Origin of the sequence: Paenibacillus sp. 23TSA30-6, from assembly GCF_014858585.1 — a bacterium.
Classification (GTDB): domain Bacteria; phylum Bacillota; class Bacilli; order Paenibacillales; family Paenibacillaceae; genus Paenibacillus.
In genome coordinates this window covers 173,015-230,685 of record NZ_SLTL01000005.1, presented here as the reverse complement: position 1 = coordinate 230,685, position 57,671 = coordinate 173,015, and the positions used below count along the sequence as shown (strand labels likewise).

Annotated in this window: 46 protein-coding genes and 4 pseudogenes (2 of these 50 running past the window's edge); 22 read left to right on the top strand and 28 right to left on the bottom strand. The window is 47.5% G+C overall.

Translation table 11 applies throughout. The annotated features are described in order from the left end of the window. From E0698_RS06930 to E0698_RS06905, 6 genes are all read right to left on the bottom strand, one after another. Positions 1-451 carry the start of a carbohydrate ABC transporter permease gene (locus E0698_RS06930; RefSeq protein ID WP_192511054.1) on the bottom strand. 473 nt of this gene lie to the left of the window's left edge, so only the first 451 of its 924 coding nucleotides appear in the window; it begins with the start codon at positions 449-451; the stop codon falls past the left edge of the window. 462 nt (positions 452-913) lie between these two features. Continuing rightward, complete coding sequence (locus E0698_RS06925) at positions 914-1,888, bottom strand: ABC transporter permease (protein ID WP_134911989.1); 975 nt, start codon at positions 1,886-1,888, stop codon at positions 914-916. Between the two features lie 14 nt (positions 1,889-1,902). Further along, a complete protein-coding gene (locus E0698_RS06920) occupies positions 1,903-3,570 on the bottom strand; it encodes an ABC transporter substrate-binding protein (RefSeq protein WP_149094287.1) in 1,668 nt (555 codons plus the stop codon). A gap of 409 nt (positions 3,571-3,979) precedes the next feature. Further along, complete coding sequence (locus tag E0698_RS06915; RefSeq protein ID WP_161797149.1) at positions 3,980-4,093, bottom strand: putative holin-like toxin; 114 nt, start codon at positions 4,091-4,093, stop codon at positions 3,980-3,982. Between the two features lie 82 nt (positions 4,094-4,175). Beyond that, entirely contained in the window at positions 4,176-5,960 is a 1,785-nt protein-coding gene (locus tag E0698_RS06910) for a sensor histidine kinase (protein ID WP_149094288.1), read from the bottom strand. Beyond that, positions 5,957-7,588, bottom strand: a complete 1,632-nt coding sequence (locus E0698_RS06905; RefSeq protein ID WP_192511053.1) for a response regulator — start codon at positions 7,586-7,588, stop codon at positions 5,957-5,959. The genes E0698_RS06910 and E0698_RS06905 overlap by 4 nt, the downstream gene beginning before the upstream one ends. A gap of 143 nt (positions 7,589-7,731) precedes the next feature. Here E0698_RS06905 and uxuA point away from each other — a divergent pair, with 143 nt between their 5' ends. Further along, positions 7,732-8,868, top strand: a complete 1,137-nt coding sequence (gene uxuA, locus E0698_RS06900) for a mannonate dehydratase (protein WP_192511052.1) — start codon at positions 7,732-7,734, stop codon at positions 8,866-8,868. After that, positions 8,865-9,719 carry an SDR family oxidoreductase gene (locus tag E0698_RS06895; RefSeq protein ID WP_192511051.1) on the top strand — a complete coding sequence of 285 codons (855 nt, stop codon included), beginning with the start codon at positions 8,865-8,867 and terminating at the stop codon, positions 9,717-9,719. Before uxuA ends, E0698_RS06895 begins: the two co-directional genes overlap by 4 nt. A gap of 88 nt (positions 9,720-9,807) precedes the next feature. Here the strand turns inward: E0698_RS06895 and E0698_RS06890 are convergent, their stop codons facing one another. Beyond that, a complete protein-coding gene (locus tag E0698_RS06890; RefSeq protein WP_134911983.1) occupies positions 9,808-10,149 on the bottom strand; it encodes a cupin domain-containing protein in 342 nt (113 codons plus the stop codon). Positions 10,150-10,401: 252 nt separating this feature from the next. Between E0698_RS06890 and E0698_RS06885 the strand changes: the two genes are divergently transcribed. From E0698_RS06885 to E0698_RS06870, 4 genes are all read left to right on the top strand, one after another. Next, entirely contained in the window at positions 10,402-11,637 is a 1,236-nt protein-coding gene (locus tag E0698_RS06885) for an FprA family A-type flavoprotein (protein ID WP_044644262.1), read from the top strand. A 35-nt stretch (positions 11,638-11,672) separates the two neighbouring features. Next, positions 11,673-12,866: an NAD(P)/FAD-dependent oxidoreductase gene (locus tag E0698_RS06880; RefSeq protein ID WP_192511050.1), complete on the top strand. Its 1,194-nt coding sequence runs from the start codon at positions 11,673-11,675 to the stop codon at positions 12,864-12,866. Positions 12,867-12,868: 2 nt separating this feature from the next. Then, positions 12,869-13,039, top strand: a complete 171-nt coding sequence (gene rd / locus E0698_RS06875; RefSeq protein ID WP_192511049.1) for a rubredoxin — start codon at positions 12,869-12,871, stop codon at positions 13,037-13,039. Positions 13,040-13,100: 61 nt separating this feature from the next. Beyond that, the gene (locus E0698_RS06870; RefSeq protein ID WP_192511069.1) at positions 13,101-13,805 is read left to right on the top strand and encodes a Crp/Fnr family transcriptional regulator; all 705 of its coding nucleotides are present in this window, start codon (positions 13,101-13,103) and stop codon (positions 13,803-13,805) included. Between the two features lie 288 nt (positions 13,806-14,093). On the opposite strand, the pseudogene E0698_RS06865 reads toward E0698_RS06870, so the two are convergent. The 5 genes and pseudogenes from E0698_RS06865 to E0698_RS06845 form a co-directional block, all read right to left on the bottom strand. Next, a pseudogene (locus E0698_RS06865) lies at positions 14,094-14,774 on the bottom strand (glycosyltransferase 87 family protein); the annotation flags it as partial. Then, positions 14,708-14,893 carry a hypothetical protein gene (locus tag E0698_RS06860; protein WP_192511048.1) on the bottom strand — a complete coding sequence of 62 codons (186 nt, stop codon included), beginning with the start codon at positions 14,891-14,893 and terminating at the stop codon, positions 14,708-14,710. The pseudogene E0698_RS06865 and the gene E0698_RS06860, both read right to left, overlap by 67 nt. Before the next feature lie 340 nt (positions 14,894-15,233). Then, positions 15,234-15,878 (bottom strand): NAD(P)H-binding protein, encoded by a 645-nt coding sequence (locus E0698_RS06855; RefSeq protein WP_192511047.1) that lies wholly within the window; start codon positions 15,876-15,878, stop codon positions 15,234-15,236. A gap of 109 nt (positions 15,879-15,987) precedes the next feature. After that, on the bottom strand, positions 15,988-17,394 hold the full coding sequence (locus tag E0698_RS06850) for an alanine/glycine:cation symporter family protein (RefSeq protein WP_192511046.1): 1,407 nt from the start codon (positions 17,392-17,394) through the stop codon (positions 15,988-15,990). A gap of 173 nt (positions 17,395-17,567) precedes the next feature. Then, positions 17,568-18,146 (bottom strand): TetR/AcrR family transcriptional regulator, encoded by a 579-nt coding sequence (locus E0698_RS06845; RefSeq protein WP_134911974.1) that lies wholly within the window; start codon positions 18,144-18,146, stop codon positions 17,568-17,570. Between the two features lie 270 nt (positions 18,147-18,416). On the opposite strand from E0698_RS06845, the gene E0698_RS06840 reads away from it, so the two are divergent. From E0698_RS06840 to E0698_RS06825, 4 genes and pseudogenes are all read left to right on the top strand, one after another. Further along, complete coding sequence (locus tag E0698_RS06840) at positions 18,417-19,157, top strand: ATP-binding cassette domain-containing protein (protein ID WP_192511045.1); 741 nt, start codon at positions 18,417-18,419, stop codon at positions 19,155-19,157. Beyond that, a complete protein-coding gene (locus E0698_RS06835) occupies positions 19,154-19,915 on the top strand; it encodes an ABC transporter permease (RefSeq protein WP_044644254.1) in 762 nt (253 codons plus the stop codon). The genes E0698_RS06840 and E0698_RS06835 overlap by 4 nt, the downstream gene beginning before the upstream one ends. 210 nt (positions 19,916-20,125) lie before the next feature. Then, positions 20,126-21,487: an amidohydrolase family protein gene (locus E0698_RS06830; protein ID WP_192511044.1), complete on the top strand. Its 1,362-nt coding sequence runs from the start codon at positions 20,126-20,128 to the stop codon at positions 21,485-21,487. Positions 21,488-21,569: 82 nt separating this feature from the next. Next, a pseudogene (locus tag E0698_RS06825) lies at positions 21,570-22,321 on the top strand (AraC family transcriptional regulator). A gap of 414 nt (positions 22,322-22,735) precedes the next feature. On the opposite strand, the gene E0698_RS06820 reads toward E0698_RS06825, so the two are convergent. The 4 genes from E0698_RS06820 to E0698_RS06805 all read right to left on the bottom strand — a co-directional run bounded on the left by E0698_RS06820 (position 22,736) and on the right by E0698_RS06805 (position 26,251). Continuing rightward, positions 22,736-23,521 carry a hypothetical protein gene (locus E0698_RS06820; protein ID WP_192511043.1) on the bottom strand — a complete coding sequence of 262 codons (786 nt, stop codon included), beginning with the start codon at positions 23,519-23,521 and terminating at the stop codon, positions 22,736-22,738. Positions 23,522-23,534: 13 nt separating this feature from the next. Beyond that, positions 23,535-24,125 carry a papain-like cysteine protease family protein gene (locus E0698_RS06815; RefSeq protein ID WP_192511042.1) on the bottom strand — a complete coding sequence of 197 codons (591 nt, stop codon included), beginning with the start codon at positions 24,123-24,125 and terminating at the stop codon, positions 23,535-23,537. 308 nt (positions 24,126-24,433) lie between these two features. Next, the gene (locus E0698_RS06810) at positions 24,434-24,622 is read right to left on the bottom strand and encodes an aspartyl-phosphate phosphatase Spo0E family protein (protein ID WP_192511041.1); all 189 of its coding nucleotides are present in this window, start codon (positions 24,620-24,622) and stop codon (positions 24,434-24,436) included. A gap of 231 nt (positions 24,623-24,853) precedes the next feature. Next, entirely contained in the window at positions 24,854-26,251 is a 1,398-nt protein-coding gene (locus E0698_RS06805; protein WP_192511040.1) for a helix-turn-helix domain-containing protein, read from the bottom strand. Positions 26,252-26,435: 184 nt separating this feature from the next. On the opposite strand from E0698_RS06805, the gene E0698_RS06800 reads away from it, so the two are divergent. The 3 genes from E0698_RS06800 (at position 26,436) to E0698_RS06790 (ending at position 28,522) form a co-directional block, all read left to right on the top strand. After that, a complete protein-coding gene (locus tag E0698_RS06800; protein WP_192511039.1) occupies positions 26,436-26,687 on the top strand; it encodes an AbrB/MazE/SpoVT family DNA-binding domain-containing protein in 252 nt (83 codons plus the stop codon). Between the two features lie 21 nt (positions 26,688-26,708). Continuing rightward, positions 26,709-27,155 carry a regulator gene (locus E0698_RS06795; protein WP_192511038.1) on the top strand — a complete coding sequence of 149 codons (447 nt, stop codon included), beginning with the start codon at positions 26,709-26,711 and terminating at the stop codon, positions 27,153-27,155. A gap of 185 nt (positions 27,156-27,340) precedes the next feature. Further along, positions 27,341-28,522: a serine hydrolase domain-containing protein gene (locus tag E0698_RS06790; protein ID WP_192511037.1), complete on the top strand. Its 1,182-nt coding sequence runs from the start codon at positions 27,341-27,343 to the stop codon at positions 28,520-28,522. Here E0698_RS06790 and E0698_RS06785 read toward each other — a convergent pair. The 3 genes and pseudogenes from E0698_RS06785 to E0698_RS06775 all read right to left on the bottom strand — a co-directional run bounded on the left by E0698_RS06785 (position 28,508) and on the right by E0698_RS06775 (position 30,381). Beyond that, the gene (locus E0698_RS06785) at positions 28,508-28,951 is read right to left on the bottom strand and encodes an Lrp/AsnC family transcriptional regulator (RefSeq protein ID WP_134911967.1); all 444 of its coding nucleotides are present in this window, start codon (positions 28,949-28,951) and stop codon (positions 28,508-28,510) included. The genes E0698_RS06790 and E0698_RS06785 overlap by 15 nt on opposite strands. A 253-nt stretch (positions 28,952-29,204) precedes the next feature. Next, positions 29,205-29,357 (bottom strand): annotated as a pseudogene (locus E0698_RS06780) (SDR family oxidoreductase); the annotation flags it as partial. Positions 29,358-29,439: 82 nt separating this feature from the next. Continuing rightward, positions 29,440-30,381, bottom strand: a complete 942-nt coding sequence (locus E0698_RS06775; RefSeq protein WP_192511036.1) for an AraC family transcriptional regulator — start codon at positions 30,379-30,381, stop codon at positions 29,440-29,442. 181 nt (positions 30,382-30,562) lie between these two features. On the opposite strand from E0698_RS06775, the gene E0698_RS06770 reads away from it, so the two are divergent. The 3 genes from E0698_RS06770 (at position 30,563) to E0698_RS06760 (ending at position 38,779) form a co-directional block, all read left to right on the top strand. Next, on the top strand, positions 30,563-32,758 hold the full coding sequence (locus E0698_RS06770) for a glycoside hydrolase family 52 protein (RefSeq protein ID WP_192511035.1): 2,196 nt from the start codon (positions 30,563-30,565) through the stop codon (positions 32,756-32,758). 33 nt (positions 32,759-32,791) lie between these two features. Further along, positions 32,792-35,005, top strand: a complete 2,214-nt coding sequence (locus tag E0698_RS06765; protein WP_192511034.1) for an alpha-glucuronidase family glycosyl hydrolase — start codon at positions 32,792-32,794, stop codon at positions 35,003-35,005. Between the two features lie 348 nt (positions 35,006-35,353). Then, the gene (locus tag E0698_RS06760) at positions 35,354-38,779 is read left to right on the top strand and encodes a family 14 glycosylhydrolase (RefSeq protein WP_192511033.1); all 3,426 of its coding nucleotides are present in this window, start codon (positions 35,354-35,356) and stop codon (positions 38,777-38,779) included. 178 nt (positions 38,780-38,957) lie between these two features. On the opposite strand, the gene E0698_RS26670 is transcribed toward E0698_RS06760, so the two are convergent. The 6 genes from E0698_RS26670 to E0698_RS06730 form a co-directional block, all read right to left on the bottom strand. Continuing rightward, on the bottom strand, positions 38,958-39,071 hold the full coding sequence (locus tag E0698_RS26670) for a putative holin-like toxin (protein ID WP_337916179.1): 114 nt from the start codon (positions 39,069-39,071) through the stop codon (positions 38,958-38,960). A gap of 547 nt (positions 39,072-39,618) precedes the next feature. Continuing rightward, on the bottom strand, positions 39,619-40,743 hold the full coding sequence (locus E0698_RS06750) for an ABC transporter ATP-binding protein (RefSeq protein WP_337916178.1): 1,125 nt from the start codon (positions 40,741-40,743) through the stop codon (positions 39,619-39,621). 175 nt (positions 40,744-40,918) lie between these two features. Beyond that, positions 40,919-41,947: an NADH:flavin oxidoreductase/NADH oxidase gene (locus E0698_RS06745; protein ID WP_192511032.1), complete on the bottom strand. Its 1,029-nt coding sequence runs from the start codon at positions 41,945-41,947 to the stop codon at positions 40,919-40,921. Between the two features lie 317 nt (positions 41,948-42,264). Further along, positions 42,265-43,569 (bottom strand): ABC transporter substrate-binding protein, encoded by a 1,305-nt coding sequence (locus E0698_RS06740; RefSeq protein WP_192511031.1) that lies wholly within the window; start codon positions 43,567-43,569, stop codon positions 42,265-42,267. Positions 43,570-43,675: 106 nt separating this feature from the next. Then, positions 43,676-45,337, bottom strand: coding sequence for a response regulator transcription factor (locus tag E0698_RS06735; protein WP_192511030.1), 1,662 nt, complete (start codon positions 45,335-45,337; stop codon positions 43,676-43,678). Beyond that, entirely contained in the window at positions 45,330-47,123 is a 1,794-nt protein-coding gene (locus tag E0698_RS06730; RefSeq protein ID WP_192511068.1) for a cache domain-containing sensor histidine kinase, read from the bottom strand. Before E0698_RS06730 ends, E0698_RS06735 begins: the two co-directional genes overlap by 8 nt. Before the next feature lie 189 nt (positions 47,124-47,312). Here E0698_RS06730 and E0698_RS06725 point away from each other — a divergent pair, with 189 nt between their 5' ends. Further along, positions 47,313-48,209 (top strand): carbohydrate ABC transporter permease, encoded by an 897-nt coding sequence (locus E0698_RS06725; RefSeq protein ID WP_082067081.1) that lies wholly within the window; start codon positions 47,313-47,315, stop codon positions 48,207-48,209. After that, positions 48,209-49,039, top strand: coding sequence for a carbohydrate ABC transporter permease (locus E0698_RS06720; protein ID WP_192511029.1), 831 nt, complete (start codon positions 48,209-48,211; stop codon positions 49,037-49,039). Before E0698_RS06725 ends, E0698_RS06720 begins: the two co-directional genes overlap by 1 nt. A gap of 153 nt (positions 49,040-49,192) precedes the next feature. On the opposite strand, the gene E0698_RS06715 is transcribed toward E0698_RS06720, so the two are convergent. Then, entirely contained in the window at positions 49,193-51,013 is a 1,821-nt protein-coding gene (locus E0698_RS06715; protein ID WP_192511028.1) for a methyl-accepting chemotaxis protein, read from the bottom strand. 282 nt (positions 51,014-51,295) lie between these two features. Between E0698_RS06715 and E0698_RS06710 the strand changes: the two are divergent. Next, positions 51,296-52,078 (top strand): annotated as a pseudogene (locus tag E0698_RS06710) (GTP-binding protein); the annotation flags it as partial. 96 nt (positions 52,079-52,174) lie between these two features. Here the strand turns inward: E0698_RS06710 and lepB are convergent. After that, on the bottom strand, positions 52,175-52,798 hold the full coding sequence (lepB, locus tag E0698_RS06705) for a signal peptidase I (RefSeq protein WP_192511027.1): 624 nt from the start codon (positions 52,796-52,798) through the stop codon (positions 52,175-52,177). Positions 52,799-53,126: 328 nt separating this feature from the next. Between lepB and E0698_RS06700 the strand changes: the two genes are divergently transcribed. The 3 genes from E0698_RS06700 to E0698_RS06690 all read left to right on the top strand — a co-directional run bounded on the left by E0698_RS06700 (position 53,127) and on the right by E0698_RS06690 (position 57,298). Then, on the top strand, positions 53,127-54,476 hold the full coding sequence (locus tag E0698_RS06700) for a right-handed parallel beta-helix repeat-containing protein (protein WP_192511026.1): 1,350 nt from the start codon (positions 53,127-53,129) through the stop codon (positions 54,474-54,476). Positions 54,477-54,587: 111 nt separating this feature from the next. Next, positions 54,588-56,120, top strand: a complete 1,533-nt coding sequence (locus E0698_RS06695) for an MFS transporter (protein ID WP_192511025.1) — start codon at positions 54,588-54,590, stop codon at positions 56,118-56,120. Positions 56,121-56,170: 50 nt separating this feature from the next. Further along, on the top strand, positions 56,171-57,298 hold the full coding sequence (locus E0698_RS06690; RefSeq protein WP_192511024.1) for a glycoside hydrolase family 88/105 protein: 1,128 nt from the start codon (positions 56,171-56,173) through the stop codon (positions 57,296-57,298). 100 nt (positions 57,299-57,398) lie between these two features. Here the strand turns inward: E0698_RS06690 and E0698_RS06685 are convergent, their stop codons facing one another. Continuing rightward, on the bottom strand, positions 57,399-57,671 hold the 3' portion of the coding sequence (locus E0698_RS06685; RefSeq protein ID WP_044644232.1) for a type II toxin-antitoxin system RelE/ParE family toxin. Its footprint extends 24 nt past the window's final position; only the last 273 of its 297 coding nucleotides appear in the window; its start codon lies beyond the right edge, outside the window — the gene reads right to left on this strand; it ends in the stop codon at positions 57,399-57,401.

The window sequence follows — 57,671 nt, the reverse complement described above, 5'->3', positions numbered from 1 at the left end:
ACACCCAGAAGCTTCCAAGCATCCCCAACTCACGAATCAGGAGAAAGTTTGGAATCAGCCCCCCGTTAAAATACATCGTCAAAATAAAAGCAATCGAGACAAATTTGCGCAGCACATACTCCGGCCGGCTGATCGTATACGCCACCATCGCACAACAGAACACCGAGGTCACCGTGCCAACAACCGTACGCAGCACAGAAATCAACGTAGCATGAAAAATCGTCGCTTCCTTGAATACAAATTCGTAATTGCTCCACGTAAACTCACGCGGCCACAAATAGATCCCACCCCGAATCGAATCATTCGCTTCATTCAGCGAAACCGCCAGCGTATTCAAAAACGGATATAGCGTGAACACCATCAGGCACAGCATAAATACAATATTGCATGCATCAAAAACCCGATCCGAGGGCGCCCGAAACCGCCCATGCAACACCTTCCCTTTGCCCATGACTTCCGCTCCTTTCTAAAAAATAGCTTAAGCACTCTAGTTCGATGATCAGGACGATTGCTGGTGGAGATATTGGTCTTATATTTTGGAGTGTTATATTTATATTGTTATATGAACAAATGTTAATTTATTAGATTATTATCTCTATTAGAAGTTGTAATCCAGTTCGTCCATAAGGTCTTGATAAGGTCCGCGAAGCGGCCTGTTAAAAATCCACTGACCTGCACCTGTAGTATGCATGAACACGCACCTTCTGTTATCACTTCGAATAGCTCAGTCCTAAAAACAGGCTCTAATGGCGATAGCGAAGCTGAACCAGTCATGATCGTGCAGTTACTACAAGGAAGCGCGAGCACGCGCCTTCCCTCAAGTTCTCCCCTGCCACCACCCTCAGTTCTTAAAAAAGTGACTTTATGGCGGGTAGCAGCGGAGCGGCCATACCCCACCATAACTCCCTTTTTCTCAGAACAACCGCTCCTCCCCTAACCGCTTCGCAATATGATTGGCGCTAAACAGCAAAATGAAGCTGACTACCGTTTTGAACATCCCTGCTGCAATCGAAAGTGAGAAATTGCCCATCTGAATACCATATTTCAGCACGAAAATGTCCAGATTTTCCGAGTAATCCACGTTCATACCGTTGCCCAGCAAATATTGCGGCTCAAAGCCGGATTCCAGCAGATTCCCGATATTCATAATGAGCAGGATGATAAATACAGGCTTCAATCCCGGCAACGTCACATGCCAAATTCGCTGAAAACGCCCTGCTCCGTCCATCTCAGCCGCCTCATACTGTGACGGATCAATCATCGTCATCGCGGCCAAATAAATGATGGTGTTCCAGCCGACATTTTTCCATACTTCCGATGCACCGAGAATGCCCCAAAAATAGCTTCCCTCGCCCAGCCACAGCACAGGCTCCTTAATCAGTCCCAGCCACATCAGCACCTCATTGACAATGCCGCCGTCCGCAGACAACGCCGTACTGATAATGCTGGCCGCTACCACCCACGAAATAAAATGCGGCAGGTAGCTGATCGTCTGCACTACTCGCTTGAATACGATCTGACGAAGCTCATTCAGCAAAATTGCCAATATTATAGCAGTTACAAAGCCCAGCACCAGATTAATAAAGCTCATCGCCAGCGTATTGCGCATCACCCGCAGAAAATGCTCATCCTGAAACAGAAAACGGAAATGCTTCAACCCAACCCACTGCTGATCGAGCAGCTTACGCGCAGGCTTAAAATCCTGAAAAGCAATCGTCCAGCCCCAGATAGGTAAATATTTGAAAATAAACAACCAGATTAAAAAAGGGATGGACATCCATACCAGTGCCCGCTGCTGGTTCAGCTTGTGCATAAATCCTCTAAAGCCAGTTCGCCGTGAGGGCGGCAAATGGCTCTGTGAGGTCGTGATAGGTGCCGTGTTGCCCATAGCTGCTTCCTCCTTTATTTTTTACCAGCAGTTTCGACTTTTTTGACAACCTCCTTCGTAATCAGCTCCTCATATTCCTTCACATCCAGCTTGTTGAATTCAGTAGTGTACTCATTCCAAATCGCCTCAAACTGCCCCGGTGCAGACAGCACTAAACGTGGGAAATATTTGCGTTGCAGGTCGCCCTTCTTTTGCTGGAAGAGCTGCGCAGGTGAGCCTTGGGCAATCGGGATACTCCAAGCCGGATACCATGGGCGCTTGTCTGGGGCAGAAAACATTTGCGAGAAGGACTCTACACCATAGGCTTTTAGCAGCTTTTTATCTCCCTCGGTGTAGGACATACGCGCAACCTCAGGCTGCCGCCCGGGGCCAACCGAGTTGCCGTCAGGCAGGGTAGAACCACTACCGTATCGCGGCCAACTGTATTCAAAATATTTGAACCCGAATGATTCGCGGAACGCATCCTGACCCGTCTGCTTAATTTGCTCCTTGGTCCGGTAAAAGCGCCCTTTTTTATCTACATCATAGGTTTCGCCCTTGATCCCCCAGTTGGATAACACCTGGTTTTCATTGGTCAGCAGATTGTCAAAAAACTTGATGATACGTACCGGGTCCTTGGCACTAACCGTAATTCCAATACCTCGGTTATTAACGAATGACGAAGGGTCAATGTACTGATCCTTTATATTCTGGTCGTATACAACAGGTAGCCCTATATATTCCATATCATCATTGCCCGATTGCTTGGAAGCCTCCTGTAGGTTATTTAGAGCCTGCCCCGCCTGCCAGCGATAGTCGAAGAAACCCAGCACCTTGCCCGAGGTCAGCTTCCCCAAGTATTGATCGTAATTGTCCACAAAGGATGCTTTGTCGAACAGGCCCTCTGCATTGAGCTGATTCAGCTCTTTGAGATACCGCTTCGTGATTTCCTCATCCCCATAATCCGTCGCCTGGTGCGATTTCATATCAATCATCGTGCCGCCATCGTTCGGATAGCCTGCCAGATGCATCGGCGCGTTCGTAAGAGCATAAAACCTATCCTGTGTGGTTAACGCCAAGTACCCGGTCAAGCCCTCGTCTGCATGCTTTTTCGCATAGTTGCGAATCAGGGTCAAATACTCGTCGAGCGTTTTTATTTTTGGATATCCCGCCTCCTTCAACACCCTGCGCTGTACCCAAAAAGCTCCCTGCTCCACGTTAGGCGCGGGCAAATAATCGCCTACCACCGCACTGAGTGGCAGGAAATAGATATTCCCATCCTCCGCCTTCATCAGGTTGTAATACGGTCCGTATACACGCTTGATATTCGGACCATATTTATCAATCAAATCATTTAGCGGAATAAAGGCTCCAGCATCCAGCAGCTTATCAATCGTGCCATCAGGCACAATGGCGTCCGGGTAATCGTTACTGGCAATGAACGTACCGATCTTCGTATTGGAATCCCCCACCAAATGCTCCAGCTTCCAGTTTACTCCTGTCTGATCCTCCAGAATTTTGCCGATCCGCGTTTCATTGGTATGGATGTCCCTCCCCGCAGTGGCATTAAAATACGTGAATGTGACCTTCTCATTAGGATCTCCTGTTGCAGGCTCCTTGCCCGCACTTCCTGAGCAGGCAGTGATCATAGATACCATCATGATGAATACCAGACTGATGATCCCGAACCTTTTGCTTGTCATGCCAGACCTTCCCCTTTCAGCCTCTTTTGTCGATTGTGTGAATATCGAGCGGCCGTACCTCAAGCACTGGAAATCCCGCACACTCCAAATTGTAAGCACTTTCATTTTATAAAATGCCGTTAATTTCGTTCACCTGTCAATCTAAAGGTGTTACTTAGAAAACTATAGGAGTAAGTCCAACAAAGCAAAATAAACGCCGATCCAGCATCAGCGTCCATTTTTACTGCAATACCCCTTGACTCCATTGTCAATAGGATTCACGTTGTGATAAAATGAAACAAAGAAGATTATAATAAAAAAAGAGCAAGGATGCGTTAACATCCCTACTCTTTAGCAACAGCCGCTTATAAGGGCGGTGGCTGTGAACTAGGTGCAGAAATAGACCGCTAACCTTTGTCCGAAGGGCGGTCTATTTCTTTTTGCTTTGGTTCAATGCAATGACAATCGTGACGATCAATCCGATCAACGCAATAATTAGCGTACCGAACATCATCATTAATGTCAGCGTATCTTTAACCTCCACAGGCATCACCTCCTTTGCAGGAGACTAGCCGACCGCGCCATCTAAGCCGTTCTGTTGTTAGGGGAATTATACCATATGGATATCATTGAGCGGAAGAACTAAAAGACTCCCGATCCGCAGGAATGATAATACGGATCTCTGTCCCCTCGCCGGGTGCGCTGCGAATGGCAAGCTCAAAGCGGCTTCTATAGTAAAGCTTGAGCCGATAGATCACATTTTGCAGACCTATACGCTCGCCCATGTCCTTCTGACTTTGCATATATCCATATAACTGCTGCACCTGTTCCGCCGACATACCGACACCATCATCTTGCACGGTTAATATCAACTGTCCCTCCCTGTGCTCAAAATGAATCTCTATTCGCCCCCCATGCTTTAGTGGCTCAATGCCGTGAATGCTTGCATTTTCAACCAGCGTAAGCACAACCATTTTGGGAAGCAGATAGTCCAGGTCCTCGGGTCGTGCCTGCACTTCGTACTGTATCCGCTCCCCAAAGCGGTATTGCTGAATTTCCAGAAAACAACGAATCAGCTCCAACTCCTCCCGCAACGTGACTCTATCCTTGTTCCACACCAACGAATTGCGGAAAATTCGTGCCATATTATGAATAATGCGGGCTGTCTCGTCTTCATGCTTCATCAGGCTTCGCATACGTATCGTCTCCAGCGCATTGAACAGAAAATGAGGGTTGATCTGGCTGTGAAGTGCATTAAGCTGGGCATGCCTGCGTAGAATCTCCAAATTTTTTCGCTGAATATCCGCTACATAGACATCGTTAATCAATCGCTTTATTTTCAGCATCATTCGATTAAATTCACCTGTTAGCTGCCCAATTTCATCTCTCGATTCTGTACCGGGAATCAGTTCAAAATGCTGATTTTTCACCTTTTTCATATGCTTCAGAATACGATGAATGCGCACGTTCAGCGAACGTGTAATCCAGATGATGATCAAGGTAGGCAGCAGCATATTCATGCAGGTTAACAGCAGCACAAAATTGCGTGATTTCTCCATTTCATACAGCACTTCATCGCCCGACACCGCAGTCACAATGCTCCAGCCATTGAGATTACTTGTCAGCACATAATTTGTCTTGAACTCTATAGTGTCCTTGGGCTGCTGGAGGGTGCTATAGGCCACGACCTTATGATTGATATCAATCCTGGGATCGGTCGTATATTCGATTTCCCCCCGTTCGTTGAGCAGAAAGAGACTGCCCCGCAAATTCAGATTATGGAAAATCTCTTGAATGGACGACATTCGCAGCTCTATTTTCAGTATTTTCTCGTGGCCATTTTCGGAATAAAAATAATTCATCCGCCGAATCAGGCTAAAGGGATGCAGTTGTTCGCCCGTACCGTCGTCAGTACGTACAAATATAGGCTTGGACTGCCGTCCGGGCGGGATTTTGGCATACCAGGGCAAGCTTTTAACCCGCTCATCTATAAAGCTGATTCCCCCGGAATCCAGTAGAGTCGGATTATCTGTGTAGATCGTCATTCCACCCACAGAATGGTATACAGGACTGTAAGTATTGTTTAACATACGACGCAAATAAGAATCATAGGCGGCAATATATTCAGCGGGATGGGGGTATGTTTGCTCCAATAGTTCGTTTAGCTGATGATCGGTATAAAAGATGGACGAGATTTCCATCGCATCTTCAAACTCACGGTAAAACTCAATTTTGATCTGCTCCAGCGCACGGGAAATATCCTGCATACGCTGTTCCTTCACATTTTGCGAGGTGACGTGGTAGAAAATCAGATTGGTCAGCACCACTGGCACAAATACACAGAGAAAATACAGCAGCAGCATTTTATCCCGCAGACGGACATGATCAAGGGTTGAGCGTAGCATCCTCATTCGCTGCCCCTTTGCGGCTCCACACGGGTATTCAGGCTGTTGCGATATTCACTTGGTGTGGCTTGCACCATTTTTTCAAATTGGGTGACAAAATAATCCGGGCTGCCAAAGCCCACGCGTTCGGCAACTTCATAAATGCGCAAATCAGTCTGACGCAGCAACCGTTTAGCCTCCTGAACCCGTAATTGCAGCAGGAATTCGTTAAAGTACACCCCGTACGTTTTTCTGAACAATTGGCCCAGGTAGACCGGATTCATATAAAAGCGGGCTGCTATACTTTTCAGGTTAATATTCTCTGCCGCATGCTGCTCAATGTAGGTGCGGATGTGCTGAATTCCTCCCTGTTGACGCTCCTTGCGCAACACCCTAATCGTTCGGCTGCTTTCCTCGGCAAAAGCCGTAAACAGCCGCTGTAATTCACCCAGCGACAGGTTCATATCCTGCCAGCCCATCATCGGTTCTAAGGACAGAAGCGAGCGTTCATCGCCCTGCATATTTTGAATGACCCGCACAATGCTAATTACGCATTGATGCAAGTTCATTTTCACAGCCTCCGGGGCGTAATGCTGCTCACGAAAGCTGCAAAACAGATGATCTACGGTCGCATATAACTCCTCCAACCGCATCTCCTCCACCTGCTCCGTCAAGCAATCCAGTACATCCTGATGGATCGTCCTGTAGTGGAGCATTGGCATCCCCTCCTCCTGATACACGACAATGCCGCTGCGGTCATGAATGTATTTATGGAGCACCGCGTCCTTGGCACATTCATAGGACCGATGGAGATCTTGCAATCGTTGAACAGGGCTTCCCACGTATACAAAGACCCGGCTCCCCATCTGATTTTGCAGTAGCTCCATGCCCTCCAACTCCCGTTGTAGCGCTTTCATAAAAGTGTCTGAACTAGCTTCAAAGCACTCCAAAAAGAAGTCCGGCACTATGATGCCAATCCGGTTACGATGCTCATGGACGTAGAGAGGATACTTGCCGTCGATCAAACGATAAAGCGCCTGCTCTACAAGCTCCCTGAACTGGAAAAGCGACAGCGGAACACCGTTGCCATCGGAACGCCACGGATGCTGATCATTCAGCTCGACGAGCACATAGTACATATGCGCAGCTTCTCCAAGGCGTAGCTGCTGTTCCCAAGCCGTCACCACGGCATCATCCACCTCATTCACCATCAGTGTCTCCAACAGCTCGCCTGTGCGGCGACTCTGATAGAGCTGTGCATTCTGCTGCTCTTGATGCAGCCTTTTACTCAGCCTGCGCAGTGTAGACGAAAAGTCCTTCTCATCAATCGGCTTGAGCATAAAATCATGAACCCCGTAGCGAAGTGCCTGCTGTGCATAAGCAAAATCGCTGTAGCCGCTCAAGATAATAAACGCAGGATGATCCGTCCCCCGCCCGAGTACACAGCGAATCAGCTCCAATCCGTCCAGCACAGGCATACGAATATCGGTGATGACCAGATCAGGATGAACGCTACCGATCAGTTCCAGTGCATCCTCGCCGTTATCAGCCTCCCCAACGACCTCAAAGCCGCAGGCTTCCCAATCCATGAGTTGAAGCAGTCCTTTGCGGGTGAATATTTCATCATCCACCACAATGGCTCGATGCAGCTTCATAACCCGCTTCCTCCTTTCGGTTTGTGCGTCATTTTATTTTGGATAACTATTCCAATCACCTCTAGCAATATGGTAATGTGGAAACATCGGGAAATGGAAATTGCCGTTACACCTATCATATGACGAATGGGGCGGTGCAAAGCATGCGCATGGTATTTCGTTGGTTCGGTGAAGGGAACGATACAGTAACACTGGAACAAATCCGACAAATTCCGGGGGTAGAAGGACTCGTGTGGGCGCTGCACGATATCCCGGCCGGAGAAGAATGGCCTTTGGAACATATTGTGGCATTTCAGGAGCAAGCTGTACAGGCCGGTTTTCACCATGAGGTCGTAGAAAGTGTAAATGTTCATGAAGATATCAAGCTCGGACGGCCGACACGCGATTTGTATATCAGCAACTACATACGCACGTTGGAAAAGCTCGGGCAGCACGGCGTCAAGGTCGTCTGCTATAATTTCATGCCCATATTCGACTGGCTACGCACCGGTCTGCATAAGGAACTGGAGGATGGCTCGGCGGCTCTCTTCTTCGAGAAGTCACGAATTGAAGGTCTTGATCCGTTCGAGCTGGTACGCCGAATTAACGAAAACAGCTCGTTAACCATGCCCGGCTGGGAACCGGAGCGGCTGGAGCATCTGACAGCTTTGTTTGAAGCGTATACCCACGTCACGGAAGATGACCTGTGGCAGAATCTGGCCTACTTTCTGGAGGCCGTCATTCCCGCCGCCGAACGCAGCGGCATTCGGATGGCTATCCACCCCGACGATCCGCCATGGTCCGTATTCGGACTACCTCGTATTATCACAAGTCAGACCCATCTGCGCAGGCTGCTGGCGTTGTACGACAGTCCGGCCAACGGCATTACGCTATGCTCTGGTTCGCTGGGAGCCAACCCCGATCATGATATCGTATCCATGATTCATGAGTTCAAGGACCGGATTCCGTTTGCTCATATCCGCAATGTGCGTGTGTCCGCCAACGGAGACTTCATCGAAACATCCCACCGAACTCAGGATGGAACCGTCGATATTGCAGGCATCGTTCAGGCGTATCATGATGTTGGCTTCACGGGCTACGTCAGACCCGACCACGGTCGTCACTTGTGGGGAGAGGAGTGCAGACCAGGGTATGGACTGTATGATCGCGCACTCGGAATTATGTATTTGTGGGGATTGTGGGATGCGCTTACACGAAGCCAAGCCCAACACAACAACCCCACTCATCATGTGGAGTCCACACTAACCGAATCCGTTCACCCGAAGGAGTCGATCCTATGAGCACACAATCTCTACACCCTTCTCTGGCAGGCAAAACAGCAGTAGTTACAGGCGGCGCCGGAGTTCTGTGCAGCGCGATGGCCCACGAGCTGGCAAGACAAGGCGTGAAGGTGGCCATTCTGAACCGAACGAAGGAAAAAGGCCTACGCGTAGTTCATGCTATTCAGGCCGCAGGCGGAGAAGCGATAGCTGTAGCCTGCGACGTTACCGATGCCGCCAGCGTACAGCAGGCAGAACAGGTCGTACGCAACCAATTCGGCGCATGTGACATTCTGATCAATGGAGCCGGAGGGAATCACGCGAGCGCCAATACAACCCGCGAAACCTTCCGGCTGGAGGATCTGACGCAGCCGGATATCACCACCTTCTTTGAACTGAGCATTCCGGGTTTTCGCCAAGTACTGGACCTGAATTTCATTGGAACGCTTATTCCGACACAAATATTCGCACAGCGTATGACTGGACGCGCAGGAGCAGTTGTCCTGAACATTTCTTCCATGAGCGCCCCCAGCCCGATGACCAAGGTTCCGGCTTACAGCGCAGCCAAGGCTGCCATTAACAACTTCACGCAATGGCTGGCTGTCCATCTGGCCGAAGCGGGCATTCGCGTCAATGCCATTGCCCCCGGCTTCTTCCTCACTGAACAGAACCGTAGCCTGCTCACCCACGAGGACGGCTCCCTCACTGAACGTGCGGATAAAATCATTGCCCATACTCCTATGCGCCGTTTTGGTGTACCGGACGATCTGCTGGGTTCTCTGCTATGGCTCGTGGATGAACAAACATCCGGTTTTGTCACAGGGACAGTGATCCCGGTAGACGGTGGGTTCATGGCGTATTCCGGGGTGTGACCCCCCACTAAAGAAAGCCGCTTGGCTTAATGCCCAAGCGGCTTTCTTTAGTGGGGGGTTCTTTTCCTCTTCTTCTGATTTTTATAATTTATATATTTTGCGCATAGCTTTCACTTGGCGTTTTGGTCAACACCACATGCAGGCTGGAATTCGCCTCCGCACCACCCCGATAGGAAAAGCGCTCATCTCCTGTAACATGGATCATATCCCCTTGGACAATTTCCGTTTCTTCACCATTCACAGTTACAGTACCGTTACCCTCAAGAACAAGCAAATATACATTTGCTCCTGGATGATTATGTGTTGGCAACTCAGCATTAGGAGTAAAGTTGAGAATAAAAATTACATTGTCGGCTTCCTTATGCACAATTCGTTTTGTAAACGCAGCTTCTTTATATTCCTGAAACTGAATGAGGTTAGATTTTTTCATGTAGGTTCACTCTCCTGTTTGAAATTGGATTTGCCTATGATGGATTAGATACCTGGCATGTTCTCAGGTTTCAATCTATATGGTCTTATTGTATTTGATTATTACGCTCGCCTTGTGATTGCAATCACAAATATAAATTTAAGTAAAAAATACTTTTAAATATTCAAAAATTTGATTTCAATCCTCTTTTTCATCGACACATCCAACTAGAATCGAATTGTGTCAAACAAAAACAAGCAGGAGGTTGTTCCTATGAAGCCCGGATTTCAACTGGCAAAGGATATTTATTGGGTAGGAAAAATTGATAATCGTGAGGTTCCCTTTCATCGTCTTCTACTATCTAAGGGTACAACCTATAATGCATATCTATTGAAAACTGGAAAACCAACCATTGTGGATACCGTAGATATGGCGTTCGGCAGAGAATTTGCAGAAGCTGTAACCGAATTGATCGATCCGCTGGACATTCAATATATTATCGTCAATCACACGGAACCAGATCACTCAGGCGGATTGGCGGCACTTGCTTCCAAAGCAACGAACGCTACTATTGTCTGCACTGAGATTGCCGTTCCGGAAATTCAACAAATGTACAAGCTTCAGCATCGCAACTTCCTGGTGATCAAGGACGGGGATCAACTGGATATTGGAGGCAAGACGCTGCTGTTCAAGGAAACACCTTACCTCCATACAGAAGAAACCATGATTACGTACTGCATAGAAGATAAAATCTTGTTCCCTTGTGATATTTTCAGTACACACGTGGCTGTAGAGCATCTATTTGCCGATGAGGCCGGTTTTGACATTACCGAAGACTTTATCGGATACTATCAGGCTATTATTCATCCGCATCGCAGATATGTGCGTACATTAATCGAAGCTGTTTCTGACCTGGATATTGAGATGATTGCTCCTTCCCACGGCTTCGCGATCCGACATGACATTGCCAAGTTTATTGATTTGTACGCCTCTATGAGTACCGAAACCAAGGATGATAAAAAAGTAGCGATTGTCTATGCCACATTAAAAAATAATACCAAAAAAATGGCAAACATCCTGAAAGACTGCTTTTTGGAGAACCAAATCAGGGTGGAGCTATGGGACGTAGATAAGGCCGATGAAACGGAGATATTGAACAGTATTGCCTCAGCGGATGCTGTTTTCGTCGGTAGCTCTACCAAATATGCCGACATGACGGGCAAGCTGGAGGACCTGCTGCAAAAAATGCAAAAGATGAATCTGGAAGGCAAGCTTGCTGCTGCCTTTGGTTCCTACGGCTGGAGCGGGGAAGCCATTGAAGTCGTACAGGATTACTTGATCGGTACCCATATGAAGGTCCAAAGCACTTCTGATGTCATCAAGTCGACTGGTATGACGCATGTGGAATTCCCGGTACGCATTCGCTTCTCTCCTACAGAAGATGAAAAAGTGAAGAAAATTAAAAATGCTGCTGAATTTGTCTCAGATCTACTGCTTAGCGTCATTTAGCAAAGGCAGCTTATAGGGAATAGGAGAGATACTGAATGGGGAACAAACATTACGTTATTATCGGAGGCAGCGTTGCCGCCGTCAACGCGGCGAAAGCGATCAGAGATCATGATGAGCAGGCTGAAATTTCTATTTACGGGGAAGAAGCATCCCTTCCGTATAACCGAGTCAAGCTTTCCAAGGGACTATTCACTGACTTGCATAGCGACAAAATCCTGATCAAAAAGGAAAAATGGTTTGCCAATCAACGAATTCATGTTTATTCCGGTATAAAGGTCACCGCGATACATGCAGAGGACTGCACCATCGAAACAATAACTGGACAAACCGTTGCTTATGACAAGTTGCTGCTGTGTACAGGAGCTGACAACCGTAAGCTTTTGCTGGACGGAGCTTCTCTAAGGAACGTTCACAATATCCGGTTTCGACAAGATGCAGACAGGCTTAAAACAGAATTGCGACAGGGAGAACGGATATGTATTATCGGCGGCGGTATTCAAGGGGTAGAAACCGCCTGGTCCTTCCAGCAAGCCGGGTATGCTGTAACCATTCTGGAAGCCTCGCATCGGCTTATGCCCCGCCAGTTGGATGAGAAGGCCGCTTCTATTTTGAACCGTCGGATTACCGATCAAGGTACCGAGGTAAGGCTTGGACAAGGCGTAAAGCGTATTACAGGCACAGGTCACGTAGAAGGTGTAGAACTTCAGGACGGCTCTGTTATTCCCTGCGAGCATGTCGTGTATTCTATCGGAATTGTACCTAATACTGAGCTTGCTCGCCAAACCGGACTTGATATTGGACACGGCATCTTGGTGAACGCACAGATGAAGACCAGCTCCGCCAATATATATGCGGCAGGTGATGTAGCCGAGTTTCAGAATAGAGTGGATGGATTATGGGAAAGTGCCATAGAGCAGGGAAAAATAGCAGGCGCTAATATGGCGGGTGCATCCGTCAGCTATCAGCGTCCCATCCCTGTAACTCTATCGAACAGCTATGAATCCCCTCTCTTTTCCATTGGCCTAGTAGATGAACAGGAATGCGACACCAGCCTGACCAGTGAAAATCAAGCTTCTTATACACGAATGTTCATACAAAACGGCTCTATCTGCGGCGTGATCGGTTTTGGGGATGCCCTCGCTTCACTTCCATACAAAACAGCCATCATTCAGGGACTCAAACCGGACGCGCCAGAGCTTACAAAAATTTTTGGTGACAAGGAGAGCTAAAGATGAAAAAATATGTATGTCAACCCTGTGGATACATTTATGATCCTGCTTTGGGTGACCCCGATGAAGACATTATGCCCGGTACAGCTTTTGAGGACCTTCCGGAAGACTGGGTTTGTCCAGTCTGCGGTGAGGATCAAAGCCATTTTGCCCCAATAGATGATACAGAATAACAAGAACGCACTATACTTTTTAGTTTCCGGTTTATGAATGGAGTGAATGAATGTGAATGAGATGTCCTGCCCCTGCCAGTGCGAAAAGGAGCCCTGTGCCCGCAAAGTGCCTATCTTTTCCTCTTTGTCCTGCGAAGATTTGTGTAAGGTCAGCTCCATGATCCGACACCGGAAATATCAGAAAGGCGAGGCCTTGATTATCGAGGAACAAGCATCCGATACGCTGTACATTATTAAAAGCGGGCATGTCAAGCTTCTGAAAATGACGCCTCAGGGCAAAGAACAAATTCTGCACATTCTGACAACTGGCGATTTTTTTGGCGAGTTGAACATATTTAACAGCGATGAGCTGAGTAACTTTAGTGCGTATGCCTTAAAAGATACTGATATTTGTATGCTCACCAAGGATGATATGGAGCAGTTGATTCACAACAATCCCGATATCTCTTTGAAGCTGCTCAAAACCATTACTAAACGCTTGGCACATACCGAAAAGCTGGCTCAAAGCCTGGCTACCAAAGATCCGGAAATCCGTATCGCTTATATGATTCTTGAGCTTGGGCATAAATACGGAAAACCGGACGGCTCCTACATTAAAATAAATCTCCCCCTTTCACGCGAAGAAATGGCTAATTATGTGGGTGTCACACGCGAAACCATCAGTCGCAAATTCGCAAAATTTGAACAGCTGGGGATTATTCATATTAAGGGTATACGAGAGATTACCATTTGCGATGTACAGAAACTGAACGAATATATGGATTGAGGCACATCCAATGTTGTTCTGGCATGAAGAGCAACAAAAAAAGCCGCTTCTTTGGCTTAATGGTTTATGGCTGGTATACCTGCCACTCCCATTTCGCCAAAGGGCGGTTTCCTTTTTTTCACCCTAAATAATGGGCTATCTTTCAATCGTTGTGTTCACACCTTGGGGAGACGCTCCCCATATGTGCTTCCCGGAAGGAAGCTCCGGTGCAACCGTGTCCTCGGCGGACTTGGCCTGAATCGTGGCGGACTTGGAGCAATCCCATACCACTTTGACCAGATACCCAAACAGCAGCACGGACATATAGGGACTGAAAGCGTCCGTAGAGCCGATTTTACCGATCACATATAAAATATAAATATAGAACGGCGGATAATCACTTGATCCGTTCGTGTAAAATCCCGTTAAGCTATCCGCTGCTGTTGTAGCCCAGTTCCGGAATAGCATTAAATCCATGTGCCCCGATATCCACGGCGCTATCGCCATTCTTAAAAAGAATCCCACACCAAGCACGGTCCATAACATCAGCCCCCGGTTACGTTCCCCGATCTTCCATACACTGGCCCGAAAACGATACCCAATGAATACAAACGCACCGAAGAACAAAGCGGCAAAGATCGCCAGCGGAGTCGCATAAGCAGATGAAGAATGTCCGCCTCTTCCACCGCCCATACCAGGGCCGCCGTTACCGGACATACCGCCCGGACCTCGCTGTTGCCCGTCTCTGACAGCACTGCCGCCCCCGGAGGTAGACGTGTCTTTCCCGGCCATTGTACCTTTATCACCCGATGTCGATGTACCTTGGGTGGATGAATCGGCAGATTGGCCTGTCGTACCTTGACTCTTACCGTCAGAGCTGTACATGGTATCCGTCGAAGTCGAATTGGAGCTGGTATCCTGCCCTACATTTCCTGCTCCACGATTTCCAGCGCTCTGTCCGTTCGAGGGGCGTTGCCCCGGCGCTCCCATGCCTCTACCGGGTCCGCCTCCTCCTCCAAATCCGCCGGACGGGCCCTGTCTAATAGCAGCAGACTGGGATGCCGAGCTGCCAGAATAACTCCATAACGAAACCACACTAACCACTGCACACAATATGAGACTGAACAGAAGTATATATTTTAGGCGGTTCTCTTTCCACACGTTCAAATCCGATGCACCTCTCTCTGTATCTATTTTCCTCATATTGTATCTGTCATAGCTGAGGGCATCGTGAGTTCTGGCTGAAAGTTGGCTGAATACAGAATCATTTCTTCACAAATTGCCGCTCCATCTCCTGAATGGCCCGTTCGAGTGAGTCCTGTGGATGTTCAAGCAGGTTGCCATGTCCGACAGCCAGCAGAGATGGTTTGAATCGCGCCAAAAGGCAGACCCGGAATAACATCCCTGGTCTGCCTCTCTCCAACTATGATGTGAATGCTCCTAAATCCATCAACCCTGCTGGATAGCCTCAGCAATGGGCGTGCTGCCTGACGCCAGATTAATCGCACGGTGATACGTCTGCCGTTCATCCAGTGCCGCTACCACTACTGCCGCTACATCCTCACGGGAAATGGTGCTAACGGAAGAATCATCTCCCGTAGCGACCCTTCCGATACCGGGATCATCTGTCAATCCACCCGGACGAAGGATCGTGTAATCCAGATTACTCGCTTCCAGCAAGCGATCTGCATAATGCTTTGCCACGTAATACGGCTTAATCGACTCAGGCCATTGCTCCCGATTCTCCGCATGCCTTGCGCTGACCATAATGAAGCGGCGAATGCCTGCCTGCTCGGCAGCTTCCATAGCCTTGACTGCTCCATCGAGGTCGATAAGCAGGGTTTTGTCCGCGCCTGTTTTGCCACCGGAACCTGCCGTGAATACGATAGCATCGCTACCCTTTACGGCTGCGGCAATGTCGTCAACCGTTCCTTCGAGATCAGCAATCACCGTTTCCGCACCCAAACGTTCAAGCGCTTCGGCCTGATCCTGATTGCGGATCAACGCCTTTACGCGATGCGAGTCATTTTCACCCAGCAGACGAACAAGATGTCTGCCTACTTTTCCATTTGCGCCAATCACCAGTACGTTCACAATATCCCTCCTGTATTCGCAGTCTCTCATCTACATTATACAGAAGTATTTTACCCATATGGTTCAAGTCGCAATCAGATTGGTATGTCGAGTTTGTGATCAGGTTGTCTTACAGCTTGGCTTCCCGCTCCCAGCACTCCACTTGCTCCAGCCCCGGAATGCTATCTTTGTAGAACACAGGGTCGTGACCCGCCTTTTTCTGCCGTGAATAATCCTTTAAGGCTGCAAAAGCGACTCGGGATAAAAGGGCAATGGCAATCAGATTGACGACAACCATCATGCCCATAAATAAATCAGCCAAATCCCACACCAGTTGCACCTTGGCCACCGCTCCAAAAATCACCATGCCGATTACAGCAGCGCGATACAGCCATACCCAGATTTTCTTGGATTTCATAAACTCGATGTTCGTTTCACCGTAATAGTAGTTACCGATCAATGTGCTGAAAGCGAACAGGAATACCATGATGGCAAGAAAACCGGACGCCCACGGGCCGATATGCACACTAAGAGCCGCCTGGGTCAGCTCAATCCCGCTAAGTCCCGGCTTCGTATACGCCCCGGATAACAAAATAATCATTGCCGTGCTTGTACAAATAATAAGCGTATCCGTTAACACTCCAAAAGCCTGAATCAAGCCTTGCTTGACCGGATGGCTGGTGTCTGCGGTAGCTGCCGCATTCGGTGCGCTCCCCATTCCTGCTTCATTGGAAAATAAACCACGCTTGATGCCGTGCATCAGAGCTGCCCCGAGGGAGCCTCCCGCAACCTGCTCGAAACCGAACGCACTGCGTACAATCAGGGACAATATATGCGGCAATTGCTGAATATTAATGATTACAATAAACAGCGCAATTCCGATATACAGCACTGCCAGTACAATGACGATATATTCCGACATTTTGGCAATCCGCTTGATACCCCCAAAAATAATGACCGCAAACACAGCCGCCATCAGCAGACCCACGACCAGCCGACTCGTGCCGAAGGCATTTTCAAAAGCCAGCGTAATCGTATTGGACTGCACCGCGTTAAAGACCAGACCAAAGCTCAGTGTAATCAGTATCGCAAAGACGATACCCATCCACCGCTTTCTCAATCCGATCTCCATATAATACGCCGGACCGCCACGGAATCCGTCTTTGTCCTTCACTTTATATACTTGGGCTAATGTACTTTCGACGAAGCTGGAGGCCGAGCCGATGATCGCAATGATCCACATCCAGAACACTGCACCCGGCCCACCCAGCGCAATGGCAAGAGCAATCCCCGTAATGTTACCCGTACCCACACGTGCCGCCATGCTGATACAAAATGCCTGAAAAGGCGAAATGCTGTCTCGGGAGCCGCGTTTTGATTCTTTGAGGACCCGGAACATGTCTCCGATCATTCGTACTTGCAGACCCTTAGTGCGGAACGTAAAAAATAGCCCCAATGCGATCAGCATGACAATTAACAACTTGGACCAGAAAAAGTCGTTAATTACACCGATCACATCCTGTAAAACCTGTTGCATCCACAATCCCCCTAATATCCTTTGAATCATTTCCTCTGTAAAACCGGTTCCACATCCGGCTGTTAAGCAGTATTTTTCGAGTATATCAATTTTTTGCCGCACAGAACAGATAATTATACATTTTACTGAATAGAAACCATTACCAGGAAAGAGAACCGTGTTCGCTTCTCATGTTATCCCCGTTTCTGCTGCACATGCAGACCTGTCAAAAAAGTGTTCATCATGACTTCAATACTCCGATCCACTTCCACGGGTAAACCAAAACCGCCATTTTGTTCGAGCGAGGCAAAACCGTGAAGCAGACTGCGGAATCCCCTCGCCGCATGAACACAATCCTCTTCCTTAAATCCGTAGCCGCTGGACAGAACAGAAATAACAAGCCCCGCTACGCGATCCGCAGCACGCCTCATTTCGGGATCGTTTCGATCGGTTGCATACAGCATCGCTTCATACAAACCGGGTCGCTCGCGGGCATATCGCATATAGGCTTTCCCCATAGCGGTCATTGCATCGTCACCCGCTCTGCCAACCGCCGCGCTCATCAAAGCTTCCTCCAACTGTCCCAGGCTGTGTAGAGCCAGCACTTGGCGCAGTCCGTTCAATCCGTCCACGTGGTTATACAAAGACGGAGGGCGAATGTGCAGCTTCTGCGCCAGCGTGGTGAGCGTAACATCGCCCATCCCCCGTTCATTGGCAATGTCCTCAGCAGCCTGTAAAATATCTTGCAGCTTCACTCCGTTTCTGGGTGACATCAGCATTTCTCCTTTAATCGAATTTCTATGTAAAGCATTTACGTTCGTCTATATATTGTACTTTCGAGCGTTAGGAATCGAATGATGCAAAATGCTGACGTATAAATATACATAATGAATCTCATTTCTATTTTAACTAATTCTGTTAGTTTATACAAAGAAGTTATGGTTTGCAAGCATATCAGCATTTACTGATATAATGAACGAAACAAGATCATAGAGCGGGTCTGACCACTTTTTCAATCCCATGCAAAGGAGATAGCTATATCTATGGAGTCCAAGTCACTTCCAGCCATTGAATTTAAAGACGTCACCAAATATTTTACCGGGTCTGAACAGCAACGTGCTGTCCTGAACGGAATTACAGCAAGAGTCTCTCCCGGCAAAATCACCACGCTGGTCGGCCCGTCCGGGTCTGGCAAAAGCACGCTGCTTTCACTGTGTAATCTTCTACTGACGCCGGATGAAGGGGGAATCAGCGTATTCGGCAAGCCCCTTTCCGAATGGGAAATCCCTGAACTGAGACGAAAGGTCGCACTGGTTTTTCAGGATGCCCCCATGCTGCAAGGAACCGTTCTGTATAATCTTCAGACCGTAGAACGGTTGCATGGCACGGTGCTGCATGACCCAGGCGACCTGTTAGAGCGTGTAGGGCTTACCCGCGATCTACTGGAGCAAAAGGCGCAGGAGCTATCCGGAGGTCAAAGACAGCGCTTGGCCTTGGCGCGAACGCTTGCGAACCGCCCGGATATTTTACTGCTGGATGAGATTACTTCCGCACTGGACCCGGCCTCGGTCAAAGAGGTAGAGGAACTGTTGCTTCAAATGAACAAAGAAGAGGGAACGACGATGATCTGGATTACGCATCATATGGAACAAGCACGCAGAGTAGGCCATGAAACATGGCTGATGATCGACGGAAAGCTCGTGGAGCAAACGGATACCGAGACTTTTTTCCATGCACCACAGCACAATGAAACCCGCAAGTTTATAGCAGGAGAATGGGTATGACGATTGTTGCCCTGATTCTGTCCCTCGGTTTTGTGTTCATCGCCATCGTCATGTCCAAATCCTTCAAGCTCGGTCTGGATCGGGATATCATTATCGCCACGATCAGAGCATCGGTTCAGTTGCTGGCCATCGGATATGTGCTGCATTTGATTTTTGGAATGCAAAGCTACGGATTTATCGTATTATTCATTCTGCTCATGATCACTGTGGCCTCCCAAAATGTCGCGCGCAAAGGAAGATTCATTCCCGGCCTGATGTGGAAGTCGTTCCTGACGCTGCTGTGTGTGGAAATCGTTACACAGGCATTTCTGATTGGTCTGCATATCATTCCGGCGACAGCCCGATATATGATTACGATTAGCGGCATGATCATTGGCAGCTCCATGATTTTGTCCAGCCTGCTGGTATCCCGGCTCAAGTCGGAAGTGCTGCTGCGCAAGCCTGAAATTATGCTCATTCTGGCACTGGGCGGCACGCCGAGACAAGCTATTTTCCCGATACTCAAGGATTGCATACGCTCCAGTATGATTCCAACCATTGAGGGACAGAAAACGCTGGGGCTGGTCCAGCTTCCCGGCATGATGACCGGGCAGATCATCGCAGGTGCCAATCCGATTGCCGCCGTCCGATTGCAGTTGCTGATCGTATTTACCACCATGACCTCTGCGATTTTGACCAGCGTACTGCTCAGCCTGTTTATTTATCCGGCATTATTTACCCGCCAGCAGCAGCTTCGCACAGAAGCATGGGAGCGCTAATCCCTATCCAACACAGCTTTATTTTGTAAAAGTCTATCTGCCAGATGATCGGTAGGTAGGCTTTTTGGTGTATATTCTTGTCCCTGCACGAAAAGATATACTGTGATTTTATATCATCAGGCTTACAATATACATATATAGGTTAAATGTCGACCTAAGAGAGAGAGCATAGAAATAAGTCATCTAACAACACACAAAGGAGATAAAAAGATGAACAATCGTTTATTAATCCAAAACGGCTGTGTACTCACGCTCGATAAGACAATGGGTGATTTTAAAAAAGCGGATATTCTTATCGAGGGGAAAAAAATTATCGCTGTTCAACCGGAGCTAGAAGCATCCGATTGTGAAGTTGTTGACGCTACAAACATGATTGTTATGCCGGGATTCGTGGATACACATCGCCACACCTGGGAATCTGTCGTTCGTAATGTAGGTGCCGATTGGTCGCTCGAAAAGTACCTGGGGCGTATGTACTATGGGAATATTGGAGCTAAATTACGTCCGCAGGATGGATATGTAGCGAATCTGCTTGGCGCACTGGAAGCATTGGATGCAGGGGTTACCACGCTACTGGATTGGTCGATGATTAACTCACCCGACCATACGAACGAGCTGATCCGGGGCTTGCAAGAATCGGGAACAAGAGCGGTCTTTGCCCACGGAGTTCCTGGTGATGGCGAATATTGGTCCAGAGAAAGCCAGATACGACAATCCGATGACAGCAGACGGGTGAAAAAGCAGTATTTCTCATCAGATGACCAGTTGCTTACCATGGGGCTAGCCATAAGAGGGCCGGAATTCAGCGCATGGGAAACAGCAGTCGATGAGATTCGATTCGCTCGGGAGCTCGGTGTGCTGTGTACAATGCATTTAGGGTTCGGAACATGGGGTTCGGTGGATCGGTCGATTGAAAAATTGCATAAGGCTGGACTACTCGGACCGGAGCTTAACTTTGCCCATGCCAATACACTCAGCTATGAGGAGTATAAACTAATCGCAGATTCGGGTGCCTCCATTTCCGTTACTCCGGAAATCGAAATGATGATGGGGCATGGTTATCCGGCTACAGGGTTGTTTATGGAGAACGGAGGAAGACCGTCATTAGGGATCGATGTCGTAGTATCGACCGGTGGAGACATGTTTGGGCAAATGAAGTTCGCCTTGCAAGCAGAACGTTCCAGAATCAATGGAAAGATTTTATCCACAGGAGAAATGCCGGTGGAACTCACCATTTCAGCACGGGACATTTTAGAATTCGCGACGATTGACGGTGCCCGAGCATTAGGACTGGATCATAAGATCGGTACATTAACTCCGGGAAAAGAAGCCGATCTGATTATGATTCGAACCAACGACCTGAATATGTTTCCGGTAAATCATCCAATCGGTGCTGTTGTACAATGTGCCAACACGAGCAACGTCGACTCAGTGTTTGTGGCTGGGAAAGCTGTCAAACGGAACGGAAAAATGCTGCATGTAGACATTCAACGTTTGCGCAAGTTAGCCAATGAGTCTAGAGATTATATTTTCTCACAATACGGGGTGCCTGAAGAAGCATGGCCAATCTGATTTGCTGTAGGGTGCCATGCAACTCAAGTCAAATATTCCTGCATTCCGCCTGTTAAGATGGAATCGAAAGGAGGGAACCATCGTGTACGAATGGAACGAAATGGTCCAACTCATGATTGATTGGATTGATAATAATCTTACTTCAGCACCATCGTTGTTGAGAATGTCCAATCAGTTAGACTACTCTCCTTATTACTGTACAAAACAGTTCCATTCTCTTACAGGAATGACGCTGCTGTATACCAAAGAGAGCCTAGACCTATTCCGTTAGCGATTCGTGTTGAAGTGTTCTCTCCTTATCATTACCATTTGAAGGAGCGGGATAAGATGGTTAAGGTTCATTTGCAAGAAGCCGAAATCAAAATTGAGCGTATACCAGCACACAAATTTATTGGAATCTGGGATGCCTCTTCTCGAAACTACGGTGATTTCTGGAGAAACGGTCATAATTGTGATGAAATTTGTGGAACACTGGAAAGCATGTCTCATCTCAAACTGCCCGAACAATTGGGTCAAACCGCAGGCTGGTTCTATCAGGATGGTCAAAAGGGCTATCTCTATGGAATACCGGCTGCCGCTGACTACGCCGGAGAGATTCCAGCAGGTATGGAGTGCCGGAACATCCCCGAATCAGATTACCTGATGTTTTTTCACCCGCCCTTCAATTATCTAAAAAACAATGGAGAGGTTATGAGAATGGTGGAGGAAAAAGCTTGGAACTTTGACCCTACCAGCATGGGATATGAATGGGATGAGGAAACGAAGCAGGATTATCAACGGCATTTCCCGGAGGGATACGGTTACGCAGTGTTACGTCCAGTGAAAAAAGTGTAGAGAAAAAGAGTCCCAAGAAGCCGCTACGATCAGAATGCTGTTAATCGTCTTGCGGCTTCTTGTTTTTCCTCAAAACTGCAAAATGAACAAGCATCAATGCTAGTCCGTGGTAATACGTTGTTACAATATTGGTTTGGAGGTATAGGCAATGAAATCATTTCGTTTTTGGTTAGTCCTAATCTCATGTCTAGTTATTACTGTAAATATTACGGGGTACGACGACTATAATATTCAAACGTCTATTACAACATTTCGAATGGTCTGTCATGCTTGAAAGCTTACAAAAAAGGCGCTCCCGTTTTCCCCTCAAAGAACGCCTAGAATTAATATTCATGTTTTGCACCATATCGGTAATAAAGGCTCCTTTTTAATGTTCAGTGCTTAGGGTAAAAACTTGGTTTACAACTCGAACTGTTATCCGCGATTAGTTTTTTTACGAAGAAAGACGATTGTTACAGCACCTAAAATTAAAACCACTGCTGACACTATCAAAATTTGATTTATATTGGTGTTGGCCTCAGGAGCAGCATTGGCAAATCCTCCGCCTCTTAGTTTCTCGGTACCAGAATTATCATTATTAGAACTCGCTTGTTTCTTAAGGAAAGTAATAACTTCACTGGTAGTCCGATACTCGTCATTCCCCAAAGCTTGGAATAATGACGCTTTATTCTCCGGTACAGAGGATAAAATAATGTCCTTAACTGAGTCTTTCGCAGCGTCCTTTGCTACAAAATAGTAGGCAGGTCCAGCTTGGACTACTTCGGGATCTCCATGCTCTGACTTAATTCTTGCCAAGGCATTTCCGTAGTTATTAGCATTTCCACCCACCTGAACAGTTTTATATTCTCCATCTTCTAATGCAACTGTCAAATAATTTTTGGCTACACCATTTAACTGAATCGTGAACAACCAACCACCAGTATCTAATGTATAGTCTTTTAAACTATTACTTTCTTTGTTCAATAAGTTCTTATCAACTGCATAAAGCTTATACCCTTCACCTAATCCAATACGGTTCACTTCTTCTGCATTTGCATAACCATACTCGGAAGGACTTTGAGTAGCATCTGAAATAAAGGACTTCAACCCTTGCTCGGCAGCACTCCTTACTTCAGAAGGAATATCTTCCGCATTTGAAGCAAATGCATTCGAGCCGAATATACAAAATAAGCATATCAGCAATAGCGACACCTTTTTCAATTACAACGCCTCCTTAATTAGTTATATTATAAAGTGTACCGTCCCACACGTGACCAACGCTGTTACTACCTTTCACCCAAGAGTAACTAGCCTTATTAGTAGTAGCATCAAGAGGATCGACATAAAAAACCCAATCAACGTTATCTGTAAGATGTGAATTTTGAATGCCTTTAATCAGAACAGCATGGCCTCCACCATTTGACCATGACCACCCCGCGTATATAGGCCGACTATAATCTACAATTTGCGTAATAATTGAACTGTAGGATATAGAAGAGCTTGCAAGCGTACTGTTAAGTCCATAGGCGCTTAATCCCCTCTTTGCTTCTTGATCGGAAGCTCCTTCATTTATAACAGAACCTTTTACAGTCCTTACAAAATTAGCTTGAGTCACTGATTTATCGTAATAGCGTAAAATACCCTGAGATACAGCTGCCCAGCACCAGGAGTCTCTTTCCTGTACGCTCGCATATGCCCCCAAAGTTCTAAGCCCTGAAAATGCAGCATACGAAGAAGATGGGATTACAGAAAAAGAAATGGCCAACAACATACATAGAATAGCGAAAAGCTTAAACTGTTTTTTCACTTCCATCTTTCCTTTCACAAGATATTTTGGTGATAAAAACAACTATTTGATTTTCCTTTTTCAACCATCCCCTCTATATAACTATTCTAAATACTCATGATAGATAACCCAAGAAGATATAAAAAATGTATCATACTTCAATTTTAAGGTAAAGTTAACAAACTATGGTCTTATTCTTTAAAAATCCTGTATCCGCCAATACTCTCTGTATAAACTGCTTTGACATCATCAAGCCCTGCCCATTTAATTTTTACATTTTCTGACTTTCGTATGTATTTATATTTCATATAAGGTATTTAATAGATATATTGATATTGTCAGTTCCGTTACTCGCTAGGAGAATTAGTTTTGCATAGGGAGGTGTGAAAGATACGATTATGTTGGTTAATGAGTTCATCCAGAAACATGGATTGCTCAAGCACGTAGGAATGTCCAAAACCATACTGGTCATACAGATCATGAAGCCGCTGTCTTGCATCTTCTAATTGCTGATTTAATGTTTCATCCGTTTTCATCCAAATCCCCTCCTAATGAATCTCATTTTAGGATGGAATGGGTAAATATGAATCATCCATTTTTTCATTCAAGAAGCGGCAAAATGAAACAAAAAAATGACCAGCATTTAAGCTGGTCCATGGTAGAAAATTTAAAACTTGATTTATGCCCCTCCAATGTGCCCTTGAGTCTGAATTGTGCCAGAGCTTGGGTAATTAATTTCTACTGGTAACCCGAATACCAGTAGAAAGCTAATTACCGCCAAGAAGAAAGCCATCTTTTTGATCATTTCTTTCCCACACCTCCTGAGACATTTTTTCGTACTGAACCAGTGTTTCAGGAGCGACATACGCTCTGAAACGATCAAACAAGCCTGAGCAATTGGAAATAAGTAGTACATGGTTTATTGTAACAGCTTTTTCAAAAGCGTTTATTAAACATTTGAAACCATATGGATATCTGCCTTTATTTAGGCTGTACTTAGCCAGCTTGTACCAAAACCTTACGTATTCCTCTGGTAAAACTTGCTGTGTATACATGTCAGTAGATGAAGGTTCCCGATAGGCTGCAATTTGGGGCTCAAAGCGCTGGAGGATAGAGTCCACATTTATATTGTAACGATTAGCGGCTTCTATTACATTTAAAAGTTCAGCAAAAATGTGTTGTTCGCCTGCCATATACTCTACATACTCTGGCAGCACACTGCTATCTCCTGACATGAGCTTGTTCACGCAGGTATTAATTTTCGCCCAACGCTTAAACAAACCAAGCCAATGAAGTGTATCCGGGTCTTGCTCCTTCACCCAGCTTAAATCAGTATAAGCACAGATATGCTCTAAGCCTTGTGCATAATTTCCTTTTGCATCACATGCATTTGCGCACATCAGATCGGAGTAGGCTATATAAACGAAAAGTGGTCTACTTAGTTGATTTAGTGGCTCTTGTTTTTTGCGTTTGGGGTTATGAGACATCTCATATTGGAGTTTCCCTAGCCGCCTCATTTCTTTAGCAAATGTATACACCTTGTCCCACTGGCTCAATGATCTGTATACATTCGCTAAGTCTTTCAAGGCATCAAGCTGATCCACTTCATTAAGGCGTTCAATAAACGGTTCAAATAGGGTAGCGGCCTTGAGATTAATCGCTTGATCTTCCCCAATCGTGAGCTTAAACAGGCGATACTGGCACACCGCAAGTCGCTCGGAATGCTGCTGCTTTTCACTTTCAGCCACATTTTTATACAGGAACGCCGCTGCTTCATTGTGGCCGTCTTTGAAAGCATCCTCGGCTACTTCAAAGAGTAACGGAGGATAAGTGGGATTATCCAGCAATAGAAATACAACTCGCTGCAAGCAATCCAGTCGGTCAAGCTCCACACATCGGTACAAGAAAGGGGATATTCTTCGCCAGTTGAGGGATTCTTCCTCAATGCATTCTTCAACATATCGGTGATAAAAATGATTTGGTGGTAATTCCATCGTTGAAGTAATACGATCCAATTGGTTAACAGAGATAGTCCGATTGCCCGTTACAATGCCACTCACAGTACCTGGATTCAGTCCTGCGATATGTCCAAACTCGGTTCTGCTCATATCTTGTTGCTTTAGATACTTTTCTAATTCTGCTCTTATCGTAGGTGTGATTTCCATGAATAAACCACCCTTTCACTTGTGGACTCTGGGGTATAAAACCTAGTAAATGAAGCTATGTAGTTCAAAAATTCATAATATTATGAAATGTTTTCCTTTTTACATTACAATAGTACCACCTTTTGGAACAACAATAAATACTACTATTTTATTGATTATCATCTTTTTAATGGGAGTTTTTAACATGAAGGACATAGGAATGGCGAGAAAATTAGATGGATTGGGACGACTCTTAATTCCCAAAGAAATACTGAATACGTGTCATATTCAACCTTCTGATTGTATTGAATTTCTTTTAGAGGGAGCAACCATATCCGTCACTAAATATAACGACCAAACCTGCGAGTTTTGTAGATCAAAAGAAGAATTAACCGCATTTAAGAAGCGTTTTATATGTAGCAAGTGCAGATATCTGATCAGCCATGATGACTTGTAAGGATTAAGGAGGGGTTATTTTATGAAAAACACAGGTATGACGCGCTCATTAGATACTTTGGGTCGAATCGTGGTTCCTGTAGAAATGCGAATGACGATGAATATGAATAGTGGGGATTCGGTAGAATTTTTTGTGGATGATAAAACGGGCTTTATGGCTGTAAAGAAATATACGGGTGTTTCCTGTAAAATGTGTAGCGCGGTTGAAAATCTAACCTATTTCAGAGATTCATTTTTATGCATGGACTGTATCCATAAATTAAAGGGGAATATAGATTGTAGCCCCATACCGACTCCTTCCATTAAAGAAGATACGCACATCCATAAGAGAACGAATCAGCCGGCAGAAAAATTGCTAGAAAGCCTGAAAGAGCTCATACGGGAACATCCCGATGCCAGACAATATGACTATGCAAAATGGCTTGGTGTGTCACAAGGGCGTGTATCTCAGCTTAAAAAGTTACTGTAAAACGCGGCATAGCTTCTTGTAAAACCCCTTTCATTTAAATCCAAGGCCATCCTTTTAAAATAATTTTATTTTAACGTGAATACTCACTGAATACCTTTGTTACCTTATGTAATGTCGTCTTCCCATCCTGTAAACTAAGTTTCATCAAGCGATAACCGCTGGATCATAGAGAGGATGAGATATTCATGAGTGTGGAAAATAGAGTTTTAGCGATACAAGATGGTCTGGACGGACGTGTGAATGCAGTCATAGATCAAACCCTTGCCGAGAAGCGCCTGGTTGGCGCAGTCGTCATGGTATATATCGATGGTTCACCCGTGTATGTGCGAGCGGCAGGGCTGGCTGATCGAGAAGAAAATCTTCCTATGCGCGAGGATGCTTTATTTCGGCTCTCTTCTATATCCAAGCCAATTGTATCTACAGCGGCCTTGGTTTTGGCAGCCCAAGGACAGATTGGACTCGATGAATCCATTGAACGCTGGTTGCCAGACTTTCGCCCCCGCTTGATCAGCGGCGAGCAACCATCCATTACGGTACGGCAATTGCTCACACATACTGCCGGGTTGACCTATGGCTTTTTAGAGGAAGAAGGCGGCGGCCCCTATCAACGTGCAGGCGTATCAGATGGCATGGATTTTTCAAATCTTACCCTTGAAGAGAACTTGCAACGTTTGGCTTCTGTGCCTCTGTTGTATACACCGGGTAAAGCATGGGGCTATTCCATTGCCACCGATGTACTCGGCGCTATCATTAGCCGCGTATGCGGCACAACCCTTGAGCAGGCTGTTAAAAAGCTCGTTACAGACCCCCTCGGTATGCAAGACACTAGCTTCACGGTTGCTGATCCCGAACGACTTGCCGCCGCTTATGTCAACGATACTCTGGAACCCCGCCGGATGCGTGAGCTTGAGGTTGCGCAGGTTTATGAAGGCACAGCGGGACTTCGTTTTCAGCCTGCACGCGCCTTTGATCCCACGGCTTTCCACTCAGGAGGCTCTGGTATGATTGGCAGCGCAAAAGACTTCATGCGGCTGCTGGAAACACTGCGAAACGGTGGCAATCCATTACTTTCTGAAGAATGGGTACGTGAAATGGGCACCATCCAGACCGGGAATCTCCCCTTGGCAGGCTGGCCGGGACGGGGCTTCGGACTGGGATTCACCGTACTCCAAAATCCCGACGAAGGCGAAACAGCAGAATCCCCTGGAACGTGGCGTCTCGGCGGAGCTTACGGTCATTCATGGTTCGTTGATCCCGCGCAAAGACTCAGCGTCGTTGCCTTTACCAATACAGCGTTCGAAGGCATGTCAGGTCCGTTTACAACCGAGCTTTGCCAAGCCATTTACGGCAGCTCAAATAGGGTCTAATAAAGCGGGAGTTACATGTTTATGCTCTACAGGCGAGGACAGGACGATTAACGTGGTAGAGTGACCGTGCTTTCCGCACTCATCCCCGAATTGCTCCAGCTTAAGCATGGATTCGGCCATAACCTTAAGTAGATAATTTTGCTCGCCGCTAATTCGATGGCACTCAATGACTTCAGGCGCAGATTGGCAAAACTCAACAAATGAGTTGCATTGATTCGTGTGCACGAGCACATGAGCCATGATCGGCTTTCCGACTTTCTCATGTGAAACCATGGCCCGATATCCAGTGATAATGCCTTTATCCTCCATGCGCCTTACTCTTTCCGTGACAGCGGGCTGGGAAAGTCCAACCTCCTTGCCCAGCTCGGTCATGGAGATGCGTGCCTGGTTTTGTAGACATAACAAAATTTTATGATCCACTTGGTCCATAGGTAATCTACTCCTTAAATACAAGGTTATATTGCATATATACTTTATTTTTTATCATCTATTCAGACAATGACTTTGAATTATATCCAACAATCGAATATTACCATGTAAAACTATGACGGTAAAGAGAACTGCTTTAGAGAAGGACTTGATACCCTATAGCCAAAGAAAACCGGCTAACACGATGCTACGTGTTAGACCGGTTTTTGTTTAGAAAACAGGTTTCCTACCTGTTGATTGCGTGTGGCTTGGATTAGATCAGCGTGTAGCCGCCATCCGGGAACAGCACGCTTCCGGTGGTGAACTTGTTCGTCATCAGATACAACACGGTATGCGCGATTTCCTCGTTATAACCCACCCGATGGAGCAAGGTTACTTCCTTATATTCCTCAAAAGCTTGCGCCCGCTGTTCGCCCTCGGGGCCGTCATATTATTCTCAGTTCCTTTAAAGGGATTATATCGTAACTATTTCATGATCACACATATTTTTATTCGGATGGGCTTTCCTGCACAGTGCTTTTACGGTAGGATGTCGGCGACTGACCGGACCAGCGCTTGAACTGCCTGCTAAAATGCGCAATGTTTCCATAGCCGAGCATATCGGTAATTTGCTGCACCGTCCATTGCGGATCAGCCAATAGCAACTTAGCCTCGTGCAGGACAAGACCAGACAGATACACACGGGGAGATACACCAAAAACACTACGAAATACACGATTACAATGGGAAACGCTAATCCCTAATTCCGATGAAATGCCTTCAATCCCATCATGCTTTTCTACAGAGTCGATTTGTCCAAAATGCTGATTCACCCTGCCTTGAAGTCGGCTGGCAATCTGATGGGCAAGCTCAGCCTGCACGTATCCGCGCCCGGGCAGATGCGCCGCTTCGCTGGATACCGCCTCCCATAACGTAGCGAACAGCTCAAACACGGCAGATTGAATCCGCATACGCTTGGCCACCGAATCCCCTGCTTGTTCTGCATTGGGTGTGGAAAGTTCGAGCAACTTATCCAGTGCGGGGCCTATCTGCCTCGCCACCGCACCTTCGGCTGGAAACAATACCTGCTCCAGTCGGCTCAGTAACGAGAGGAACAGCTTGTCATCAATGTCGAAATGCATGCAAAAATACGTAAAGCCCTCCCCGCTGCTGTAGCTGGAGTGAACAATTCCCGGTCGCAGCAGCACCAGATCACCTTGCCGTTGTGTATAGCTGCGGCCATCCACCACCATCACCTGCTCTCCTGCAAGCACGATATTAATTTCATATTGAGGATGCGTATGTGGCGGGTAGCTCCATTCCCTTCCGACTCTTCGCGTATGGATGGCAAACAGATTGACCGTCGTTCGTACATCGGGAAAAAAGTACTCCTCACCAGTAGCCGTAAGGTCTGTAGGCTCTGGGCGGTTCGGTAAACGTGGTGACGACATGCTTCCCCTCCTGACGTTGATGGTTTTACTCCAGTATATCGTTTTTAGCGCGATTTGGATAAATGATAGAGCGATTTGACAATGGTTCCCTGAACCTTAGCATGCTAGGCTCTATATGAGGATGCTGCAAAATACTTTTGTATCTGAAAGTCACTCTTTATATTGAAAGGGGTTTCATTATATGACGAAAAATATATTTTATAACACGCAACACTCACCTGTCGGTGCCTTTTCCAGCTTTACACTCGGGTTCAAGGGTAATCGGGGTGGACTCGGCTTGGAGCTAGGCAAGCCCGCGGATGAAAATGTATATATCGGGCTTCAATCCAGAGACGGCGAGGTCTATGAGGCGCTCCCCTTTTTTGCAGCCGCACAGGACGAAAGCGCCCGATACGATGTGGAGAAAAAGGATAAACGAACGGAGCCACAGCTTGTTCCCTTTGCCGATCAAGTTATTACCCGTGAGCTAAAAGCTGGCACAGATACATGGAGCGCCGGAGATTTGACGTTCCGGCTGTATTCTCCTGTCCGTCCGGTTCCAGAACCGGAGAAAGCGGATGTGGATGAGCTGCGGGCTGCGCTGGTTCCGGCGGTATTTGCCGAGCTTACGATTGATAACACGCAGGGAACGGCTGCGCGGAAAGCCTTTTTCGGCTATCAGGGCAGTGATCCGTACAGCGGTATGCGCATTGTAGGCGAGGACCCGCGCGGGGAAGCTGTGGGGTTGAATGTTGGAACGTTGGGAAAAATCACGGGCATCGGACAAGGGCGCAGCACGGCCATTGTGACTAACAGCTGTGAAGCGGTACCTGCCTGCGGATTTACGCTGGAGAAGCTGCTTGGGGAGTCGATTGCCGAGAACTTATCCTTCGGCCTGGGTGGAACGGCTGCGCTCCTGATGGACGTTCCCGCAGGCGAGAAGCGCACGTATTCCTTTGCCGTCTGTTTTTACCGGGGCGGCATCGTCACTACAGGTATCGATACAGCGTATTATTACACCCGGCTGTTCACGGATATTGAAGACGTGGCGGGCTATGCCTTGGAGCATTTTACAGCCCTGAAGGCATCCTGTATCCAGGCGAATCACTGGATCGAGTCGGCAGACTTGAGCAAGGATCAGGAATTTATGCTCGCACAGGCGATCCACAGCTACTATGGCAGTACCCAATTGCTCAGTCAGCAAGCGGATGGAGAACCGATCTGGATCGTCAATGAAGGCGAATATCGGATGATGAATACGCTGGATTTAACGGCAGATCAGCTTTACTTTGAGTTGATTTTGAACCCGTGGACGGTACGCAACGAACTGGAGTGGTTTGTAAAACGGTACAGCTACCGCGATGAGGTACGATTCCCGACAGAGGAACAGACCTATCCAGGCGGCATCACGTTTACGCATGATATGGGCGTAGCTAATGTATTTTCCCGTCCGGGGTACTCCGCGTATGAGCTGGCAGGGATTGACGATTGCTTCTCCTACATGAGCCACGAGGAGCTGGTAAACTGGCTATGCTGCGCCACGGTATATATCGAACAGACACAGGATCGGGCGTTTACGACACGTATGCTACCCGTTTTGCGTGAATGCTTCGCCAGCATGTTACAACGGGATCACCCTGATCCGTCGCGCCGAAACGGCTTAATGGGCTTGGACAGCACCAGAACGCAGGGCGGCGCGGAAATTACGACCTACGATAGTCTGGACGTTTCTTTGGGGCAGTCCCGCAACAACATCTATTTGGGCAGCAAATGCTGGGCGGTATATATTGCGCTGGAGAAGCTTTTTGCCTCGGAAGGACTCGATACCCTTTCACGGGAAGCTGGCTCACAGGCAGACAAATGCGCAGCAGCGATCACGGCGCAGATGACAGATAAGGGATATATCCCGGCGGTCATTCAAGAGGGGAATGATTCACAGATTATCCCCGCTATTGAGGGGCTGATCTTCCCTTACTTCACAGGATGCGAGGATGCCCTTCAACTCAATGGGCGGTTTGGCGGATATATACAGGCCCTTCGACGCCAGTTGGACACGGTGCTGGCACCGGGAGTTTGCCTGTTCGAAGATGGAGGCTGGAAGCTGTCCTCGACCAGTAACAACTCTTGGCTGAGTAAAATCTACCTGTCCCAGTTCATTGCCCGCGAGTTGCTGGAGTTCCCTTGGGATGAAGCAGGGCAAGCTGCGGATGCTGCCCATGTCTCTTGGCTCCTTCACCCTGAGGAATCCTATTGGTGCTGGAGCGACCAAATGCTCTCCGGCATTGCCCACGGCAGCAAATATTACCCGCGCGGAGTCACCGCTATTTTATGGCTGTATGAAGGCAAGAGCAATCGCCTGACCTTACCGCAGCATATGGAGCAGGAGCAGCATGCCTGAGACGGACCTTCATCTGCACAAGGAGGATCGAATATGAGCAATCATATGGATGTGCAAAAAGAGAACGGCTATGACGCTTGGCTCCATTATCCCCGCAGCAGTCATGCAGAGAATCGGCCCGCATGGTGCAATGTTATCGTGGTCACCGGGGAGGATGAAGTGCTCCAAACCGCTGCAAATGAGCTACAACGCGGATTGACCTCCATGTTCGGACAGCAGCCGAAGATCAGCGTCGTTCCTGTGGATGCGCCGTTTATTACACTCGGTACATTTAAAGACCATCCACTGGTGGCAGAACGATTTAGTGCAGAGGAACAGGCTGATGTGAACGCAGAAGGCTACCGAATTCGTGGAACTGAGATGATAAACCCGGCACAATCAGCTTCGTATGATGCTATAAAAGGGCCGTACGTCACGGTCGCCGGTCAGACCAGCAAAGGCGTATTATATGGGGTTTTTCATCTGCTGCGCTGGCTACAAGAAAGACTGGATGGCGAACTTCTGCTACAAGCCACCAGCAAATCATCCGAATCGTCGGATGGTCCGTTTCTGGATGTATTGTCCAATCCGGTTAATCCCATCCGCATGATCAATCACTGGGATAACATGGATGGCAGCGTTGAACGGGGATATGCGGGGGCATCCATTTTTTACGAAAATAATGCCTTAACTAAAAATATGGACCGCCTTAGGGACTATGCCCGTCTGCTCGCATCTGTCGGCATTCAGTCGTTATCCATTAACAATGTGAATGTCCATCAAGTAGAAACCGAGCTGATTACGGACAAATATTTATCGGACGTAGCCAGGCTAGCTGCAATATTTCGAGCCTATGGCATCCAAATCTACTTGAGCATTAACTATGCCAGCCCTATGCAGCTCGGCGGACTAACCACAGCCGATCCTCTAGACCCCGGTGTAGCGGAATGGTGGCGGGCCAAAGCCCGGGAGGTTTACGCCGCCGTTCCCGATCTGGGTGGCTTCGTGGTCAAAGCCGATTCCGAGAATCGGCCCGGTCCATTCAGCTACGGACGCCATCACGCCGATGGAGCCAACATGCTGGCAGATGCGTTGCAGCCTTATGGTGGACGGATTATTTGGCGCTGCTTTGTCTACGACTGCAAGCAGGATTGGCGTGACCGCAAGACGGATCGGGCTCGCGCGGCCTTTGACCATTTTAAACCGCTGGATGGGCTGTTCCGCGATAATGTCATTTTACAGATCAAAAACGGTCCCATGGATTTTCAGGTGCGGGAGCCTGTCTCCCCCCTGTTCGGGGCGCTGCAAGCCACTCAGGTACTGCTGGAATTTCAGATTACCCAAGAATACACAGGACAGCAACGGCATTTATGCTACCTTGTTCCGCAGTGGAAGGAGGTTCTGGATTTTGACACTTATGCTCAGGGAAAAGGCTCCACCATCAAGCGAATCGTGAGCGGCTCTTTGGGTAGCAATGGCAGTCCTGCTTCCCCTTCCTCCACCAAGTACACCAACTGTGGGATCGCTGCTGTATCCAATATTGGGGCAGACACCAACTGGACCGGACATTTGCTCGCCCAGTCCAATCTGTACGGCTACGGACGGTTGGCATGGGACCCGGAGCTGTCCGCAGACGAAATCGCAGATGAGTGGGTTCGGCTGACGTTTGGCGGACATAGGAATCGTTCCCATACGGGCAATAGCAAGCATCTAGTTCCTGCCATTAAAAAAATGCTGCTCGATTCGTGGAATATCTACGAGTCCTACACCGCCCCTCTCGGGGTCGGCTGGATGGTCAGTCCCGGTCACCACTATGGGCCGGATGTGGATGGCTACGAATATTCGATGTGGGGCACCTACCATTTTGCCGATTGCCGTGGCATCGGAGTAGATCGCACTATCGCGACTGGAACAGGCTATGCCGGGCAATATTTCTCTCCCCAAGCGGATATCTATGAATCTACCGAAACCTGCCCCGATGAGCTGCTATTGTTCTTTCATCACGTCCCTTATACGCACATGCTCCACTCTGGTCAAACTGTCATTCAGCACATTTATGATACCCATTTTGAAGGTGCGGAACGTGCGGCCGACCTTAGAGACACATGGGTTAGTTTGAGGGATCATCTGGATGAGGCAATCTATGCACAGGTGCTAGAGCGTCTGGAACATCAAACTGAGCACGCTCAGGAGTGGCGGGATCGGATTAACACCTACTTTTACCGTAAAAGCGGTATTCCCGACCAGCAAAATCGCCATATTTATTAAAATAGTACTCCGTGTAACACTGCATACATGCATAAATGAGGCTCCCAAGCTCTCAAATTCACCTACTTCTGTATGGAATGTCGTCTCCAGCTTATCTTGCACAATCCTAAAAGGCATACGTCTGATTTTTAGACCTATGCTTTTTTTGACTTAAACACGTTTGGAATCATATACAGGAGCATTCATTTGTCTGTCTATAACAAGGTGTCACTAGCGAATTAGTCATATTTCTCCCCTTCGAGAGTGCAATAAATTCTTCTTTTTGGGCAACCGATTGCTTTATAATTATTTTGTAAACGTTTACAGAATGTTGTCGAAATAGACTATGCTTTGGGGAGGATGATCGCTTTGACCTTGTATCGAAGTATATGGAAAAAAGGGTGCCTGATTCTATTAAGCCTTGTGCTGTCTTTGACCGCCTTCATTGGCTCACCCTCCAATACGGCAAGCGCTGCAGTCGCTGACGATTTTCAAGCTTCCGTCATGGGGCCGCTGGCGAAAATCAGTGACTGGGGCGCATTCAAAAAGCAACTGCAAACGCTGAAAAGTAACGGCGTGTATGCCATTACCACCGACGTCTGGTGGGGCTATGTGGAGAGCACAGGAGATAACCAGTTCGATTGGAGCTACTACAAGACCTATGCAGATGCTGTGAAAGAAGTGGGACTGAAGTGGGTCCCCATCATTTCTACGCACAAGTGCGGCGGAAATGTGGGTGATGACTGTAACATCCCGCTGCCAAGCTGGCTGTCGAGCAAGGGCAGTGCAGATGAAATGCAATTCAAGGATGAAGGCAGCTATGTGAATAACGAAGCCCTTTCCCCATTATGGAGCGGAACTGGCAAACAATATGACGAGCTGTATGCCTCATTTGCTGAAACCTTTGCTGGCTACAAAAGCATTATCCCCAAAATTTATTTAAGCGGTGGGCCGTCTGGAGAATTGCGATATCCTTCATACTATCCGGCAGCGGGATGGAGCTATCCTGCACGGGGCAAATTCCAAGCCTACACCGAAACAGCCAAAAATGCGTTCCGCACTGCCATGAATGAAAAGTATGGATCATTGGACAAGATTAATGCGGCTTGGGGTACCAAGCTAAGCAGTCTTAGCCAAATTAATCCTCCGACCGACGGGGACGGATTTTACACGAACGATGGGTATAATTCCACGTACGGGAAGGATTTCCTGTCGTGGTACCAGAGCGTGCTTGAAAACCATCTGGGTGTCATCGGAGCTGCTGCCCACAAAAACTTCGATTCTGTGTTCGGTGTCCGCATCGGAGCGAAGATTTCCGGCCTGCACTGGCAGATGAACAATCCTGCAATGCCTCACAGCACAGAGCATGCAGGTGGGTATTATGATTACAACCGTCTTATTCAGAAGTTCAAGGATGCTGATCTGGATCTAACCTTTACTGCGCTGGAGATGAACGACAGTGGCACAGCACCGAATTACTCCTTGCCGTCCACACTGGTAGATACCGTCTCCTCCATTGCGAATAGCAAGGATGTTCGCCTGAATGGTGAAAACGCACTCCCAACGGGAGGCAGTGGCTTCCAGAAAATCGAAGAAAAAATCACGAAGTTCGGCTACCACGGCTTTACACTATTGCGCCTTAATAATCTCGTTAACAGTGATGGCTCACCCACCGGAGATATGGATGGATTCAAAAAGGTTATCGTAAGCAAGGCCAAGCCCGGCGATAACGGAGGCGGTACAGGCAACAAAGTAACCGTATACTACAAAAAGGGCTTCAACTCGCCTTACATTCACTACCGCCCGGCTGGCGGAAACTGGACTGCTGCACCTGGCGTGAAAATGCAGGATGCCGAGATTAGCGGCTATGCCAAAATCACCGTCGATATCGGTTCTGCCTCCCAACTGGAGGCTGCCTTTAATGATGGCAACAACAACTGGGACAGCAATAATACCAAAAACTACTTATTCAGTACAGGCATTTCTACCTACACGCCAGGCAACAGCGGCAATACGGGAACCATCACCTCAGGTGCTCCATCGGGTACTAACCCCGGAGATGGCGGCGGTACAACCAATAAAGTAACCGTATACTACAAAAAAGGCTTCAACTTACCTTACATTCACTACCGCCCGGCTGGCGGAAACTGGACTGCTGCGCCTGGTGTGAAAATGCAGGATGCCGAAATTAGCGGCTATGCCAAAATTACCGTCGATATCGGCTCTGCCTCCCAATTGGAAGCCGCTTTTAATGATGGTAATAACAACTGGGATAGCAACAACACCAAAAATTACTTCTTCAGTACAGGAACTTCTACCTATACGCCCGGCTCTAACGGAGCCGCGGGAACTATCCAAACGGGGTCGCCTTCGGGCGGCTCTACTCCCACTGATCCGGGTAATTCCTCCAATCCAACTCCCCTTAGCACAGACTGGAGCAAACAGAGCATTTACTTTATCATGACAGACCGATTCAGCAACGGGGATACATCGAACGATAATTACGGTGGCTTCAATTCCAACAACAGCGACCAGCGCAAATGGCATGGCGGCGATTTTCAAGGCATTATCAACCAGCTCGACTACATTCAAAATATGGGCTTTACCGCCATCTGGATTACTCCAGTAACGATGCAAAAGAGCGAATTCGCTTACCACGGCTATCATACGTATGATTTTTATGCGGTAGATGGGCATCTCGGTACAATGGACAAGTTCAAAGAGCTGGTACGTAAAGCGCACGACAAAAATATGGCTGTTATGCTGGACGTAGTCCCCAATCACACGGGCGATTTTCAACCAGGAAACGGCTTCGCCAAGGCTCCTTTTGACAAAGCGGACTGGTATCATCACAATGGCGACATCACAGGGGCAGACTACAGCTCCAATAACCAATCAAAAATCGAAAACGGTGACGTGGCCGGATTGGATGATCTGAATCAGGACAACCCTGCAACCGCAAGCGAACTTAAAAACTGGATCAAGTGGCTGTTGAACGAGACGGGCATCGACGGACTGAGAGTAGACACCGCCAAACATGTACCGAAAGGCTTTTTAAAGGATTTTGACCAAGCAGCCAACACTTTCACCATCGGTGAAATTTACAGCAGCGATCCCGCTTATGTGGGCGATTACACCCGATATCTTGATGCTGCACTGGATTTTCCAATGTATTATACGATCAAGGATGTGTTTGGACGCGATCAATCCATGACCAAAATCAAGGAACGCTATACGGATGACCGTCACTATCGCGATGCCCAAACCAACGGCGTATTTATCGACAATCATGATGTGAAACGTTTCCTTAACGAGGCCTCCGGCAAGCCTGGTGCCAGCTCTGAAAAATGGCCACAGCTCAAAGCAGCCTTAGGCTTTACTTTGACGTCGCGCGGGATTCCAATCATCTATCAAGGCACCGAGCAAGGCTTTAGTGGCGGAGATGATCCCGCCAACCGGGAAAATGTCGTGTTCAACGCCAACCATGAGCTGTACCAGTACATTGCCAAGCTGAACCGTGTGCGCAACAGCCACCCCGCTCTGCAAAACGGCAGCCAAAAGGAAAAATGGGCGGACGACTCCTTTTACAGCTTCCAGCGCTCTAAAAACGGTGACGAGGCCATTGTACTTATCAACAACTCGTGGAACAGCCAAACCCGTACGATCAGCAACTTTGACAACCTGTCCAACGGCACCCGTCTGACCAACCAGTTAAGCAACGACTCCATTCAGATCAACAACGGTTCGATCACCGTGACCCTCGCTCCAAAGGAGATTAAAATTTTCACCAAATAACCGCCGCATTTGGTTACATCGATTATTCAATTGTGCTAAAATAAATGATAGAAGGATATACTAAAAAAGAGCAAGGATGCTGGTAACATCCCTACTCTTGGCAACAGCCGCTTTGAAGAGCGGTCGGCTGAAAAAGGTTAGCTATTAGAAATAGACCGAGCCCCTTCTCGAGAGCGGTCTATTTCTTTTTGTTTTGGTTCAACGCAATAACAATCGTAGCGATTAACCCGATCAACGCTACTAATAGCGTGCCGAACATCATCATTAATGTCAAAGCATCTTTAACCTCCACAGGCATCACCTCCCTTCCGGGAGACTTAGCCGACCACCCACCTAAGCCATTCTGTTGTTAATAGAATTATAGCACGTAAAAACGTCCTTCGGCGACTGTATTTTACAGCTTCATTCAACCACCCTCATGCGGACACTCATCGTCTTTTTCTGCTTACACATTCTACTTTTTCTCTATATGAGTATAACTTCTCAATGCCAAAAAAAGCCCAAGCACAAAAATGAAGCAAATACTTATGATCCCTCCTGGAACATTCGCGAACGTTCTTCCCAGTGTACCATGCGGAGAAAACAAGATAGGAACGGTCCACGGATAAAAGGTATTCCCCGGTCAGAAAATTAATAAGAATCACAACACTCATAAAGTAGTCGTTCCAACCATCACAGTCTATGGAGTACTTGGGACTCCCTGCGTAACTATAAAACTCCAAGACAATAGTTAATAATAAAATTATTACACTCAACAAAAGAATTTAGTTCCTTTCAGCTTCAAGCACTCTGCTTTAAACAGATCAAACATAGTAGCCCTCCTTTCAAAAAATCTGAATTTAGCCTCTTCTTTGATATGACCATATGGATAAAAATAATCCCACAATAAAGGTAAGGGATAAGCTGAACCAGGCTATTGAGATATCGAAATGTTTGACCATACTTCCTTCATTGGAAGATAAAAGATACGGGCCAATCCACGGATACCATTCACTTTTGTTCAAAAAACTTAAAAATATAGCAGTACAAACTACGAGTACAACCACCTTAAGACTTTTCCAGCGTATAGCAAAAAAAGAGGCGATCGGAATTAACATCGCATGCATCACACACATCTTAGCAAATACTTGAATCTGGTATACCCATTTATTTAACGTGGCTGTATTTTCAATCGGGCTATGAATTCTTAGTTGTTGTGGGGATAGCACCTGAGATTGTAGCTGCTCTATACGGTCTTGCATAAACGTTTGTACTGCTTCTGCATCGTCTACCTTTACATCTGTGTATTGCTCAAAACCGTCCTCCAACCGACTCAAACGATTTTCCGCCAATAACTTTCCATTATGTATAATCCCGATGTGTGTGGCTAACTGCTGAATTTCGCTTAAAATATGACTGGAAATAAGAATCGTTTTCCCGTCTTCCTCGCACAACCGCTTCAATAGCTGACGAATTTCCTTAATTCCAGATGGGTCCAGTCCGTTCGTCGGCTCATCCAATATGAGCAACTCAGGGTCATGAACAAGCGCCCTCGCAATCCCTAATCTTTGCTTCATTCCTAGGGGAAAATCCTTAAACTTCTTCTTGCCGGTATGCTCTAATCCCACAGTCGTTAATGTTCGTTCAATTCTCCCATCATCCTGCACCCCCATGTACATACAGCAAATTCTTAAATTATCACGTGCACTCAAATTTTCGTATAAACCTGGTGTTTCGATGATCGTACCAATCTTAGAAAAGATAGATGGGTAGTTTTTCTCCAAATGCTCGCCCAATAAAAAAACCTCCCCACTTGTAGGCTCAATTAGCCTCGTCAGCATGCGGATGGTAGTCGTCTTGCGGGCTCCATTTTCACCAAGAAAACCATAGATACTTCCCCGCTCCACATGTAAGGAAATATCGTCAACGGCTACTGACATCCCAAACTGCTTACGGAGCTTTTTTGTTTCAATAATATATTCCACTTTTAAACCTCCTAATCACTAAATAATACAAGTATACAAAATATAACCACTACTACGTGTAAGATTGCTTACACTGTACCATCTGTCCATACAACAAAACAGGCACCTGCGACGAAGCATACACTTCGTTGCAGGTGCCCTGTTTATATATAAACAACGTGGGATTACTTAGGCCTCAGTAGCCACGTTGATATTGTTCAGGTATGGAAGGCTTCTCGCCGCGCAATGTCACCGCTGCATGAGTCGCCCAATATGGATCGCGCAGCAATCCGCGCCCCACGGCGACCAGATCGGCATCCTCATTGCCGATAACGGACTGCGCCAAGGCTGGATCATCCAGTGCACCGACGGCGACTACCGGGATGTTCAGCGCCTCGCGAATCTGGCGTGCAAATGGCACTTGATAGCCCGGATAGTTGCCCGGCTTTCTGGCTCCCGCAGGGCCTTCTCCGCCCGTGCTCACATGGATCACGTCTACGCCCGCAGCCTGATACGCCCGAGTCAGCTCAATCGTATGATCCACATCGTATCCGCCATCTACGTATTCGACCGCGCTGATGCGGAAAAATAACGGCATGCCTTCAGGCATTTCCTTGCGTACAGCCTGAATGACTTCAACGCCAAAACGGGATAGCTCCTGACCGTATACGTCGTCCCGTTTGTTCGTGAGCGGCGAATGGAATTGGTGAATCAAATAACCATGTGCACCGTGAAGCTCAATCGTGTCCACGCCCGCTTGAACCGCACGCCGAGCCGCATCTGCAAATTTTTGCACCATGCCACGTACTTCCTCCGTGGTAAGTGCGCGCGGCTGTTTATAATTTGCATCCGGGTATGCAATTGCCGAAGGAGCCACTGGCTCTGCTGCATCCTCAGCTTTACGGCCTGCATGAGCAATCTGGATGCCTACCTTGGACCCGTGCGCATGAATGCCGTCAACCAGCTTCTTATAAGCCGGGATATGCTCATCTGACCAAAGGCCCAGATCATAATCTGTAATCCGTCCATCCGGTTCCACGTCCGTCATTTCTATAATAATCAGACCTGTGCCTCCAATAGCTCGGCTTAGGTAGTGAACATGATGCCAATCATTTGGAATCCCGTCCTTGGCTGTCACCGAGTATTGGCACATCGGTGCCATGACTACCCGATTTTTTAATTCCAAATCTTTCAGTGTATACGGTGTAAACAACGAATTCGCCAAAACGTTCATCTCCTTTTTTTCCTTGCCACATAAATGAAAATACGTTCCAAATTACACGGTCTATTATAATCATATTCGGCATAGTCCAAACGGAATAAAGAGATTCCCCAAACGGGGTATCTCTCACTTTTGCAACTTGCAGTCATTATGTATGTCGTATGTCGTAGATATATTGCACACAATCTATTATCCACAACTCAATAACTTTTTGCAAGTAAATATTTAAATATTATTAAATATTTTTTTGTCCACACCCTCTCGGCTTCCTAGCTATAACACAAAAAGACGCCCTTACGGACGCCTTTGCGAAACCAGCTTTATTGTGCCGAGCCTAGTTGCACCCACGCTTTTTCAATCTCAGCAACTGCCTGATCCTTGTTCATGTTGCCGCTGATATAAGCCTGCATCAGCTCGCCAAATTTTTGGTGGAACGTATCCAGCGAGTAGTTGACAGACAGATCACCAGACTTGGACGTTTTCAAAATGCTTTCCATTTCCTTAGGCATTTCCAGATCAGGAAGCGGTGCATCCTTAATTGGAGGAATCACCTTCGCTACCTGGGAGAACCAGTTCTTACCGTATTCCGAAGTGTATAGCCAGTTAAAAAATTCAATCGTCTCCTTGGCTACCTCTGAATCCTTGTTAATACGCAGCGCCTGATCGGCCCCGGTAATGATGACCGATTGATCCGCCTTGTCACTTACCGGATAGCCCATGATGCCAATCTTGAGGTCGGGATTAATCTTCTTGATCGCTTCCTCATCCCATGCGCCTTTACCCGTCATAAACGCAGCTTTACCCGATGCAAAATCGCTCACTTCCGCATTGCTGTCGCGTTCCAGCGGCTTATCCGTGCCATGCTTCACCGTCAGATCAATAAAGCTAAAAAAGTTGTTGTACAGCACCGGATAGTCCTTGATTTTCGCTTTGCCTGCAATAAAATCATTAACGAGCTGCTTCGGCTCCACACCTGCATCCTGTGCGGCAGCATCCACATAATGCTGGAAGATGTGCTTCCATACCCACCACTCTTTATATGCATTCGCAAATGGAGTGATGCCCTTCGCCTCAAGCTTGGTGACTGCGTCCTGCATCTCTGCAATCGTCTTCGGCGGGGAGGTTACACCGGCCTTGGTGAGTAAATCCTTGTTGTAAATTAGCGCAAACAAATTCCCCTTCACCGGGAAGCCCAACACTTTACCGTCACTGGAGCTCATATTCGCTCGAACGGCATCCGTCATAGCTGCTGCCAGCGGCTCATTCGTCAGATCGGCGCTATAATCAGCATACGTGTCGATATCGCCTCCGGCCGTGGTCTGGAATACATCCGGTGTACTGCCTGAAGCAATTTTCGACTTGAGAATCGTGTTATAGTCTGCCTGCATGATTTCCAGATTGATCTTTACGTTAGGCTTGACCTTCTTATACTCTTCGATATACGCGTTAAAAGCATCCGTATACTCCGGTGAGGCTGTGAACATATTTATTGTAACCGTTTTCAATTCTTCTTTGCCGCCAGCATTCCCTTTCGCCGCATCTGAGTCGCCGCTGCTTCCGCATCCGCTCAACAAACCGACCGTCAAAAGCAAACTGCCGGATAACGCCATCATCTTCTTTAACATGGATACTCCCCCATTTATTCGTGATCAACGTCCATGCGCTCATTCTAAAAAATATAGTCCGATTTAAAAAGGCAGATTAGTGAAGCATTAAGGGTAAAAAAGTGGTTTATTGCAAGCTCACACGATACTCCGACGGTGACACCTGATAATAATTACGAAAAGCCTTACTGAAATAATTCTTGTCCTTGTAGCCAAGCATATCGGAAATCTCCTGAATTTTCAGGCTGGAATCGCCTAACAGCTCCTTCGCCTTGTCCATTCGGACCTTCTGCACATATTCGTGAATCCCGTAACCAAACTGCTGCTTGAACAGCTTCATCAAGTACTCCCGACTTAAAAAATACGTTTCGGCAAAAAATGAAATTTTGATATCTTCAAAGTAATATCGGTCAATATGCCGTTTGATCTCCGTAATATCAAAGGGCTGACTCCCCCCTTGAGCATGCTGAACCCCGGCAATGTAAAGCTCCAGCATCCGATGCAGCCGCTGTCCATACTGGGCAAAGTCCGTAAAGTCCGCAGCAATATCGCCCTCAGCCACGCTTTTTCTCTGTTCCCCCGATGCCCACTCCGGCTCAGACACAGATGCAGATACAGATAGGAAAGCACCCGGCTCCATAGCCGCTTCTTTCAGTAAAAAATGAAGCTCGCCCATCATCCGATCTGCATCCTGCAAACGAAAAGCAGGGCCGGATGCCAACTGCTTCAGCAGGTCGTTTAGCAGTACCTTTGCCCGATTTGCCTGGCCTGTCTGGGCATCCTTCTGGATCAACAGCAGCCGATCCGTCCACGACACTTCTTCTGGCATCATTCCCTGCCGGGGCGCGACATGCATGACCGATGTTCCTGTCAGCTTCAATACGTCCGTGCTGTGGATATGCGCCTTGGCATCCGTATAAGCAGCTGCCAGTTCCAGTATGTCCGTACAAGGCTTACCCACCCCGGCAGCTACCACCATGCCGAACAATCCATGCAGATTCGTCACCGCCTTCTGTGTCACTTGTGCCAGCAGAAGAGGCATATGTTGTTCCTGCCCCGGAGACAATGTGCAAATCGAAACGACCTCGCGCTCCCGTCTCGGATGAGGAAAACTAAAACAGCTCAATCGTTCATCCGAAGTCTGAGCCAACACGTTCGTCACGGCAAAATCCATCAGATCCGTCTCCCCGTGAAAACGTGTCATGCGAACCTCATCCCTGTTCAGCAACCGCAGCACGATCACCCCAAAGCGGTTCCCCGGTTGATCTGCACCGATCATGGGGAGTAACGCCGCATTCGCCTGCCTTTTAAAGCTACCGTCCAGAATAGATAAATACAGCTTCTCCTTTAGCTTCGGCAGTGACATGTTCAGCGTAATGTTCTGACTAATGAATTTGCTTTCGCTCTGCTTGCGACTCTCCAATATGTCTACCGCCTTGCGCAGCGCCTGATTCAATTCCAGCCGATTGATCGGCTTGAGCAAATAATCCACCACCCGGGATTGAATCGCTTGCCGTGTAAATTCAAAATCGTCATAGCCGCTAATGACAATCGTCAGCAGATTAGGATACACCTTCTCGATGGCACGAAGAAATTCGATACCGTTCAGCTCCGGCATTTTCATATCCACCATGACCACATCTATTGGGTGCCGTTCCAGCAGCTCCAGTCCAAGTCTGCCATTCGTCGCCTCAAACACCTGCCCGATGCCGAGGTTGTTCCAGTCTCCGACAATACGAATAGCTTCGCGCAGCGGCTCCTCATCGTCAATGATCAATACGTTATACATGACTACTTCCTCCCTGGGGGATGCGCATTTGGATTTCTGTTCCCGTTTCATCCGTATGTATGGATAGTCCCGCCTGATCTCCATACAGCAGCTTCAATCGTGTATTCAGATTTTTTAAGCCGATATGCTCACTCTCCCGTTCCTCCCACCTCTCTTCGAACGAATCCAGCACCTGTCTCAGCTTATCCTCCGAGATCCCCGGGCCGTTGTCCCGTACAGTAATCGTGGCATCTGTAGAGCTGGATTCGGCTGAAATGACAATCAGAATATCGCTTGATACCTTTTCCAGCGCATGCTTGATCGAATTTTCCACCAACGTCTGCACGGACAACCTCGGGATTCGCAGCTCCAGCAGCGTGTCCTCCCACTCCAGTTCTATTCGCAGTCTCGTCCCGAACCTTGCCTTTTGCAACCCCATATACCGTTCAATATGCTGGAGTTCTTCGCGGGCAACTACGATATCCTTGCCGTTGATGGAATACCGCAGGGTTTGGGCCAACGCATCGACCATATCCGCCATATCGAACATCTCACGCTTTAATGCCTGTGTGGATATGGCTTGCAGCGCATTGTACAGAAAATGGGGATTAATTTCAGCCTCCAGCGCCTTGAGTATGGCGTTTTTCTCGACCAGCTTCATTCGATAACGCTCATTAATTAATTCTTCGGTTCTTTGAACCATTTCGTTAAAATGCAGCGACAAATACGCAATCTCGTCATGGCCCTTCACAAGGGCCGTTGCCCCGAAGTCCCCGGTACTAAACCGCTTCATCTGGGTGGACAGCTTGTGTAAGGGGCTGGTAATGGCACTCGAGGTCAGCGTTACCAAAATAATAGACACCCCTAAAAACAAAATCCCGATCACGTAGCTCCAATTTCGTGTCGTCGTAGCCGCTTCGTAAATTTGACGGTATGGGATCGGCTTGACGAGCCGCCAGCCTTCTTTTTTCCCGGCATCATACACGACCAGATACTCCTGGCTGCCGCTACTGTCCGACCATGTTACTCGTCCGCTCCCTCCCTGTCCAATCTGTTCCAGCACCCCCGAGTCCCTCATTCGCTCGTATAACGGAAGGCTGTCCACGTAAAAGGGAATACGTTCAGGACTTAGTAGCATGAGATGATCCCCTTTGCCGAGTGGAATGTTCTTCATGATATCGTCCACAGCGCTCGTATTGTAATAAAAGGACAACACCGCCTGCGGGTGACGAGATGCAATCGACCTCAGCACCCGATGGTACGCCATAAAGCTGGCCTGTGGTGCCACATACCCCATATCCGAGCGGGAACCCACAAAGGATTGAAACGATTCATTGGCCGTGCTCGCCAGCGCCTCCTTATACCAGGGCAGCTTGGGAATATCCGTGTTCATCCCTTGGCGCACCGTAATATTGTACGTCTCCCGGGTCACCACATAATATTGATGGCGATCTGCCACGTACAGATAAATAGCTTCCAGATCACTGCGGGAATAAAACATGCTGCGCAAATAGTTTTCAATGACCATTCGAGAGGCATAGTCCCGATTTTCATTCGCAATCGCGTTCATAATATCGTTATAACGAAGCTGCGGCAGGGCTAGCTGCTGCATCCCCTCCAGATAGTCCTCCAGGTTCTGATTGACCAACAGCAGATTATTCGTTGTGCTGGCAATGCTATGATTCACCGACTCTCTTTCAATCATCTGATAGGAGATAATCGTCAGCGAGCCTACCACCAGAATGATCACCGAGGTAAAAAGCAAAATAAGCTTGTTCACCAATTTTTGCGTTATTCGTCTCCACATGGATCTGAGAACTGCACCTGCTCGTTCTGGTATCACGATAAAATCGCCCCTTTTGAAAGCGTACACATTTTTACCCTCAACTGTTTTCTTAAATCCATTGGTCCGGCCCCAGGGGCTATCCTATACTTTCATTATATCTCAAACGGCTTGGAACGAAAGATCGGAAAATGTTGAGAAAAGAGGTGCGTTATGCTGAAAAAAAGGGGAAGCCGGGGCGATAAGGGCAGTAAATTAGAGTTTGGCTTGTTCACACTGCCTGTAATTCTGTGCATTACGATTGCATTTTATATTCCGTTTTTGATGACGATACGCTATTCCCTGACCAAGTGGAATGGAATATCCAAGCATCCGAAATTTGTAGGCCTGGATAATTTCAAACAAATCCTGCTCGGAGATGCCAACTTTGCACATGCGGCCTGGTTTACGGTCAAATATGCCATTCTGTACATTGTGCTGGTGAACGTGCTGGCCATTTTGCTGGCACTTGTCCTCGACATGAAGCTGAAAAGCTCGGCTTGGCTGCGGGCGGCTTTCTTTATCCCTTATATCCTCAGTCTCGTGATTGTTGGATTTATCTGGAAGTTCATCTTTATGCAGGGCTTTGAGTCACTGGGAAACAGCACAGGCTGGGGCATCTTCCAGCTCAGTTGGCTGGGGCAAGAAGGGCTCGCGTTTATTTCTATTTTGGCGGTATCTATCTGGCAATCCATTGGCTTTTATATGGTCATTTACATTGCAGGCTTGCAGTCCGTACCGGAGGATCTGAAGGAAGCCGCTATTGTGGACGGAGCGGGGCCGATTCGGAGATTTTTCAGTATTACGTTACCCTTGCTGGCCCCTTCCATCACGATCTCGGTTTTCATGGCTCTGACCAACTCGATCAAGGTGTTCGACGTCATTCTATCCCTGACTGGCGGCGGGCCGGGAGGTACAACATACAGTATTGCGTATGATATTTATCGGGACACGTTCCAGAACAATCTGTACGGCTATGGAACAGCCAAAGCGTTGTTGTTATTCGTCGCAGTGCTGATCATTACGATCATCCAATTGTCTATTTTCAAACGCAGGGAGGTTGAAGCCTGATGCAACGCAGACGTATGGGACGTATTTTGCTGGAAGCGGGCATGATTGTATTATCGCTGTTATTTTTGTATCCGCTGTTTCTTGCCATTAACAATTCGTTCAAAAGCTTCGCTGAGGTCATGACCGACGTCATTGCGCTGCCCAAGCAGCTTTCGCTGGATAACTACGTATATGTATGGAAATTCATTAACTATCCACGCTTATTTCTGAATAACACGATCATTACCGTGGTCGGGCTGGCAGGTATCGTGCTAGTATCCTCCATTGCCGCCTATAAGCTGGCACGGACGAAGAGCAAATGGAGTTCCGCCATCTACATGCTGTGCATTATGCCAATGTTGATCCCGTTTCAGTCCATTATGCTGACTGTCTTGCGACTCGCGAAAGACCTGCATCTGGCGGACAGTACCTGGGGACTTGGCCTGCTGTATTGGGGCTTCGGCGCACCGCTGGCGGTGTTTATCTATCACGGGTTTGTCAAAGGGATTCCCAACGAGATTGACGAAAGCGCCAAGATCGACGGAGCCTCAGGCTTCCGGCTTTTCTTTTCGGTGATTTTCCCCTTGCTGAAATCGGTCACCGCCACCATTGTGATCATCGACGTGATGTGGATTTGGAACGATTTTCTGCTGCCCCTGCTCATGGTTAACGGCTCACCCAGCACCAAAACGCTTACGCTGGCGGCCTATACCTTCGTCGGACAGTATACGTCAGACTGGCAGTATGCCATGACAGCAATGGTGATGGCTGTGCTGCCTTCCATCGTCGTATTTATTTTCCTGCAAAAATACATCGTCAAAGGTGTTGTCGCGGGAGCAGTCAAAGGCTGAGTACAAAGTAGCAATACCCGGCGAATGTAAAAAGTCAGCGTATATGAGTATACGAAGCCAGATAGCAAAAAAGAGGACTTGCGTGTTGTTTGCGCAAGTCCTCTTGGTTTCAGCCTGGATGCCCGGAAGACTCTGTTATCTAACACTTCCCGCTCAGGAAGCGGGATGAATCGGTGTATCCGAAATTGAAATTCTATCCATAGACGTACGTCTGGTGGACGTGCCGCGCCCGCCATTCGTATCCTTTGGATGAGTCGAAGCCGAGGTCTTGTTCTCGTCTGCATCGTTTGTAATGCGGAAATGCTGTATTTCCGACATTAGCTCGGCAGCCATATGACGCAGCGAATCGGCAGAATCTGCGATGACCTCCATAGAAGCGAGCTGCTCCTCGCACACAGCCGCAGCCGACTCCGATTCCTCTGCAATCTCACGGGACAAGCCTACTAGCTTTTGCTCCGAGTCCAGCAGTTGCCCGGTAATGGCAGACAATTCTTCGGTCGCAGCCGACACCTCCTGCGTATGCTCAGCGACCGTTTGTACTGCTTCATGTACTTTGCTAAACGTCTGCCCAGTGCGATGAATCAGATCTGTTCCAGCCTCAACCTCGCTGGAGCCTTTCTGGATCGAGTCTACGGCCTGGTTCACTGTATCCGCCAAGGCATCCATAAAGACAGCAATCTGTTGGGATGCTTGACCTGTCTGTTCCGCCAGCTTCTTCACTTCACCCGCCACGACAGCAAAGCCCTTACCCGATTCCCCGGCTCTGGCCGCTTCAATGGAGGCGTTCAATGACAGCAAATTGGTTTGCTTGGCGATATCGCGAATGAACTGCGTTACACTTTGGATTCTCTTCGATTGCTCGCCCAAGTCCTGAATGACCTTGACCGAGTCCTTCATCGTATCCTGAATATGGCGCATTTGCATAACCGTTTCCTCCAGGTCTGCATTGCCGCGCTCTGTCTCGTGAATCGCCCGCTCGGACAGCTCTGCGGTAATGGATGCGGATTGGGCAATCTTTTGAACGCCTTCTGCGCTTTCCTTGACCGCCTGCTGGTTTTCACGATTTCGCTCAACCTGATTGCCTGCCGAATCGTGGATTCCCTGTACCGTCTCCGCCATCTGCCGCGTACCTTCCGCCACTTGCCCGGAGCCATTGGACAGCTCACCCGAAGCCAGTGTAACTCCTTGCGCATTCTGATAAATCACTTGCAGCAGCGAACGAAGCTGGCGTTTCATATCGTTAAAGCTCTGTGCCAATTCACCAATTTCATCTTTCTGCCGAATTTGAATATCCTCCTGTGTCAGATCCCCTTCTGCAATACGCCGCGCGGCTTGAGCCACCTGAACCACCGGACGGGCAATCATACGGGTGATTACATACGCCAATACGATCCCGATTACCAGCGCAAGCGCCATCGCAATGATAATCATCGTCTGTACATATTGAAGCTTCTCACCCTGCTCGACTTGGGATTGATTCAGTAGTTCCATCTGGTATTGCTCCATGACCTGTGACTGCTGCTCCAGTGCAAGTGCCATCGGCTTACATTTTCCCTCCACTAATCTCGTGTAGGTCGCGACATCCCCCTGCTGCTTATATGAGGTAATTTCCTTCACGATATCTGCATATTCAGCCTCCATCTGCTGGAGCTTTGCTGCCATTTGCTTGGGCTTGTCCAGTGCTGGCGTTGATTGCAGCTTCTTCATGGTCGCTGCAAAGGTTTCGCGTGCTTTCAGATAACTGTTCATTTCATCCTGATCGCCAGTCACCAGATACCCGCGAAAATACTTGGTCTGGCTCGCAGCATCATACTGCAATTCTTTAATAATCAAAATTTTATCGACTCTGTCATCAATCATGCTTTGATAAGATGTATGTAAAGACGAAGTAGCATACTCACCAATAACGCCCACAACCAATGTAAGCAATAATACGGCTGCAAAACTAATGGATAGTTTTTTACCAATCTTCATTCTAAAATATCTCCTTTGTATGGGACAATTTTCTTAGGTCTAATGGGGTTATTATACGCCTATTTGTCATTTGAAACAGTTAAATATAATTCGTAAGTTTCAATTATTGAAATACAACTTTTCAGGTATGATACGGCAAATGATTTACTGATTTTACTATTAGTAATTATTACGATTAAAAGAAACCGACAAGGGGAGCATTGCAGCTTCCCTATCTGACATTGTAGCCACTACAACACATTCAGCATTTCATGAACACTTTCGAAGGGATGAGTGATTACGTTGGCAAACACTATGGAATTGGAGAAGAAAATACCGGTGACTGTACTTAGCGGGTATCTCGGTTCAGGCAAAACCACGTTGCTCAATCATGTGCTGAATAACCGGGAAGGCTTGCGGGTAGCTGTCATTGTCAATGACATGAGCGAGGTAAACATTGATGCGGATCTCGTTCGGGACGGCGGAGGATTATCCCGCGTTAATGAGAAGCTGGTGGAAATGTCCAACGGCTGCATCTGCTGCACCCTGCGAGAAGACCTCTTAAAAGAGGTAGAGCGGCTGGCGCTGGATAAAAAGTTCGACTATATCCTTATTGAGTCCACAGGCATCGGCGAACCCATCCCGGTAGCCCAAACGTTCAGTTATGTAGATGAGGAAAACGACATCGATCTGACCAAGCTGACCCGGCTGGATACGATGGTTACTGTTGTGAATGCGCCGGAATTTTGGAAGGACTTCTACTCCGGAGATTCCCCCAAGGATCACGGGCAGGAGGTTGCGGACGAAGATGCGCGCGGCATTGTTGATCTGCTGGTAGAGCAGGTGGAATTTTGTGATGTGCTGATTATTAACAAATGCGATCTGGTATCCCCCGAGGAGCTGGAGCGACTGGAAAAAGCGCTGCGCGGTATTCAACCGAACGCCAAAATCATTCGTTCCAAGTACGGTAAAGTGGACCCGAAGGAGATTTTGAACACGCATCGCTTCGACTTTGAAACAGCCAGCCAAGCGGCAGGCTGGATCCAAGAGATGAACAAGGAAGAACACGTACCGGAGACAGAGGAATAAAGCTGCCTGACCCTTTTACCCAAAAAATATAACAGCTTCAGAGACACGCAAAGCGCCTAAAACGGGGAACAGCATTCCGTCTTAGGCGCTCTTCTATTCTTCATGCTTTACCCACTGCGCGCTGCCCAGCGGCCAGAAAATCACATCCGCACGTCCAACAATATCTTTAATCGAAACAAAGCCAATCGCACGACTGTCTCTACTATTATTACGATGATCGCCCATGACAAAAATAGTACCTTCGGGAACCTTGGACTCGGTTATTGTTGCATTCGGAAAGTCCACATTGTTGTACAGCTCGCCCTTGGCATGTGCTTCTTGGACAGCTCCCTGAATGTATGACTCTTCCACCTTCTTACCATTCACGTAAAGATTGTCGCCTTGATATTTAATCGTGTCTCCCGCAACCCCAATAACACGCTTAATAAAGTCTCTTCCTTCCTTTCTTACATGGAATACAACGACCTCACTGGGCTTGGGATCACGAAAATCGTAAATCAGTTTATTCAAGACAACCCGTTCATTTGTTTTGAAATTCGGCTCCATGGATGCTCCCTCAACGACAGATGGCGCAAACAGCAACCCGTGCATAATGAACACGAGAACAACACCCACCGTAATCGCTTTAAGCCAATCCACGATCTCATTTTTAACTTGCGGCTGCTTGTCCGAAACTTTCCGTGTAGCTGGACTCGTCGAATGATTCCCGTTATCCATGCGTCAAAACCGCCTTTTCTCATAGATTCTATTCCTAATATGTGTATATTGTATAAGTGTAATCAATTTTTCCCAGCTTGGCAAAACCGTGTTTAAAGTTGAAACAAAAGTGTGAACTTTTTTTCACAATCTTAAATTATCATCAAAAAACAGTTGATGCAAACGTTAACATAGATTAAACTGAGCTTATACTTCTTAGAGCGTTTTAGACATATGCCAGTTAATCCGTCACCCGGGGAGGTGTCCTCGTTTCACATGAAAGACAGCATAAGTCGCTTTTATAGTGCTATCTTCTTTAAAATAAAAGATGAAATAAGGAGGAATTTACATGTTTAAACGCAATGAACGTCCAAAAAACGGGTTTAACGCTCTGAGACTCGGTGTTTCTTTTGTTTTCGCTTCTTCTTTTCTTATTGGAACCACTTACGCAGATACGTCATCCAATGCTCCTTCTTCTTCCCTTTCAGAAGAGGCTGCCAGTGCAACGGATTCATCTGCTATCTCCACCACGCTGGCGGCAGGCGACTTGTATGTAGCGCCAAATGGTAACGTGTCCAATCCAGGCACCATTTCCAGCCCTACTACTCTTGAAGCCGCACTTACACAAATTGCTCCTGGTAAAACCATTTATCTGCGCGGAGGCAACTACGCCTATTCCTCAACGATTACCGTTCAGCGTGGAAATAATGGCAGCAACGGCTCCCTCAAAGGGTTGGTTGCTTACGGCAGTGAAAAGCCGGTGCTTGATTTTTCAGGTCAAGCCCTTGGCTCCGCTAACCGGGGACTCCAGCTTTTCGGAGACTATTGGCTGGTAAAAGGTCTTGAAGTAAAGGGTGCCGGGGATAACGGTATCTATATCGGCGGCAGCAACAACCGGATTGAAAACGTGGAAACTCACCATAATCGGGACACCGGTCTTCAGCTCGGACGCTATTCCACTACAGCCGCTAACAGTGAATGGCCTTCGAACAACCTTATCTTGAACTCTTACTCTCATGATAATGCTGATCCTGACAATGGTGAGGATGCTGACGGTTTTGCCGCCAAGCTGACCGTAGGACCGGGCAATGTGTTCGATAACTGCCTGGCTGCGTACAACGTTGACGACGGTTGGGATTTGTTTACCAAAGCAGCAACCGGACCTATCGGAGCAGTAACAATCTTGAACAGTGTCGCCCACCACAACGGACAGACTTCTGACGGAACGTCCACCGCTAGCAGTGACGGCAATGGTTTTAAGCTGGGCGGGGACAAAATCAAGGTCGACCATATCGTCAAAAACAGTATTGCCTTTCAGAACAAAAAGCATGGCTTTACCTACAATAGCAACCCCGGCTCCATTACCCTGACTAATAATACCTCATGGAGCAATGGCGAAAGCAATTTTGCTTTTGACAAGGGTGAACACGTATTTATTAACAATCTTTCCTTTGAAGGAACAGCCAGTGATAAGACCAGTGGAACCGATCAAGATAATTCTAACGTCTGGTGGAAAAGCAAAAAAAGCACCAATGCCAAAGGTCTTCTCGCCAGTGCTGATGACTTTGTCAGTCTCGTTCCTTCCATTACTAGAAACACAGACGGTTCCATCCAGCTAGGTAACTTCCTCAAGCTGGCTTCAGGAAGCGATCTGATCGGCTCGGGCACTCCGAGCGGCAACAATATAGGGGCACGTTAAAAGCCCAACCCAATCAGGACGCCCTGGCCCATCTACCAACATAGACATTCAGCATAATATAGCGACCGGTGATTGTCCTCATAACCAGACAAAATATGAGGTGAACAGATCATGGAACAAAAAATCACAATGAAACATACACTCGCCTATGGAAGCGGCAACATGCTGGGAAGCGGTGCACTTGCTATTAGTGGCGCATGGTTAATGTACTTTTATACAACCTTTTGCGGACTGTCTCCCGTTCAGGCCGCAGCCATTTTCTCCGTTGCCAGCATCATCGATGCAGTCAGCAATCCGATCATGGGCTTTATTAGCGACAACTTTCATCGAACCCGCCTGGGCCGTAAATTCGGCAGACGCCGTTTTTTCATTATGATGGGTATTCCACTGATGCTCGTATATCCGTTGCTTTGGGTAGATGGGTTGGGTTTCTGGTATTACCTAAGTACGTACGTGCTGTTTGAACTGGTGTATACCTCTGTCATGGTGCCCTATGAAGCACTTGCCGCAGAGATGACTCGCGATTTCGGCGCGCGCTCCAGACTGACCGGATGGAAGGCCATGTTCGGTAAAATTGCCAATTTTGCCGCCGCTTTTATCCCTGGTCGCTTTATCGCTGAGTATGGCAAAGACTCTCCATTGCCCTTCTTTTATACCGGACTCGTGTTTGCAGGTATCTTGCTCATTGCAATGGCATTTTTGTACAAAAACTCTTGGGAACGCCCTACGGAGGAACTGCAAAAGGAACTGGAAGGTGAAGCTCCGCTTTCCTTTATAGATTCCATGAAAAAGCTGTTTATTGATATTTCCTCGACCTTCCGGGTGAAGACGTTCCGTCATCATCTGGGCATGTATCTGGGCGGCTTTTCAGCCGAATGGCTGTTCACTTCTGCCTTTACGTACTTTATTGTGTTTTCCCTGTTCCAAAGCTCGGAGTTGGTATCTAATCTGAATAGCTTTAACTCTGTCATTCAATTAATTTCCACCTATTTCTTCATCCAGTTCTGTGTGCGCAAAGGGTTCCGTATGCCTTTTATCGCCGCACTCGTCGTCGTTTGCTTTAGCGTAGCGGGTTACGGCCTGCTCTATATAACGGGAGCCTCCAATACGATGGTATGGCTATATGTCATCACACTGTTTATGGGTCTGGGTACAGGCGGGGTCTACTATATTCCTTGGAATCAATATACGTTCCTTGCTGATGTAGATGAGGCACTGACTGGCCGGCGCCGGGAAGGAATTTATGCAGGTATGATGACTTTCGCAGGTAAAATGGTGCGAGCCGTCGTCGTCTTCATACTTGGCTGGGTGTTACAGCATTTCGGATTCGTATCCGGGGCTGATAGTCAGCCGGTCGCAGCTCAGCATGCTATATTTTACGTACTCGTCGTTGGAACCATCGTTTTGGCGATCATCGGTATGATTGCGTCTCTCGTGATGAAGCTGGATATCGACAGCCACAAGAAGCTGATTACCGAAATTGATCGTCTCAAAAACGGCGGCTCCATGAAGTCAGCCAAACCGGAAGCTCGAAAAGTATTCGAGGATCTGACAGGTTTTACTTACGACCGGTGCTGGGGCAACAATAATGTAGGTTTCAAGAACAAACCTGCTGACCCCAAATCACATACGCCTTCCATGTAAGCACAAACAACGATTACAAATCAAATATTTTCCATAGAGGTGACTGTATCATGGCAAATCCAACATCACAACCGACAACCAATCCTACAAAAACAGATTCTTGGGCTGTACGTATGAGCGATTCTGTTCTACAGCGGAGTCCGGAGTTTTACGAAAAATGGGAATATGACCACGGCGTTATTTACAGAGGTCTGGAATGGGTTGGCGAACTGACAGGCGATCCCAAGTATATGGAATTTGTAAAAAAACATATGGATCATTTTGTTGACGAAAATGGCGTGATTCAGGGCTATAAAGCAGATGAGTACAATATTGACCACGTGAATAACGGAAAGCTGCTCTTCTCTCTGTATCGTGCCACAGGAGACGAACGATATAAAAAGGCAGCTTACCAATTACGCAGTCAGTTGGAAAAACACCCTCGCACAAGCGAGGGCGCATTCTGGCATAAGCAAATTTATCCGTATCAAATTTGGCTGGACGGCTTGTACATGGGTGCCCCATTCTACGCTGAATTTATCCGCGAATTTGGAGATCCGTCAGAGTTTGACGATGTTACCTTACAATTCAAGCTCTGCTATGAACATACGCGTGATCCTCAAACAGGCCTGCTCTACCACGCTTGGGATGAGAAGCTTGAACAGCCATGGTGCAACCCGCAAACAGGCTGCTCCAAGAACTTTTGGGGACGCTCTATCGGCTGGTTCGTTATGGCACTCGTTGACGTGCTGGACTATATTCCAGAAGATCACGCAGATCGCCCTGCCTTGCTCGATATGCTGACGGAAACACTGGAAGCTCTGCTGAAAGTACGTGATAAAGAAAGTGGAGTCTTTTATCAGGTGCTCAACCTGGGCCATGTGAAAGGCAACTATTTGGAAGCCTCCGCTTCCTGCATGATTCTCTATGCTATCGCCAAAGGCGTTCGCAAAGGTTATCTGCCAGAGCATTATCGTCAAGAGGCAGAAATCATCCGTAAAGGCATTATTGATGAATTTATCACGATTACCGAAGAAGGACTCGTGAATCTGAACAAAACGGTGCAAGTAAGCGGTTTGGGCGGTAAAGATCGTCGGGACGGTACCTTCGCTTACTATATCAGCGAGCCGATTGTGACGAACGATCCCAAAGGTATCGGAGCCTTCATTCAGGCGATGGCTGAAGCGGAACAGCTCTAAAGCGGACGATTTGTATACCTTCTATAACAGAAAAGGACGGGGCCAATGGCCCTCGTCCTTTTCTTGTTATCTATCATTTTTTCTTTGAAATCTAAAGTTTTCAGCTTTTCAAGTAACGCTTGAGTTCTTCATAGAAATTTTCTCTGGAACCGGCCAATATGACTACAATGAGTTCGCCTTCCTCATTTTCTTCTAGCCGATACGCAATTTCATAATTGGTACCTTTATAAAATACATTGTAGCCAAGAGTTCCGCTTAGATCACCTGTTTTGTGCTCTCCAATGGAGGGATCAAGTCGTATGGCTGTAATAGCATCCAGGTAGGCTGACTTTAACGGTCTTTCAGAAAGCTTTTTAAAATATCGTTTTGCAGG

What these genes read in the sequence shown, in the direction of transcription:
- E0698_RS06895 (WP_192511051.1), top strand. Translation starts at nt 8,865, where the DNA reads ATGAGCACACAATCTCTACACCCTTCTCTGGCAGGCAAAACAGCAGTA.
- E0698_RS06800 (WP_192511039.1), top strand. Translation starts at nt 26,436, where the DNA reads ATGAAGGACATAGGAATGGCGAGAAAATTAGATGGATTGGGACGACTC.
- E0698_RS06725 (WP_082067081.1), top strand. Translation starts at nt 47,313, where the DNA reads ATGCTGAAAAAAAGGGGAAGCCGGGGCGATAAGGGCAGTAAATTAGAG.
- E0698_RS06715 (WP_192511028.1), bottom strand. Translation starts at nt 51,013, where the DNA reads ATGAAGATTGGTAAAAAACTATCCATTAGTTTTGCAGCCGTATTATTG.
- E0698_RS06695 (WP_192511025.1), top strand. Translation starts at nt 54,588, where the DNA reads ATGGAACAAAAAATCACAATGAAACATACACTCGCCTATGGAAGCGGC.
- E0698_RS06870 (WP_192511069.1), top strand. Translation starts at nt 13,101, where the DNA reads ATGTCCTGCCCCTGCCAGTGCGAAAAGGAGCCCTGTGCCCGCAAAGTG.
- E0698_RS06840 (WP_192511045.1), top strand. Translation starts at nt 18,417, where the DNA reads ATGGAGTCCAAGTCACTTCCAGCCATTGAATTTAAAGACGTCACCAAA.
- E0698_RS06775 (WP_192511036.1), bottom strand. Translation starts at nt 30,381, where the DNA reads ATGTCGTCACCACGTTTACCGAACCGCCCAGAGCCTACAGACCTTACG.
- E0698_RS06920 (WP_149094287.1), bottom strand. Translation starts at nt 3,570, where the DNA reads ATGACAAGCAAAAGGTTCGGGATCATCAGTCTGGTATTCATCATGATG.
- E0698_RS06720 (WP_192511029.1), top strand. Translation starts at nt 48,209, where the DNA reads ATGCAACGCAGACGTATGGGACGTATTTTGCTGGAAGCGGGCATGATT.
- E0698_RS06735 (WP_192511030.1), bottom strand. Translation starts at nt 45,337, where the DNA reads ATGTATAACGTATTGATCATTGACGATGAGGAGCCGCTGCGCGAAGCT.
- E0698_RS06790 (WP_192511037.1), top strand. Translation starts at nt 27,341, where the DNA reads ATGAGTGTGGAAAATAGAGTTTTAGCGATACAAGATGGTCTGGACGGA.
- E0698_RS06910 (WP_149094288.1), bottom strand. Translation starts at nt 5,960, where the DNA reads ATGAGGATGCTACGCTCAACCCTTGATCATGTCCGTCTGCGGGATAAA.
- E0698_RS06765 (WP_192511034.1), top strand. Translation starts at nt 32,792, where the DNA reads ATGAGCAATCATATGGATGTGCAAAAAGAGAACGGCTATGACGCTTGG.
- E0698_RS06830 (WP_192511044.1), top strand. Translation starts at nt 20,126, where the DNA reads ATGAACAATCGTTTATTAATCCAAAACGGCTGTGTACTCACGCTCGAT.
- E0698_RS06730 (WP_192511068.1), bottom strand. Translation starts at nt 47,123, where the DNA reads ATGTGGAGACGAATAACGCAAAAATTGGTGAACAAGCTTATTTTGCTT.
- E0698_RS06805 (WP_192511040.1), bottom strand. Translation starts at nt 26,251, where the DNA reads ATGGAAATCACACCTACGATAAGAGCAGAATTAGAAAAGTATCTAAAG.
- rd (WP_192511049.1), top strand. Translation starts at nt 12,869, where the DNA reads ATGAAAAAATATGTATGTCAACCCTGTGGATACATTTATGATCCTGCT.
- E0698_RS06700 (WP_192511026.1), top strand. Translation starts at nt 53,127, where the DNA reads ATGTTTAAACGCAATGAACGTCCAAAAAACGGGTTTAACGCTCTGAGA.
- E0698_RS06785 (WP_134911967.1), bottom strand. Translation starts at nt 28,951, where the DNA reads ATGGACCAAGTGGATCATAAAATTTTGTTATGTCTACAAAACCAGGCA.
- E0698_RS06925 (WP_134911989.1), bottom strand. Translation starts at nt 1,888, where the DNA reads ATGGGCAACACGGCACCTATCACGACCTCACAGAGCCATTTGCCGCCC.
- E0698_RS06850 (WP_192511046.1), bottom strand. Translation starts at nt 17,394, where the DNA reads ATGCAACAGGTTTTACAGGATGTGATCGGTGTAATTAACGACTTTTTC.
- E0698_RS06845 (WP_134911974.1), bottom strand. Translation starts at nt 18,146, where the DNA reads ATGTCACCCAGAAACGGAGTGAAGCTGCAAGATATTTTACAGGCTGCT.
- E0698_RS06885 (WP_044644262.1), top strand. Translation starts at nt 10,402, where the DNA reads ATGAAGCCCGGATTTCAACTGGCAAAGGATATTTATTGGGTAGGAAAA.
- E0698_RS06740 (WP_192511031.1), bottom strand. Translation starts at nt 43,569, where the DNA reads ATGTTAAAGAAGATGATGGCGTTATCCGGCAGTTTGCTTTTGACGGTC.
- E0698_RS06810 (WP_192511041.1), bottom strand. Translation starts at nt 24,622, where the DNA reads ATGAAAACGGATGAAACATTAAATCAGCAATTAGAAGATGCAAGACAG.
- E0698_RS06880 (WP_192511050.1), top strand. Translation starts at nt 11,673, where the DNA reads ATGGGGAACAAACATTACGTTATTATCGGAGGCAGCGTTGCCGCCGTC.
- uxuA (WP_192511052.1), top strand. Translation starts at nt 7,732, where the DNA reads ATGCGCATGGTATTTCGTTGGTTCGGTGAAGGGAACGATACAGTAACA.
- E0698_RS06890 (WP_134911983.1), bottom strand. Translation starts at nt 10,149, where the DNA reads ATGAAAAAATCTAACCTCATTCAGTTTCAGGAATATAAAGAAGCTGCG.
- E0698_RS06770 (WP_192511035.1), top strand. Translation starts at nt 30,563, where the DNA reads ATGACGAAAAATATATTTTATAACACGCAACACTCACCTGTCGGTGCC.
- lepB (WP_192511027.1), bottom strand. Translation starts at nt 52,798, where the DNA reads ATGGATAACGGGAATCATTCGACGAGTCCAGCTACACGGAAAGTTTCG.
- E0698_RS06690 (WP_192511024.1), top strand. Translation starts at nt 56,171, where the DNA reads ATGGCAAATCCAACATCACAACCGACAACCAATCCTACAAAAACAGAT.
- E0698_RS06905 (WP_192511053.1), bottom strand. Translation starts at nt 7,588, where the DNA reads ATGAAGCTGCATCGAGCCATTGTGGTGGATGATGAAATATTCACCCGC.
- E0698_RS06795 (WP_192511038.1), top strand. Translation starts at nt 26,709, where the DNA reads ATGAAAAACACAGGTATGACGCGCTCATTAGATACTTTGGGTCGAATC.
- E0698_RS06835 (WP_044644254.1), top strand. Translation starts at nt 19,154, where the DNA reads ATGACGATTGTTGCCCTGATTCTGTCCCTCGGTTTTGTGTTCATCGCC.